This is a genomic window from Actinoplanes lutulentus (assembly GCF_003259845.1).
In the GTDB taxonomy this organism is placed as follows: Bacteria; Actinomycetota; Actinomycetes; order Mycobacteriales; family Micromonosporaceae; genus Actinoplanes; species Actinoplanes lutulentus.
Window position 1 is genome coordinate 1 of sequence record NZ_QLMJ01000023.1, and the last position, 57671, is coordinate 57671.

At 70.1% G+C, this 57671-nt stretch carries 49 protein-coding genes (1 of these 49 running past the window's edge); 19 read left to right on the plus strand and 30 right to left on the minus strand.

Annotation, left to right across the window (positions count from 1 at the left end; genetic code table 11):
- The 6 genes from B0I29_RS46110 to B0I29_RS37425 form a co-directional block, all read right to left on the minus strand.
- Positions 1 to 764: hypothetical protein (locus B0I29_RS46110; protein ID WP_181558174.1), on the minus strand; the 764-nt coding region annotated here is incomplete at its 3' end.
- A gap of 341 nt (positions 765 to 1105) precedes the next feature.
- The gene (gene yidC, locus B0I29_RS37405) at positions 1106 to 1999 is read right to left on the minus strand and encodes a membrane protein insertase YidC (RefSeq protein WP_111654052.1); all 894 of its coding nucleotides are present in this window, start codon (positions 1997 to 1999) and stop codon (positions 1106 to 1108) included.
- A 129-nt stretch (positions 2000 to 2128) separates the two neighbouring features.
- Positions 2129 to 2404 carry a DUF6412 domain-containing protein gene (locus B0I29_RS37410; RefSeq protein WP_245973108.1) on the minus strand — a complete coding sequence of 92 codons (276 nt, stop codon included), beginning with the start codon at positions 2402 to 2404 and terminating at the stop codon, positions 2129 to 2131.
- Positions 2405 to 2417: 13 nt separating this feature from the next.
- Positions 2418 to 3185, minus strand: coding sequence for an SWIM zinc finger family protein (locus B0I29_RS37415; protein WP_245973079.1), 768 nt, complete (start codon positions 3183 to 3185; stop codon positions 2418 to 2420).
- A complete protein-coding gene (locus tag B0I29_RS37420) occupies positions 3178 to 6177 on the minus strand; it encodes a DEAD/DEAH box helicase (RefSeq protein ID WP_111653906.1) in 3000 nt (999 codons plus the stop codon). Before B0I29_RS37420 ends, B0I29_RS37415 begins: the two co-directional genes overlap by 8 nt.
- On the minus strand, positions 6174 to 6611 hold the full coding sequence (locus B0I29_RS37425; RefSeq protein WP_245973109.1) for a DUF5990 family protein: 438 nt from the start codon (positions 6609 to 6611) through the stop codon (positions 6174 to 6176). Before B0I29_RS37425 ends, B0I29_RS37420 begins: the two co-directional genes overlap by 4 nt.
- A gap of 82 nt (positions 6612 to 6693) precedes the next feature.
- Here B0I29_RS37425 and B0I29_RS37430 point away from each other — a divergent pair, with 82 nt between their 5' ends.
- The 4 genes from B0I29_RS37430 to B0I29_RS37445 are packed head-to-tail and all read left to right on the plus strand — an operon-like array spanning position 6694 to position 12558.
- Entirely contained in the window at positions 6694 to 7722 is a 1029-nt protein-coding gene (locus B0I29_RS37430) for an alpha/beta hydrolase (RefSeq protein ID WP_111653908.1), read from the plus strand.
- Positions 7723 to 7753: 31 nt separating this feature from the next.
- Positions 7754 to 8992, plus strand: a complete 1239-nt coding sequence (locus B0I29_RS37435; protein ID WP_111653909.1) for an ATP-grasp domain-containing protein — start codon at positions 7754 to 7756, stop codon at positions 8990 to 8992.
- 32 nt (positions 8993 to 9024) lie between these two features.
- Positions 9025 to 11262: a glycoside hydrolase family 9 protein gene (locus B0I29_RS37440; protein ID WP_111653910.1), complete on the plus strand. Its 2238-nt coding sequence runs from the start codon at positions 9025 to 9027 to the stop codon at positions 11260 to 11262.
- A gap of 33 nt (positions 11263 to 11295) precedes the next feature.
- A complete protein-coding gene (locus B0I29_RS37445; protein WP_111653911.1) occupies positions 11296 to 12558 on the plus strand; it encodes a cytochrome P450 in 1263 nt (420 codons plus the stop codon).
- Between the two features lie 630 nt (positions 12559 to 13188).
- Here B0I29_RS37445 and B0I29_RS37450 read toward each other — a convergent pair.
- The gene (locus B0I29_RS37450; RefSeq protein WP_111653912.1) at positions 13189 to 13539 is read right to left on the minus strand and encodes an STAS domain-containing protein; all 351 of its coding nucleotides are present in this window, start codon (positions 13537 to 13539) and stop codon (positions 13189 to 13191) included.
- Positions 13540 to 13796: 257 nt separating this feature from the next.
- Here B0I29_RS37450 and B0I29_RS37455 point away from each other — a divergent pair, with 257 nt between their 5' ends.
- Together B0I29_RS37455 and B0I29_RS37460 are read left to right on the plus strand one after the other, a co-directional pair.
- Entirely contained in the window at positions 13797 to 15248 is a 1452-nt protein-coding gene (locus B0I29_RS37455; RefSeq protein WP_111653913.1) for an amino acid permease, read from the plus strand.
- Positions 15245 to 16108: a universal stress protein gene (locus B0I29_RS37460; protein ID WP_111653914.1), complete on the plus strand. Its 864-nt coding sequence runs from the start codon at positions 15245 to 15247 to the stop codon at positions 16106 to 16108. Before B0I29_RS37455 ends, B0I29_RS37460 begins: the two co-directional genes overlap by 4 nt.
- Here B0I29_RS37460 and B0I29_RS37465 read toward each other — a convergent pair.
- The 3 genes from B0I29_RS37465 to B0I29_RS37475 form a co-directional block, all read right to left on the minus strand.
- Positions 16105 to 17085 carry a serine/threonine-protein kinase gene (locus B0I29_RS37465; RefSeq protein WP_111653915.1) on the minus strand — a complete coding sequence of 327 codons (981 nt, stop codon included), beginning with the start codon at positions 17083 to 17085 and terminating at the stop codon, positions 16105 to 16107. The genes B0I29_RS37460 and B0I29_RS37465 overlap by 4 nt on opposite strands.
- A gap of 344 nt (positions 17086 to 17429) precedes the next feature.
- Positions 17430 to 18341, minus strand: coding sequence for a glycoside hydrolase family protein (locus B0I29_RS37470; protein ID WP_111653916.1), 912 nt, complete (start codon positions 18339 to 18341; stop codon positions 17430 to 17432).
- 67 nt (positions 18342 to 18408) lie between these two features.
- Positions 18409 to 19344: a sulfotransferase family protein gene (locus tag B0I29_RS37475; RefSeq protein WP_111653917.1), complete on the minus strand. Its 936-nt coding sequence runs from the start codon at positions 19342 to 19344 to the stop codon at positions 18409 to 18411.
- A gap of 409 nt (positions 19345 to 19753) precedes the next feature.
- On the opposite strand from B0I29_RS37475, the gene B0I29_RS37480 reads away from it, so the two are divergent.
- Positions 19754 to 20416 (plus strand): hypothetical protein, encoded by a 663-nt coding sequence (locus B0I29_RS37480; protein WP_111653918.1) that lies wholly within the window; start codon positions 19754 to 19756, stop codon positions 20414 to 20416.
- Here the strand turns inward: B0I29_RS37480 and B0I29_RS37485 are convergent.
- On the minus strand, positions 20406 to 21479 hold the full coding sequence (locus B0I29_RS37485) for a ScyD/ScyE family protein (RefSeq protein ID WP_111653919.1): 1074 nt from the start codon (positions 21477 to 21479) through the stop codon (positions 20406 to 20408). The genes B0I29_RS37480 and B0I29_RS37485 overlap by 11 nt on opposite strands.
- Positions 21480 to 21591: 112 nt before the next feature.
- Between B0I29_RS37485 and B0I29_RS37490 the strand changes: the two genes are divergently transcribed.
- The 4 genes from B0I29_RS37490 (at position 21592) to B0I29_RS37510 (ending at position 29569) form a co-directional block, all read left to right on the plus strand.
- Positions 21592 to 22254 carry a nucleoside/nucleotide kinase family protein gene (locus B0I29_RS37490; RefSeq protein ID WP_111653920.1) on the plus strand — a complete coding sequence of 221 codons (663 nt, stop codon included), beginning with the start codon at positions 21592 to 21594 and terminating at the stop codon, positions 22252 to 22254.
- Between the two features lie 37 nt (positions 22255 to 22291).
- Entirely contained in the window at positions 22292 to 23473 is a 1182-nt protein-coding gene (locus B0I29_RS37495; protein ID WP_181558175.1) for a metallophosphoesterase, read from the plus strand.
- Between the two features lie 1286 nt (positions 23474 to 24759).
- The gene (locus B0I29_RS37505) at positions 24760 to 25983 is read left to right on the plus strand and encodes a styrene monooxygenase/indole monooxygenase family protein (RefSeq protein WP_111653923.1); all 1224 of its coding nucleotides are present in this window, start codon (positions 24760 to 24762) and stop codon (positions 25981 to 25983) included.
- A 106-nt stretch (positions 25984 to 26089) separates the two neighbouring features.
- Positions 26090 to 29569 (plus strand): ABC transporter ATP-binding protein/permease, encoded by a 3480-nt coding sequence (locus B0I29_RS37510; protein WP_111653924.1) that lies wholly within the window; start codon positions 26090 to 26092, stop codon positions 29567 to 29569.
- A 33-nt stretch (positions 29570 to 29602) separates the two neighbouring features.
- On the opposite strand, the gene B0I29_RS37515 is transcribed toward B0I29_RS37510, so the two are convergent.
- On the minus strand, positions 29603 to 30466 hold the full coding sequence (locus B0I29_RS37515) for a S1C family serine protease (protein WP_111653925.1): 864 nt from the start codon (positions 30464 to 30466) through the stop codon (positions 29603 to 29605).
- A gap of 190 nt (positions 30467 to 30656) precedes the next feature.
- Here B0I29_RS37515 and B0I29_RS46115 point away from each other — a divergent pair, with 190 nt between their 5' ends.
- The 5 genes from B0I29_RS46115 to B0I29_RS37535 all read left to right on the plus strand — a co-directional run bounded on the left by B0I29_RS46115 (position 30657) and on the right by B0I29_RS37535 (position 33433).
- Positions 30657 to 30830, plus strand: a complete 174-nt coding sequence (locus B0I29_RS46115; protein ID WP_181558176.1) for a hypothetical protein — start codon at positions 30657 to 30659, stop codon at positions 30828 to 30830.
- Complete coding sequence (locus B0I29_RS37520) at positions 30827 to 31303, plus strand: DUF732 domain-containing protein (RefSeq protein WP_111653926.1); 477 nt, start codon at positions 30827 to 30829, stop codon at positions 31301 to 31303. Before B0I29_RS46115 ends, B0I29_RS37520 begins: the two co-directional genes overlap by 4 nt.
- A 195-nt stretch (positions 31304 to 31498) precedes the next feature.
- Complete coding sequence (locus B0I29_RS37525) at positions 31499 to 31780, plus strand: peptidoglycan-binding protein (RefSeq protein ID WP_111653927.1); 282 nt, start codon at positions 31499 to 31501, stop codon at positions 31778 to 31780.
- 47 nt (positions 31781 to 31827) lie between these two features.
- Complete coding sequence (locus tag B0I29_RS46120) at positions 31828 to 32787, plus strand: TIGR03089 family protein (protein WP_181558177.1); 960 nt, start codon at positions 31828 to 31830, stop codon at positions 32785 to 32787.
- Between the two features lie 43 nt (positions 32788 to 32830).
- The gene (locus B0I29_RS37535; protein ID WP_111653928.1) at positions 32831 to 33433 is read left to right on the plus strand and encodes a class I SAM-dependent methyltransferase; all 603 of its coding nucleotides are present in this window, start codon (positions 32831 to 32833) and stop codon (positions 33431 to 33433) included.
- A gap of 264 nt (positions 33434 to 33697) precedes the next feature.
- Here B0I29_RS37535 and paaE read toward each other — a convergent pair whose 3' ends face one another.
- Genes paaE through paaN form a run of 6 tightly spaced genes read right to left on the minus strand, consistent with a single transcriptional unit; the run spans position 33698 to position 39086 of the window.
- Complete coding sequence (gene paaE, locus B0I29_RS37540; RefSeq protein WP_111653929.1) at positions 33698 to 34756, minus strand: 1,2-phenylacetyl-CoA epoxidase subunit PaaE; 1059 nt, start codon at positions 34754 to 34756, stop codon at positions 33698 to 33700.
- 38 nt (positions 34757 to 34794) lie between these two features.
- Complete coding sequence (gene paaD / locus B0I29_RS37545; protein ID WP_111654055.1) at positions 34795 to 35289, minus strand: 1,2-phenylacetyl-CoA epoxidase subunit PaaD; 495 nt, start codon at positions 35287 to 35289, stop codon at positions 34795 to 34797.
- Between the two features lie 14 nt (positions 35290 to 35303).
- Complete coding sequence (gene paaC, locus B0I29_RS37550; RefSeq protein ID WP_111653930.1) at positions 35304 to 36200, minus strand: 1,2-phenylacetyl-CoA epoxidase subunit PaaC; 897 nt, start codon at positions 36198 to 36200, stop codon at positions 35304 to 35306.
- 11 nt (positions 36201 to 36211) lie between these two features.
- Entirely contained in the window at positions 36212 to 36499 is a 288-nt protein-coding gene (gene paaB, locus B0I29_RS37555) for a 1,2-phenylacetyl-CoA epoxidase subunit PaaB (protein ID WP_111653931.1), read from the minus strand.
- Positions 36496 to 37422, minus strand: coding sequence for a 1,2-phenylacetyl-CoA epoxidase subunit PaaA (gene paaA, locus B0I29_RS37560; protein WP_111653932.1), 927 nt, complete (start codon positions 37420 to 37422; stop codon positions 36496 to 36498). Before paaA ends, paaB begins: the two co-directional genes overlap by 4 nt.
- Positions 37419 to 39086, minus strand: coding sequence for a phenylacetic acid degradation protein PaaN (paaN, locus tag B0I29_RS37565; protein WP_220091545.1), 1668 nt, complete (start codon positions 39084 to 39086; stop codon positions 37419 to 37421). Before paaN ends, paaA begins: the two co-directional genes overlap by 4 nt.
- A gap of 55 nt (positions 39087 to 39141) precedes the next feature.
- Here paaN and B0I29_RS37570 point away from each other — a divergent pair, with 55 nt between their 5' ends.
- The gene (locus B0I29_RS37570; protein WP_245973081.1) at positions 39142 to 39732 is read left to right on the plus strand and encodes a TetR/AcrR family transcriptional regulator; all 591 of its coding nucleotides are present in this window, start codon (positions 39142 to 39144) and stop codon (positions 39730 to 39732) included.
- Positions 39733 to 39846: 114 nt separating this feature from the next.
- Entirely contained in the window at positions 39847 to 41799 is a 1953-nt protein-coding gene (locus tag B0I29_RS37575) for a LysM peptidoglycan-binding domain-containing protein (RefSeq protein ID WP_111653935.1), read from the plus strand.
- 46 nt (positions 41800 to 41845) lie between these two features.
- Here the strand turns inward: B0I29_RS37575 and B0I29_RS37580 are convergent, their stop codons facing one another.
- From B0I29_RS37580 to B0I29_RS37605, 6 genes are all read right to left on the minus strand, one after another.
- The gene (locus B0I29_RS37580) at positions 41846 to 42805 is read right to left on the minus strand and encodes a sugar ABC transporter substrate-binding protein (protein ID WP_111653936.1); all 960 of its coding nucleotides are present in this window, start codon (positions 42803 to 42805) and stop codon (positions 41846 to 41848) included.
- 11 nt (positions 42806 to 42816) lie between these two features.
- On the minus strand, positions 42817 to 44697 hold the full coding sequence (gene iolD, locus B0I29_RS37585) for a 3D-(3,5/4)-trihydroxycyclohexane-1,2-dione acylhydrolase (decyclizing) (protein WP_111653937.1): 1881 nt from the start codon (positions 44695 to 44697) through the stop codon (positions 42817 to 42819).
- Positions 44694 to 45584: a 5-deoxy-glucuronate isomerase gene (gene iolB, locus B0I29_RS37590; protein WP_111653938.1), complete on the minus strand. Its 891-nt coding sequence runs from the start codon at positions 45582 to 45584 to the stop codon at positions 44694 to 44696. Before iolB ends, iolD begins: the two co-directional genes overlap by 4 nt.
- A 171-nt stretch (positions 45585 to 45755) precedes the next feature.
- Positions 45756 to 46358, minus strand: a complete 603-nt coding sequence (locus B0I29_RS37595; protein WP_111653939.1) for a GNAT family N-acetyltransferase — start codon at positions 46356 to 46358, stop codon at positions 45756 to 45758.
- On the minus strand, positions 46355 to 47860 hold the full coding sequence (locus B0I29_RS37600) for an APC family permease (protein WP_111653940.1): 1506 nt from the start codon (positions 47858 to 47860) through the stop codon (positions 46355 to 46357). Before B0I29_RS37600 ends, B0I29_RS37595 begins: the two co-directional genes overlap by 4 nt.
- 44 nt (positions 47861 to 47904) lie before the next feature.
- The gene (locus B0I29_RS37605; protein ID WP_111653941.1) at positions 47905 to 48555 is read right to left on the minus strand and encodes a GOLPH3/VPS74 family protein; all 651 of its coding nucleotides are present in this window, start codon (positions 48553 to 48555) and stop codon (positions 47905 to 47907) included.
- Between the two features lie 431 nt (positions 48556 to 48986).
- Here B0I29_RS37605 and B0I29_RS37610 point away from each other — a divergent pair, with 431 nt between their 5' ends.
- Complete coding sequence (locus B0I29_RS37610) at positions 48987 to 49748, plus strand: dioxygenase family protein (protein ID WP_111653942.1); 762 nt, start codon at positions 48987 to 48989, stop codon at positions 49746 to 49748.
- Between the two features lie 1171 nt (positions 49749 to 50919).
- Here B0I29_RS37610 and B0I29_RS37620 read toward each other — a convergent pair.
- From B0I29_RS37620 to B0I29_RS37645, 6 genes are all read right to left on the minus strand, one after another.
- Positions 50920 to 51921 (minus strand): TerC family protein, encoded by a 1002-nt coding sequence (locus B0I29_RS37620; protein WP_111653944.1) that lies wholly within the window; start codon positions 51919 to 51921, stop codon positions 50920 to 50922.
- 213 nt (positions 51922 to 52134) lie between these two features.
- The gene (locus tag B0I29_RS37625) at positions 52135 to 52368 is read right to left on the minus strand and encodes a hypothetical protein (RefSeq protein WP_111653945.1); all 234 of its coding nucleotides are present in this window, start codon (positions 52366 to 52368) and stop codon (positions 52135 to 52137) included.
- Positions 52369 to 52537: 169 nt separating this feature from the next.
- A complete protein-coding gene (locus B0I29_RS37630; RefSeq protein ID WP_111653946.1) occupies positions 52538 to 55198 on the minus strand; it encodes a helix-turn-helix transcriptional regulator in 2661 nt (886 codons plus the stop codon).
- Positions 55199 to 55236: 38 nt separating this feature from the next.
- Positions 55237 to 55782 (minus strand): hypothetical protein, encoded by a 546-nt coding sequence (locus B0I29_RS37635; RefSeq protein ID WP_181558191.1) that lies wholly within the window; start codon positions 55780 to 55782, stop codon positions 55237 to 55239.
- 20 nt (positions 55783 to 55802) lie between these two features.
- Positions 55803 to 57005, minus strand: coding sequence for an ABC transporter permease (locus B0I29_RS37640; RefSeq protein WP_111653948.1), 1203 nt, complete (start codon positions 57003 to 57005; stop codon positions 55803 to 55805).
- A protein-coding gene (locus B0I29_RS37645; RefSeq protein ID WP_111653949.1) for an ABC transporter ATP-binding protein crosses the window boundary here: on the minus strand, positions 57002 to 57671 show its 3' portion. It continues 71 nt past the right edge of the window; the window shows 670 of its 741 coding nt (coding positions 72-741); its start codon lies off the right edge, out of view — the gene reads right to left on this strand; it ends in the stop codon at positions 57002 to 57004. The genes B0I29_RS37640 and B0I29_RS37645 overlap by 4 nt, the downstream gene beginning before the upstream one ends.

Consider the following 57671-nt stretch of genomic DNA (forward strand, 5'->3'; position numbering starts at 1 on the left):
TGGTTGTTGCCGCCCTGGTTGTTGCCGCCCTGGTTGCCGCCCTGGTTGCCACCCTGGTTGCCGCCCTGGTTGTTGCCGCCCTGGTTGCCACCCTGGTTGTTGCCACCCTGATTGCCACCCTGGTTGTTGCCGCCCTGGTTGCCACCCTGGTTGTTGCCACCCTGATTGCCACCCTGGTTGCCACCCTTCCAGGGGCCGTCCTTCCAGTCACCGGGACCGCCGGGGCCGCCACCGGGCTTGCCGGGCTTGCCCGGGCCGCCGCCCTTCCAGTCGTCGGGGCCGCCGGGACCCATCTGGCCGCCCTTGTCCCAGCCGCCCTTCGGCCCGTTGCTCCACGGACCCTTGTGCCCGTTCGGCCGGTGCCCGCCGCCGCGGATGCTGTACCCCTTGCCGACGAAGTAGTCGGGCCGGTCCGGCCATCCCTTGGGCCAGCCGCCGCGCCACTCGCCCCAGTACCAGTCGTCTTCTTCGACCTCGAGGACGTAGTACGAGCCGCGCCAGCCCCAGCCGACCTTCCAGCAGTTGAAGTCCTCCCACGCGCCGAACCGGACGCCGGTCCAGCCCGCGCGGTTGCACGCGCTCTTGAACCGGTAGTAGCCGGCGATGTAGTCGTCGTCCCACCGATCGCTGCTGGACTGGGCGCTGGAGCTCGTCGTTCCCGACTGCCCGGCGGCGGGTGCCGCCTGGGCCGGAGCCGCACCGATCATCGCGCCGGCCGCCAGACCCATGCTGGTCAAGGCAAGCGCTCGAGTTAGCTTTTTCATCTCACACCTTTTCGGACAAAACGTCATTACTCGGACTATCTGATCATGCCTAGCCGAGCCCGAGCCGCTGTTTCCGCGAAGGCTGTCCGTTTGGATGACCCTTTTGGTGTCCGTACAGACATGAATGCGCCGACCATGTTTCAACCCGGAAAAGGCCCTCTATCAGGCATTTCTCTGGGTACGCCGGAACCACCCACGCTGAGCGCGAGGATGCCCGTGCAGACCACGCACGAACGGACACCCGGTCGGAAACCGGGCGTCCGTCGAGTTACCTGCGAGATAACGAGAAATGTCCCTGAAATCAGGACTTCAATGCGAGGCGCTGAAACGATAAATCGACCTCAGCGCGCAGCGCTCCGACCGTACCCACGCTGTTTGCTCTTGATCGGCTTGGCACCGACCTTGGGCGGGGCGACTGGCTTGACCAGCGCTTTCGGCGCCTGCGCCGGGCGACCCGATGCGGGAGCGGCGACCGGCGGGAGCGGGTAACGGCGCAGGATCCACGCCTGCTGACCGAGCGCGAAGATGTTCTGGGTGACCCAGTAGAGGACGACGCCGATCGGGAAGAGCACGCCGGAGACCAGCAGCGACAGCGGGAGTCCGTAGAGCATGACGCGCTGGATGGTGCGGGCCGGTTCGTCCTGCGCCCAGCCGGACTTGCCGATCATCTGACGGGTGCTGAGGTATGTCGTCGCGGTCATCACCAGGATCAGCACGGCCGCGACCAGCTTCACCGTGAGATCGCCGGTGGTGAATCCCTCGACGATCGGCGCGCTGAACATTTTCGCCTGCACGGCGCTGTCGAACTGGGTGAGTGTCCAGCCGTAGAGGGTGCGCGACGCCTCGCTGGTGACGTCCGGGCGCAGGTGGCGCAGCACGTGCAGCAGGCCGATCACGACCGGGATCTGCACGAGCATCGGCAGGAACTGGGCGAGCGGGCTGACCTTCTCCCGCGCGAACAGTTCGCCGAGCTCCTTCTGCAGCGTCGCCCGGTCGCCCTTGTGCTTCTCCTGCAACGCTTTGACCTGCGGTTGAACACGTTGCGTCGCCCGCTGCGACCGCACCTGCTTGATGATCACCGGGAAGAGCGCGAGGCGGACCGTGACGACGAGGAAGACGATGCCGAGTACCCAGGCCCAGGAGGTGCCGAGGGCGGGCAGATCACCGAGCAGGCGCTGCCAGGCGGCGTGCCAGAACAGCAGGATGGCGGAGATGGCGGAGTAGACGGGTTCCATCATGAGGAAGTGATCCTTTGCGGACGCACTGGACTGGGGACAGTCGGCAGTGGCCGCCCAGGGGCGGTCGCGCGGTCAGCGCGGGGCGACGCTCAGCGCAGGGCTGAAGGATCAGCACCGAGCCAAGGATCAGGCGGCCACGAGCCGCCGGGTCGGACCTCGGGGGCGGGTCCGGCCGGGTGCGTCGGGATCACGATGGCGGGGCACACCGGTACGCCGGGCGCGGTCGCGCATCTCGGAGCGGCTGACCGGCGGATGGGCGACGGTGCGGAAGTGGGTCATGACGCCGGCGGCAACCGCGGTCAGCAGCAGCACACCGGCGACGCTGGCCGCGCCGACGAGCATCGCGGTGGGGCCGGCGTCGGTCAGCAGGCCGACCAGGCGCCAGAGGGCTTCCCACCACATCACGTCGACCAGGCTAGCTCGCCGGTGCAACGTCGGCGTCGGACAGCGCCGCGTACGCGGGCCGGAGCACCTCGACGATCGGCCTCCCGTGATGACTCAGCGGCGGGGCGTCGAGTTGATCGAGGAGGGCGTCCGGGCGTACCCCGGTGGGCGCCGCCGCCGCGGGCGGCGGATAGTTCCCCCAGAAGGCGCCCGGATCGTCCGGATCGATGAGCGGAACCCGCTCGGCCGGCGACGCGGGCTCCGGAGCGAGGACCCCGTCGACCGCGGCCGATTCCCGGGCGCGGCGCAACCGCATCAGCAACTCGTCGCGGGACCGCCCTCGCCAGGTGAAGACCTCGAACGGGTCGGCCTCGAACGTGCGGGCCAGGGCGTAACACGTGGCCGCCAGGTGCGCGCACGGCATCGGCCACCGCTCGCAGGTGCAGTCCAGCGCGACCTCGTCGAGCGACAGCGGCAGCAGCCCGAGCCCGGCTTCGGCGAAGACCGCCTCGATGCCGTCCGGCATCCGCCCGTCCAGCAGCCCGGCGACGTAACGCGCCTCGCTGACCAGGGTTTTCTCCACCCGGGCCCACTCGCTCGCGCTGAACGAGCGTACCGCGATGCGGGAGCGGAACGCGGTGGTCTCCTCCGGGCCGCGGACCAGCGCGACGACCAGGCTGGAGGAGATGGTCAGGCTGCGCACGTGACCGGCCCGCTCGTCGCGGCGGCCGCGCGCGAACGTCGGGCCCATCCGCAGGGCCTCGAACATGCCGAGGAAGGCCAAAGGCAGGTCAGTCAACGATGGCCTCCGGGAGCAGGGCGAACAGGTCCCGCAGCTCGCTGGTGGACAGCGCGCTGAGCCAGCTCTCGCCGGTGTCGACGATCCGCTCGGCGAGCACACCCTTGTCGGCGATGACCTTGTCGATGTTCTCCTCGAGGGTGCCGAGGCAGACCAGGTTGTGCACGTGCACGTCCCGGCGCTGACCGATCCGGAACGCCCGGTCGGACGCCTGCGTCTCGGTCGCCGGGTTCCACCAGCGGTCGATGTGGATCACGTGGTTCGCGGCGGTCAGGTTCAGCCCCGTGCCGCCGGCTTTCAGCGACAGCACGAAGATCCCGGGGCGCGCGGCCTGCTGGAACTCCGCGACCATGGCGTCGCGCGTCCCGCGCGGCGTGCCTCCGTGCAGGAACTTCACGGGTACGCCGAACCGCGCGGCCAGATGCGGCGTGAGCATCGCACCGAACCGGGCGAACTGGGTGAAACACAGCACGCTCTCCCCCGCACCGAGCGCCCGGTCGACGATCTCCTCAAGGCGGTCGACCTTGCCGGACCGGCCGGGCAGCGGCGAGTTGTCCTTGAGCAGCAGCGCCGGGTGCACACACGCCTGTTTCAGCTTGGTCATCGCGGCCAGGACCAGGCCCTTACGCCATTTGTCGCCGGGTTCGGCGAGCCGGTCCAGCAGGTCGTCGAGGACCGCCTGGTAGAGGCTGACCTGCTCGGTCGTCATCCCGCACAGGTGCCGCACGAGCCGTTTCACCGGCAGCGTGGCGGCGATCGCCGGGTCGCTCTTGGTGCGCCGCAGCAGGAACGGCCGGGTCGCCTGCCGCAGCCGGGCCGCGGCGTCCTCGTCGCCGTACCGCTCGATCGGTACCGCGAACCGCGCCCGGAACGTGTGCGCCGAGGCGAGAATGCCGGGATTGATGAAGTCGAGGATCGACCAGAGCTCGGCCAGCCGATTCTCCACCGGGGTGCCGGTCAGCGCGATCCGGTTGCGCGCCGGGAACCGCCGGACCGCCTTGGCCGCGCTGCTCCCCGCGTTCTTGATGTGCTGCGCCTCGTCGAGCACCACCCGGTCCCACGAGATCCCCGCCAGCACGTCCGCGTCGCGCACCGCGGTCTGGTAGGTGGTCAGCACCAGGTCAGCGCCGTCGGCCAGCGCTGTCGCATCGGCGCGGCCGGCGCCGTGCAGCACCCGGACCCGCAGCTGCGGCGCGAACCGCTCCGCCTCGCGCTGCCAGTTGCCGAGCACCGAGAGCGGGCAGATCAGCAGCGCCGGGCCCTCCCGATGATGCAGCAGCAGGGTGAGCAGCTGCACGGTCTTGCCCAGCCCCATGTCGTCGGCGAGACAGGCACCGAGCCCGAGCCGATCAAGAAAGGCCAACCACGAAAAACCCCTCATTTGGTACGGCCGGAGCACAGCCCTCAGATCCTCCGGTGGGTCGAGGACCTCCAGCCGCTCCTCCAGCCGCCCGGTGAGCAGGTCGGCGAGCCAGCCCTCGCCCCGGGCATCGGTCACCGGCAGCGGCAGGCCCTCGGGCGGGAGCAGTCGCATGGTCGCGAGCGCGTCCCCGGCGGTCATCGTGCCGCCGCCCCGGCTCAGGAACGCGAGCCCGGCGGCGAGCCGCTGCGGATCGAGGTAGACCCACCGCCCGCGCAGCCGGACCAGCGGCACCTTGGCCCGCGCCAGGTCGGCGAGCTCGTCCTCGGTGAGGGTGCGGCCGCCGAGCGCGAGCCCCCAGCTGTACGACACCAGCTCCTTCTTGCCGACCGCCCGGTCCCGCAGCACGGTCGAGACCGGGTCGCGCCCGCGCACGTCGAGCGACAGCCCGAGGCTCGAACGCCGCTGCCACCAGGCCGGGAGCAGTACGCCGTAACCCGCTTCCTCCAGCAGGGCCGCGTGGCTGAGGAAGCCGTGGGCGCCCTCGGTGTCGAGCAGCATCTCGGCGGGCCGGGCGCCGCGCAGGGCCTCACCGAGCGCCGGGTAGAGCCGGGCGGCCCGGCCGAGGCCGGCCAGCAGTCGCTCCTGCGGGTGGCTGGTCCAGCGGCTGAGCGGCGCGAACGTGTCCCGCCACACGTCGGCGGCGGTGACCAGGACGCTCGGCTCGTCGGCGGCCTGGAGCAGGAACTCGAGCCGCCAGGCGTCCTGCGGCAGCGGCACCTCGTCGGGGATGACCGGCTCGTGCTCGCGAGGGTCGCTGAGCCGGAAACAGACCCGCACCTCGGCGCCCCGGGCGGCCTGCTCGAACCAGGCGCTCAGCCGCCCGGCCAGCTCGTCGACCAGGGTGGGCGCGGCGTCGAACTCGGGCTCGGCACCGAGCGCCGCCAGCCACCCGTAGTCAGCGAGCGAGACGCCCGCCTCGGCAAGCCGGGTGCGGACCAAGCCGTCGACAAGCCGGTCGAGAGCAGCGTGCAGCAGCTCCTCCGCCGGGTGATCACCGGCGCGGCAGGCCGGTGGCATGGTCTCCAGCAGCGCGGCCCGCCGGACCGCGTCGGCGCCGATCATCACCGGCTGCCAGACCGCCGCCGGGCGGGCGCCGCCGACCCGCACAGCGGGCAGCACCCGGCCGCGGCGCACCAGGCTCGCGGCGAACCCGCACAGCTCGACGAGCCACGCGGCCGACGGCGCGACCCGCCCGTCGAACTCGGCGACCAGATCGGGGTCGAGAAACGGCACGGTCACCGCCGGCACCCGCCATGTCCGGGCCCGGGGCGCGCCCCGCCGCGGCGGCAGCCCGAGCTGCGGCGACGACAGCGGCCCGGACGAGGTGGACGGCAGCGTCAGCAGGGCGGCGTCCCGCGTCTCGCCGGCCGGCAGCTCCCCGGCCGCCGCGGCGAACGGATGCCACGGCACGGCGCCGCGCGACGCCGGTTTCCGGGCCGGGGCGCTCTGACCCGCCGACTCCTGAATCGGCGGCGCTGTCTCCTCGGCCCACAGGTTGAGGTCGCCGTCACGGCCGACGAACCCGTGCAGCACCCGGACCGTGGCCAGGATCGGTGCGCCGGCCGTCATGCCAGCGCCCAGATCAGGTCGGGTGGGCGGACCCGGGCGCAGCGCGGCCCGCCCTCGGCGTCGGTGAGGCCCAGCCGGGCGACGAGGGTGCCCTCACCCCCGGCCGCGGACCGCAGCAGCGGACCCGGGATGTCGCCGAAGAGCAGCTTGGCCCGGCGGAACATCGCGAACGTCTCGCCGTCGACCGCACCCCAGCTCAGGTAGAGGAACCGCTTCCCCGGGCCGCCGTGCACCCACGGCCCGCCGACGTCGATCCACCCGTCGACGTGGCGGACGTCGACGTCGAGCTCCCACACCGCGCTCTCCGCCTGAACCGGGACCCGGCCCACCACCTCGGCCTTGCGTTGCACGCCGACGTGCACCCCGCCGAGCCGCAGCGCCTCCGCCTGGGGAGCGCCCGGCCGGCCGGGTAGGTCGTAGCCCTCGATCCGCATCCGCACGCTGAGGACTCTAGGCCGCCCCTCCGACATTTTTACGCGCCCGGCGGGCTGGCTCACACGGCAGTAGGGTGCGTTCATGGAGGCTTGGGACGGTGCCACGGTGCGGTTCCGCTATCCCGATCCCGGCAAGACCCTCGCCGCTGTGCGCCTGCTCTCCTCGGTCCGGCACGCCGACCTCGCGTACGCCGGCGACGGCTGGCACCTCGACCTGGACGCACCGCCGGCACAGCGAATCGAGTACCGCTTCGAGCTGACCCGCCCGGACGGCACCCGCGAGACCAGCACCGATCCGGGCAACCCGATGCACGCCGAGGGCGGTTTCGGCCCGTCCTCCGTGGTGCACCGCCCCGATTACGCGGAGCCGGACTGGCTGCACCGCTCCGGCCTGCACGGCATCTGGCGCACGGTGCACCTGCCGGTCCGTGGCCTGCAAGCCACCGTCGACCTGCGGATCTGGTCGCCGGACGGCCCGGACGCGGCGAGGACGAAAGGCCGGGTGCTCCTCGCCCACGACGGCACCGACTACGAGCGGTTCGCCGCCCTGGCCCGGTATTCCGCCGCGATGATCCGGGCCGGCAGCGTTCCGCCGTACCATCTGGTGCTCGTGAACGCCGGTGAGCGTGCCGAGTGGTACTCGGCCTCGCCCGCGTATTCCCTGGCGCTGGCCGGCGAGATCATTCCGCGGATCCGTGCCGAGCTGGGCGGCCCGGCCGTCGTCGGCGCCGGCGCGAGCCTGGGCGCGCTCGCGATGCTGCACGCGCAGCGCCGGCATCCGGCCGGGTTCGCCGGTCTGTTCCTGCAGTCCGGCAGTTACTTCCAGCCCCGGCACGACAGTCAGGAGTCCGGTTTCGAACGGTGGGGGCGGATCGTCCGGTTCACCGGTCAGGTGCTGCGCGGCGGCCGCGGCCCGGGCGTTCCGGCGGCGCTGACCTGCGGTGCGGCCGAGGAGAACCTGGCGAACAACCGGGACATGGCGGAGGCGCTGACCGGCCAGGGATATCAGGCCGCCTTCGCCGAGAACCCGGACGCGCACACCTGGACGGGCTGGCGGGACGCGCTGGATCCGCATCTGACCGCGCTGCTGTGCCGGGTCTGGCCCGATTAAGAAAAAGCCGATCAGAACGAAGGAGGCGGCCGTGGCCGACGTCGAGCACACCATCGGAATGTTGCTGGGCACCGAGGACGACTGGCCACGCGCTTACGAAGCGCTGCTGCGCCGCGTCGGCCTGGTGACCGGGCCGGACGGCCGCACCCACCGGGCCAGTCCGGTGCGGGTGACGATCGAACCCTTCAACCTTCGGTACGAACCGAAGCACGACCTGGTCATCGACCGGCTCGCGTACTGGTACTACCACCCCCGCGAGTGGCTCAAGAAGATCGCTCTGATGGACGGCGTGTACCTGCTGAACAGCCCGTTCACGTTCCAGTCGATGGAGAAGCACGCGGCGTACTGCGCGATGATGCGGCTCGGCCTGAAGATCCCGGAGACGGTTCTCGTCCCGTTCAAGAACCCCCTGGAGAACTCGCGCTGGGCGTACACCGCGGCCCGGTACAACACGTCGTTCGACCTGGAGGCGACGGCCGCGTCGATCGGGTACCCGCTGTGGATGAAACCGTACGACGGCGGCGCCTGGGTCGGCGTCTCGAAGATCCGCAACGCCGACGAGCTGCACGCCGCGTACGACGCCTCGGGTGAGCGCCTCATGCACCTGCAGGCGTCCGTCGAGGGGTACGACGTCTTCGCCCGGAGCCTGAGCATCGGCCCCGAGACGATGGTGATGAAGTTCCGCCCGGACGAGCCGATGCACGCGCGGTACGAGGTGGACCACAACTTCCTGTCGGCGGCGGCCGGCGACGAGGTGGTGACCATCTCCCGGCTGGTCAACGCGTTCTTCCGCTGGGAGTTCAACAGCTGCGAGTCGCTGGTGCGCGGCGACGAGGTGCACCCGATCGATTACGCGAACGCCTGCCCGGACGTCTCCCTGACCTCGCTGCACTACTACTTCCCGTGGGCGATGACCGCGCTGCTGCGCTGGACCGTGTTCTGCGTGGTGACCGGCCGCAAGCCCCGCCTCGACACGGACATGTCGAGCTACTTCGCCATCGCCGACGACACCTCCCTGTCATACGCCGAGAAGCTCGCCGGTTATCGCACGCTCGCCGACGACTACTTCGAGGTGGACCGGTACCGGGAGTTCTGCGACAAGCACCTGAGCAACGTCGACGAGATCGTCTACGACTGGGTGGTGTCGGACGAGTTCCGGTCGCTGCTGCGCGAGACGGTCCGCGCGACGTACCCGGTGCACGAGCACGAGAAGTTCCTCGCGCACTTCGGCGGCCTGATCGACGCGTGGATCCGGGACCAGGAGCGTTGACGCGGTAACAACCGCGTAATAAACATAGGTCCATGTCTCGATGGGAGCGCTCCCGCATCATCGGCCTCACGGCCGCCCTACTGACAGTCGGCATAACCACGCCATCCCAAGCCCAGGCACAGGCACAGGCACAGGCCGACGAGGTCGAACAGGTCGTCAACGGCGGCTTCGACGGCACCGCGGACCCGTTCTGGTCCTCGGCCGGTTCACCGATCACCCTCACCGAGGGCGTGGCATGCATCGACGTGCCCGGCGGCACCACCAACCGCTGGGACGTGTCGCTCGGCCAGAACGACATCGACCTGGTCGCCGGCGAGAACTACCGGTTCGCCTTCGACGCCTCCGGCGACCCCGCCGGGCACGTGGCCCGGGCCATCACCGGGCTCGCCGCCGCGCCGTACGACACCTATTTCGAGCAGTCGCCCGTCCTGGGCACCGCCCTGACCCACTACGAGTACACGTTCACCGCGAGCACCTCCACCGCACAGGGACAGGTCGCCTTCCAGGTCGGGGGCAGCCCGGACCCGTGGCGTTTCTGCGTGGACAACGTCAGCCTCGTCGGCGGCGTCCCGCCCGAGGTCTACGAGCCGGACACCGGACCGCGCGTTCGTGTCAACCAGGTCGCGTACCTCAAATCCGGCCCGAAGAACGCCACCGTGGTCACCGATGCCACCACCCCACTGCCGTGGGAACTGCGGGACGCCACCGGCAAGGTCTTGAAGAAGGGGAAGACGACACCCTTCGGCGTAGACCAAAGTTCCGGGCAGGCCGTCCACACCATCGACTTCAGTAGCTACCGCCGCGAAATCCGCGGTCTTACGCTGACTGCCGACGGCGAGACCTCACGACCCTTCGACATCGGGACGGATGCCTATGAGCAGCTGAGAACCGACGCGCTCAAGCTCTACTACACCCAGCGCAGCGGCATCGAGATCCGCGACGACCTGCGTCCCGGATACGCCCGCCCGGCCGGCCACGTCGACGTCGCGCCCAACCAGGGTGACGGCGCCGTGCCCTGCCAGCCCGGCGTCTGCGACTACACCCTGGACGTGCGCGGTGGCTGGTACGACGCCGGCGACCACGGCAAATACGTGGTCAACGGCGGCATCTCGGTCTGGGGCCTGCTCAGTGAGTACGAGCATCTGCGCGGCTCCCGCAAGGTCGCCCTCACCATCCCGGAGAGCGGCAACCGGGTGCCGGACATCCTCGACGAGGCCCGCTGGGAGCTGGAGTTCCTGCTGAGCATGCAGGTTCCGGCCGGTGAGGCGTACGCGGGAATGGTCCATCACAAGATCCACGACGCTGCCTGGACCGGTCTTCCGCTGCTGCCGCATCTGGATCCGCAACCGCGCGAGCTGCACCCGGTCTCCACCGCCGCGACGCTGAACGTCGCCGCGACAGCGGCGCAGGCGGCGCGTCTCTACAAGCCGTTCGACGCGGCCTTCGCGAAACGCGCGCTCACCGCCGCGCGCACCGCCTACGAGGCCGCCAAGATCAACCCCATTTCGTACGCGCCGGAGAGCGACGGCATCGGAGGAGGCGCCTACAACGACGCGAAGGTGGGCGACGAGTTCTACTGGGCGGCCGCCGAGCTCTACCTGACCACCGGGGAGCGGAAGTACCGCGACGACGTCCTCGCCTCGCCGGAGCACACGGCCGACGTGTTCGGACCGGTCGCCCTGGACTGGGCCGCCACCGCCGCGGCCGCCCGCATCGACCTGGCGCTCGTGCCGAACAGGCTGCCCGGTCTCGCCGCCGTCAAGACGTCGGTGACCCGCGGCGCCGACAAGTACCTCGCGATCCAGCGGCAGCACGGGTACGGCGTCGCCTATGCCCCGGCGAACAACGTCTGGGACTGGGGTTCGAGCAGCGTCGTCGCCAACAACCTCGTGGTGATCGCCGCCGCCGAGAAACTGACCGGAAAGGACCGTTACCGCGACGGCGTGCTGATCGGCATGGACTACCTGTTCGGCCGCAACGCGCTGAACATCTCCTACGTGACCGGGTACGGCGAGGTCAGCTCGCAGAACCAGCACAGCCGCTGGTACGCCGCGCAGCTCGACCCGTCGCTGCCGCACCCGCCGGCCGGCACCCTCGCCGGCGGCCCCAACTCGTCGATCCAGGACCCGGTCGCGCAGGCCAAGCTGGCCGGCTGCGTCGGGCAGTTCTGCTACATCGACGACATCGGTTCCTGGGCCACCAACGAGCTCACGATCAACTGGAACGCGGCACTGTCCTGGCTCAGCGCTTACGTAGCCGAGACCGGCTGACGCGTCCTACGCTGCCCTTCAGGGGGTGGCTTCATGCAGGCACTTCGATTCGCCGCGGCGCTGTACCGCGCACGGTTCGACATCGTCTACCACGGTTACGTGCGGCGGGACCCGATGTCCCGCCTGCACCTCAAGCCGGGACGTGACAACCCGTACGCGATCTACGACACCGTCCGGGCGGGTGGGGACCTCGTTCCCACCCGCCTCGGGAACTACGTGACGGCGTCGTACCCGATCTGCTCGTCGATCCTGCGGGACCGCCGCTTCGGCGTGCGCTCGTCGGAGATCAACGGCCCGGGCGCGCCGGGCGACTCGCTGGACATGTCGTTCCTCGACCGCAACCCGCCCGACCACACCCGGCTGCGCCGCGTCGCCCAGCCCGCGTTCAGCCCGCGCCAGATCGGCGGCTATCGCGGCCTGATCGAGCGCTCGGTCGACGAACTGCTCGACCGCGCTCTGGCGAAAGGCACGTTCGACCTGGTGCCGGCGTTCGCCGCGCCGCTGCCGATCGCGGTCATCACCGACCTGCTCGGCATCCCGGAGGCCGACGCCGGCCGCTTCGCCAAGCACGGCGCCACCATCGGCGGCGCCATCGACGGCATCCGGGGCCTGCGCCACGCCGCCGAGCTCAAGGCAGCCAGCGACGCCCTCGACACCGTGCTCACCGACCTGATCACCCTGCGCCGGCAGGAGCCGGCTGACGACGCCGTCTCGCACATCCTCGCGGCCGAGGGTGATCAGATCCAGTCGTCGGAGATCCTGCCGATGTGCCGGCTGCTGCTCGTCGCCGGCTTCGAGACCACCGTCAACCTGATCGGCAACGCGGTCAACGCCCTGCTCGACCACCCGGCCCAGTGGGCTGACCTCTGCGCCGACCCGGCCCGCCTCGCCGAGAAGGCCGTCGAGGAGACGCTGCGCTGGGACCCGCCGGTGCAGCGAACCGCCCGGTGCGCCTTCGAGGACATCGAGGCAGGCGGCCGCGTGGTGAAGCGCGACCAGTTCGTGATCACCCTGATCGGCGCCGCCAACCGCGACCCTTCGGTCTTCTCCCGGGCCGGCACCTTCGACATCCACCGCACCCCGGAAGCCGACCACCTGGCCTTCTCCGGCGGCATCCATTACTGCGTCGGCGCTCCCCTGGCCCGCCTGGAGGCGGTGATCGCCCTCCAGCGCCTGGCCGAGCGGATGCCGAACCTGCGCCGCGCCGGCGCCATCCGCCGCCGCAACGCCACCCTGATCCGAGGCCCCATCGAGTTCCCGGTCCACGCGGACAGGCGGGTCCTCACCTCCCACTGACAGCACCGCCTTGCCTGCGGATCGTGGTCCCGGAGCCACAGTCCGAGGGACACGCGGTCCACGATCGCGGGAGCCCACGGAGGTGTCGATCTCAGGTTCGACAGCGCCCGGTGAAAACATCTTGGGCTCTTCCGATTTGTCCGGTGGGCACTGTGACGGCGGGGCGCACTGGCACGGCACCTGCCACATGCGGCCCCCGGCATCAGCTATGCCGGTCAGATACTGAAATAAAACCACAAATCCCCAAACCGCAGAGCCGTAGACCGCGGAGCGACGAACCGCGGGTCTTGGAGTCGCAGGGACGAGCCGTAGCTCAGCGCTGTTATCAGAGCTCCATAACAGGGCTGGACTACGGCTCAACCCGGCGAGCCGTGGTCCAGCCCTGTTATCCGGGTCCGCAAACGTATCTGAGCTACGGCTCGCCCACGACAACCCCGCCACCGACCCAGCGATAGCGGCCGGCCCTGGCCGGCCAACCCGGATCCGGCCAGCTCTTACGGTCGTGCGCGGACCGAAAACACGACCGTAAACGCAAGCCGGACACGACCGGCCAGCGCTTACCGTCGCCGACAGGACTCAGACAGGTCATCGGTTCTCTTACGATCGTGGCCGGCCGGGCAGCCGGGGACCTCAAAGGCGGTAGGAGCGGGTGTTCGGCGGGCCCGACGGCAGGCCGAACAGGTCGCACAGGCCGGTTACCCGCAGCTGGCGGTGGACGAACTCGCTCGGGTTGCGCAGCCGCACCCGCCCGCCGATGTCGAGGGCCGCGTGATGGGCCGTCACCAGCGCGCCCATCCCCATCGAATCCATGAACGTCACGAACGTCAGGTCGACCACCAGCACCCTGGGCCGGTCGGACTGCAGGACGACCATCAGCTCGGCCCGGATCGCGTCGACAGTGGCAGCGTCCAGGTTTCCCCGGACCTCGACGACGATCGCGCCGTCGGCCTGCCGCCGTGTGGTCATCACGGCCTCGCCCATCACGCCCTCCGAGCCGGGCGATGTGCCCGATCGCCTCACGGTACCGCCCTCGATGGGCCCCTCGCAGGCTGCCGCGCGGTTAGGCGATCACGGCGCACAAGGCGTACGCCGGGCTCGAAATCGACCCACGAAGCGTGCCGCGCGGCAACTCGGGTGACCGTTTTCGGCGCATCGCGCCGATCATCTTGCGACATCCGCGCATCGAAGGACACGGTGGCAGGCATGGCGGTGGCATCGCCGCCGCGGGAGGAGGCCTGATGAAGCCGGGAATCTTCGCGGTCCGCGACGTGAGTTCGCTGATCACTGACACCACCGGGGAAGGGCAGCTCAAGCGGGCGGTCGGCGCCACCCAGCTGACAGCGATGGGTGTCGGCGCGATCATCGGCACCGGGATCTTCGTGGTGATCGGCAAGGGCGCCGCGCTGGCCGGGCCGGCGGTGATCCTCTCGTTCGTGCTGGCCGCGGTGGCCTGTGCGTTCTCGGCGCTCTCCTATGCCGAGCTGGCGTCGACGATCCCGGTCTCGGGCAGTGCGTACACCTACGCCTACGCGACGCTCGGTGAGCTGGTCGCCTGGATCATCGGCTGGGACCTGATCCTGGAGTACGGCGTCTCGGTGGCCGCGATTGCGGTCGGCTGGGGCGGCAACCTGAACGCGTTCCTGGACTCGGCGTTCGGCGTGGCGCTGCCGGATGCGATCGCGAAGTCGCCGGAGGACGGTGGTGTCTTCAACCTGCCGGCCGTGTTCATCGTGCTGGCGATCACGTTACTGCTGGTCCGGGGCGTGAGCGAGAGCGCACGCGTCAACCTGATCATGGTCGGGATCAAGCTCCTCGTGCTGGTGTTCTTCATCGTGGTGGCGTTCGCGAACTTCAGCACCCGCAACTTCCAGCCGTTCGCCCCGGAGGGTGTCGACGGGGTGACCTCGGCCGCGGCGATCATCTTCTTCGCCTACATCGGCTTCGACGCGGTCTCCACCGGCAGTGAGGAGGCCCGAAATCCCGCAAAGGACCTTCCGCTCGCCATCCTCGGCTCGCTGATCATCTGCACGTTCTTCTACGTGCTCACGGTGGCCGGCGCGCTCGGCATCGCCACCCCGGAGCAGATGGCCGAGAGCGACGCGCCGCTCGCGGCCGCGCTCGACCAGGGCGCCGGGATGAGCTGGGCCGCCGCGATCCTGGCGCTCGGCGCGGTCGTCGCGATCACCAGCGTCGTCCTGGTGATCTTCTACGGCCAGACCCGGATCTTCTTCGCGATGTGCCGCGACGGCCTGCTGCCGCGCCGGCTCGCCAAGGTCAACACCCGATTCGGTACGCCGGCACGCCTGACCATCGGCCTGGGCGTGCTGATCGCGATCCTGGCCGCCCTGGTGCCGCTGGGCACCATCGTGGAACTGGTCAACATCGGTACGCTGTTCGCGTTCGTACTGGTCAACATCGGTGTGATCGTGTTGCGGCGGACCCGGCCGGACATGCCCCGGCCCTATCGGGTGCCGTGGTCGCCGCTGCTGCCGATCATCGGGATCCTGTTCGCCGTGTACCTGATGACCGACCTGCCGCTCGACACCTGGATCCGGTTCATCGCCTGGCTCGCGGTCGGCATGCTCATCTACGCCTTCTACGGATACCGCCACTCCCGCCTGCGCCAGGCCGCCACCACACCGGCCGACCCGCCGCAGCGCCCGGAGACCCGCGGTGAGGAACAGCTGTGACCGGCCCGGTGATCACCGGAGTGGACGGCGGCAGCTGCGCCACCGACGCGCTCACGCTCGGCCACTGGGCGGCCGGGCTGCTCGAAGCGCCGCTGGTGGTCGCGGTGGTGCATCCGGCGCCGGCGGCGATCGGCTCCGGCCGGGTGGACGCGGAGTGGGTCGCGGACCGGCGGGCCGCCGCCGACCGGGTCCTGGACGGCGCCCGCGCCACGCTGGGTGACCCGCCCGGCGTGGAGTACCAGGTGCTGGCGTCCAGTTCGGCCGCGCACGGGCTGCACGACCTGGCCGAGCACCGGCAGGCCTCGCTGCTCGTGGTGGGTTCCGGCGCGGCCGCTCCGGCGTCCCGCCTGTTCCCGGGCAGCACCGCGGAACGCCTGCTCGCCGGCAGCGTCTGCCCGGTCGCTGTGGCGCCGTCCGGGATGACCGAGCCGCCGGGCACGCACGGACGGATCGGCGTCGCCTACGTGGACACCCCGGACGGGCGGGCCGCTCTGGAGTCGGCGGCCCGGCTGGCCCGGCGTACCGGGCAGACGTTGCGGCTGGTCACGGTGGTGGCGCGCGGTGACGCCGCGCTGCCGTTCCTGCTGGGATCGGACGCCGAGCGCGCGTTCCTGGACACCGCGCGGGAGACCTACGAGGAGGCGCTGCGCAAAGCGGCGCTGGCCGTCCCGGACGTCACCGTGGAGTGGGAGATCCGGTCCGGCGACGTGGTGGAGACCCTCGCCGAGCTGACCGACGTGGACGTGTTGTTCTGCGGGTCGCGCGGGTATGGACCGGCCCGGCGGGTGCTGCTCGGCGGGGTGTCGGCCCGGTTGTTGCGCCGCGCCCGGCGGCCGCTGGTGGTGGTGCCGCGCGCCTAGTCCTTGCGGTGCCGGCCGACGCCGTCAGCCCTTACGGCCCCGTCGACGTGGCCGCCCCCGGACGGGGTGGTCGCCTCCGCGGCGGCGCGCTCGTCCCATGCCGACACCGCCGGCGGGTATTCCGGCTCGAAACCCAGGTCGGCGATCGGCACGTAGACCCGCGCGTCCACCGCCTCGGCCAGCAGCAGCGCCGCGACCAGCGCCGGCGGCCTCTCGGTGGGCTCCCGGGACAGGCAGCGCGAGACGAGATCGAGCACCTCGGGCGGCAGCCCTTCGATGTGCGGCAGCGGCACCGGGTCCTCGAACCGCTGCGCCATCACCATCTCGGTGTGCGAGCGCGCCCTCCACGGCAGCGTCCCCGCGAGGCAGTGGTAGAGCAGCGTGCCGAGGGCGAACATGTCGGCCGCCGGGGTGGCCGGCAGCCCGTCGAACCGCTCCGGCGCGATGTAGGCGGGCGTACCCATGACCGGCCCTTCCGGGTCCGGGTCGGGTGAGCCGATCGCCGCGGCGATGCCGAAGTCGAGCACCTTCGCACCGGCCGGGGTGAGCATGATGTTGGCGGGTTTGATGTCGCGGTGCACCACCTGCTGGGCGTGCGCGGCGGCGAGCGCGGCCGCCACCTCGGCGCAGATGCGGACGCTGATCTGCCAGTCCAGCATGCCCGCGGCCAGGTGCGCGCTGAGGGTCTGCCCGTCGACCAGCTCCATCACGATGTACGGGACGTCCCGCTCCGGCGACGGCGAGGTGCCGAAATCGTGCACCGCGGCGACGTTGGGGTGCGCGAGCCGGGCCGCCGAACGTGCCTCGGTCCGGACCAGATCGACCCCGCCCTGACCGAGAGTGCCCTCCACCGCCGGCGCCATGATCTTGACGGCGACCGGCCGGTCGAGCACCCGGTCGTGACCGCGCCAGACCTCCGACATACCGCCGAGCCCGATGCGGTTAACGAGCTGGTACCGCCCGCCAAGCGTGCGCATCGTGCCTCCTCAGACCCCCGCCGGGAACCCCAACCCGGCTGGCCCGGAAATACCCCGCCGGTCAGTGCACAAACGCCGCCGCGAGGCAGCACACACCCGATCGTGTCCGGAACCGGAAATGGCGGAGCCGCACCTTGTGAGTGCTGCTCCGCCACTGGACCGTGCGGCCGTTTTCCGGTGCACCTGACGTCGGGCGCAACGTTAGGCCACGTCGATCATCACCGCCAACCCGGACCCCACCCTGAGTGATCGGAGTCTCAGCATGTGGCCCAGTTTCCAGCTCAGGGCGTTTCGGGTTACCACCCTTACTTACTCTCCGCGACTGTCCACAGGCAAAATCAAGATCAAACCAATTCGGTACGCAGATCGTGCGCACCGTCTTCCCGCGTCGCCTCGTAATAGATCCGGTGCCGGCCGTCCGGCAGTTCGGCGAGGCTCAGGTACCGCAACCCGAACGGCTCGTGCGGGCTGCCGATCGGTTCCCGGTCCTCGGCGACGAGCGGGCCGAACGTGCCGTCCGGCAGCCGGGAGCCGCGCGCCACTCCGGTGCGCTCCTCCCAGTTCTCCCCGGCCGTGGCCCGCCCGTCGTACGACGCGGTGATCGTGTCGCCGGAGACCAGGACCGAGGTGATCCGCACGCCACGGGCGTCCCACTGTCCGGGGCGGGCCGCCAGGGCGGTGCGCTGCCAGGTCCAGTGCACACCGTCCGGGCTGGTCGCGTACTCGGTGGTCATCCGGTCGGCGTCGTCCCAGGACTCCAGGGGGTGCACCGACGCCCACAGGTGCCAGCCGTGCTCGTCGTGGTGCAGCACCGGGTCCTTGACCGCGTTGTCCTCGTCGCCGGCCAGCACGGTGCGCGGCGTCGCGGTGGCGAGTCCCTCGGGGGTGTCGGCTTCGAGCAGGTCGACGCGCCAGTGCTTGGTGCCCGGCGTGGCGGCGCTGACGTACAGACGCCAGCGGCCTTCCGGCGTACGCACGAGGGCCGGGCGTTCGAGGGACTCGGCGCCGAATCCGTCCTTGGCGATCTCCGCGACCACCGTGAAGTCGAGGCCGTCGGAGGAGCGGGCCACGACGTTGGCGATGCCCCGGCCGGCGCCGATCGGCAGCCGCAGGCGATAGGCGAGGTAGACGAAGCCGTCCGCCACCACCGTGCTGGGCGCGCCCGACCAGGCGCCGGGTTCGGTGCCCGGGGGCTCCACCACCACGGTGGAGTCTTCCCAGCGCGGCAGTGGCAGGGCCGTGATTCCGATGGTCAAGGCGGCTCTCCTGGGGTTGCGGCGACGGAACCCGTCAAGTTTGCATCATCTATAGAATTGGTGGGCTTTACCGGGCCTTGGCGTGTCGGTCCAGGCTGAGCCAGTCGTCGTACCGCTCGCCGGTGACCTCCTGGAGCAGGGCGATGTCCTCGGCGAAGTACGGCAGCAACGCGGCCCGCTCCTCCGGCGTGGTCACCGGGCGGTTGCCCCGCTTGCGGTGCAGCAGGGTGAGCAGCGGACCACGCGCGGCCAGGCGCAGCGGCACCGGGAAATGATGCCCGAAGGTGCCGCCGGCGCGCAGCAGGCCACGCAGCACCTGGTTCACCGCGGTGTCCTCGACGAAGTGCCGGTTCACGTTCTCTTTCGGGATCGCGGTGAGCACACCGGTTCGCACACCGAGGAACGAGCAGACCCGGTCGAGGGTCCGCGCCGGCTCGTCCTTGAGGTCGCGGTACCGCAGCAGCAGCACCTGCTCGCGAGGGAAGTGCTGGTAGAGGTGCTGGAGCTGCTCGCCGTAGAGGCCCAGCCCGATGTAGTGCCAGAAGTCCGCCCAGTGCGCGACCTTGCGCTCCTGTTCGGCGTGGCAGGCCTCCAGGAAATCGGCCTTCTCCTCCAGCCCGGCGACCCACAGGTGGGTCCAGTTGGAGTGCGCGCGGTCCACCGGGTCACGCAGCAGGATGATCAGTTTGGCGTCCGGGGTCAGCTTCGCGATCCGCTCGTGCGCCTTCAGGTCGTACAGATAGAAGGGTGTCGCCTCGCCCAGCAGCGCGCCGTCCGGCGCCGGGTCGAACAACGCCTCGTACTCGTCCTGACGCCAGATGTGCTCCTGGTACGTCTGGACGTCGCCGGGCCCGCCGATCGTGGGTGGCGGGCCGTCGGAGAGGAAGAACTTCGGCTCCTTGACCGACGGCAGGAACAGCTCCGGATGACCCACCAGCGCGGCGTGCAGAGCCGTGGTGCCGGCTTTGGGCACGCCGGCGATCAGGAAATCGGGTAGTGACATCTGCGCCCCCTCGGGCTCTCACTCGAAAGTAAGAGTTAGCCTACAGATTCACTAGGATTTGGCAGCCCGGCGCCCATGTGGTGGACGTCTCATCGCAGCCACCGGTGCCACCATCTGTCCCCCCGGCGGAACCGCGGGCACCGCCCCGGTTCACACAGCGCGCACTCGGTGCCGCGCCGGTGATGCTCATGCGCCCGATGCGGATGTCCGCAAACACAGTCGCTCATCCGGCGAGTGTCCCACACCTCTGGCCTTATGCCATTACGCCGAGTAATCTTCGCCTTTCTCCGGCACGCTCAGCAGCGGATACTCGGTCACAGATGGATGACACAGAGTAATGTGTGAACTTTTGTTCGCCCGCCGACGTATCGGAGAACGACAGGGAAGCTCTACCCCGGGAGCGCGCACCATGTTCCGGTTAATCCAGCTGCACACCGACGACGGTGTGCCCCGCATCGGCGTCGACCCAGACGGATACGTCAGCGCCCGCGCCGCCCTTGCCCACTACCGCACCGTGCCGACGACCTACTTCGCCGTCGGGCGTTTCGACCACGAGGGCACGCTCACCGAGGTGATCCTCGACCCGATCTGCGGCCTCGACGGCGCCTGCCAGCGGCCGGCGTCCGTGGTCCACGCGAAGACCTTCGAACGCCTCTGCGAGCGCTGCTCCTCCGGCCTCGACGTGCTCACCGTTCCGCAGCTGGCCCGCCGGCTCGGCATCGCCTGCCGGCTCGCGCCGTCGGTGGCCCGTTTCCGGCAGTCCTCGATCGGCGGCGTCCGAGCGCCGTCCGGCAACCGGATCGCCCGCGAGTTCCCCGACCACGTGCACGACGTGGCCTGGCGGATGCAGCTCTGCTCCGAGCTGGTGGAGAGCCGGACCGCGCTCAACGGCCTGCTCATCGGCACCGGCGCGCTCACCCACCGGCAGGTGCTCGATCTGTTCCCGGCCCTCTGCGCCCTCGGCGACGAGCTGCCGGCACAGGTCCGCTCCGACCTGTGCCGGGCCACGGCTCGGCCGCTCTCCCCCGCCGGCGTCGCCGGCCTGCGGCTGGGCCTCAGCTTCACAGCCTGACGCGCACCACCGAACCCGTCCCCTGACAGACACTGCAGTTCGTGACGTACGCGTACTTCCCGCGGATCGCCACACCACCGGGCGCGGTCAGCCCGGCCGACGCCACCACGGTGTGCCTGCCCTTGCGGTCCACCCGGATCAGGGCGCCGGTGCGGTCACCGGAGAGCAGTCCCTTGTGGGCGATCTCCAACGCGTACAGCCGGCCGTCGGGCGCCCAGGCCAGGTCGATGATGTTCGTGAATCCGGACGCGAAGACCCGGGGCGCCTGCCCCGGCACGACCCGCCAGATCCGCGCCTGACCGGCCGGGAACGGGAACCCGGTCAGCTCGCTGACGTAGTACGCGCCGTCCGGGCCCCGGTTCACCGACGTCGGCACCGCCTCCATGCCGATCGTGGTGCCGTCCGGCGCTGTCACCGGACGCCGCGGGAACGTCGCGACCGTGGTGATCCGGCCGCGCCGGCCGACCCGGACCAGCGCGTTGCCGCCGGCGTCCACCACGAACTGGCCGCTGCCGGTGGCAAGCAGGCCGTTCGGGTTGGTGTCCGGCGGCTTCACCCCGTCCGGGTTGGCGCTCTTCTCGTACGCGCCGATGTCGGCCAGCACGGACGGTGAGCGGCCGGCCCGGTACAGCTTCGCCATGCCGGCCAGCTGCGGCACCTGGGTACGCAGGTCGGGGCTGCCGCCGAGACCAACCGTGTAGTACAGCCGGCCGTCCTCACCGATCGCCACGTCCGACGGGCCGGTCGCCTCGGCACCCTCCGGCGACGCGAGCGACGGGAGCTTCGACAGCACCCGCCACTGCCGGCCCTGCGAGACGACAGTGATCGCCCCGGACCGGCCGAAACAGACCTCGCCGCCCTCCGGCCCGGCCTGACACGGCCCCGCGCCACCCCGGCCGGACTCGGCGACGTAGAGCTCGCCGTGCGTACCGAAGGTGATGCCTCGTGGGTTGTCCAAGCCGGTGGCGATCGTCCTGACGGTCGGGGCGGCCGCGACCGGCGTTGCTGGGACGAGGAGCGCGGCTGCCCCCACGACGGCCGCGACAACACTCTTGGTGATCATCCAACTCCCCCATGCGTTCGGATACCTTCGCCAGGTTCCCGGCTCGAAAGGTCCGGCGGCCCTGAAGAGTCCTCGATCCGACCCCGGTAGGAGTACCGGTACGGTCACCCGCATGACGTGCACGTTCGCGGATCTCGTCACACGCGCTCACGGTCTCGTTCGTGACGGCCGTCGTCGCGCTGTCCTCGGCATCGCCGGACCGCCCGGCGCCGGCAAGACCACGCTCGCCGCGCATCTGGTCGCGGCCCTGGCCGGCATCAACGGCCCGGACTGGGTGGCGCACGTGCCGATGGACGGCTTCCACCTCGCCGACGTCGAACTCGACCGCCTCGGCCTGCGCGACCGCAAGGGTGCCCCGGACACGTTCGACGCCTACGGGTACGCCGCACTGCTGCGCCGCCTCGTCGAGGACCAGGACCCGATGATCTACGCGCCGGGTTTCGAGCGGGTTCTCGAACAGCCGATCGCGGGGGTTATTCCCGTACCCAAGAAAGCTCGTCTGATCGTCACCGAGGGCAACTATCTGCTGCTCGACGACGAGCGCTGGAAGCCGGTGCGCGCGTTGCTCGCCGAGGTCTGGTACGCCGATCTCGACCCGGCCGAACGACTCCGCCGCCTGGTCGAGCGGCACGAGCGGTTCGGCAAGGCGCACGACGACGCGGTGGCCTGGGCGACCGGCACCGACGAACGCAACGCCGAGGTGATCGCCACCACCCGCTCGCGGGCCGATCTCCTGGTCGAACCTGTGCTGCTTCACAGCTTGCGACCAGCCTGAACGGGTTTTGTCGGACCCGCGTGGCATGCTTGCGCTCATGTCAGTGGGTGAGGCGGTCGAGAGCGAGCCGAAACGTCGCTCGCCACGACGCGCGATCTTCGGTTTCGTGGTGCTGGCGGTCGTGGCGCTGCTCTTCGGCGTGCCACTGGTGACGCTGCTCTGGTCCGGCAACGACTGGCCCCTCGGGGTCGAGCTCGCCGGCACCGCGCTCGTCGTCCTGGCCGCGCTCGGCTTCCCGGTGCTGATGTTCCGCGGCCACGGCGGTCACAGCGACACCGCCTCCCGCATCGCCGACACCCTGCTCGGCGTGGTCTGGGTGCTCTTCACCTGGTCGGTGATCGGCCAGGCCTTCGGCCTCGCCCTCCGCCTCGCCGGCGTCGACGATCCGGTGCGCTCCCGGGTGGTCACCGCGGTGGTCCTTCTGATCGCCTCGGTCCTGCTCCTCTGGGGGTACGCGGAAGCGATGCGCGTCTCAAGAGTGAGGCGCGTCGACGTCACGATCCCCCGTCTGGGCCCCGGCCTCGACGGGCTACGCGTCGTCCTGATCACCGACACGCACTACGGCCCGATCGACCGCACCCGCTGGTCACAGGGCGTCACCAAGGTGATCAACTCACTGGACCCGGACATCGTGGCCCACACCGGCGACATCGCCGACGGCGAGGTCCAGCAGCGCCTCTCGATGGCCGCCCCGCTCGCCGACGTCCAGGCTCGGTTCGCCCGGGTCTACGTCACGGGCAACCACGAATACTTCAGCGGCGCCCTCGGCTGGGTCGAGCACATGACGTCGCTGGGCTGGGACGCCCTGCACAACCGCCACCTGGTCGTCACCCGGGGCGGCGACTCCCTGATCGTCGCCGGCGTCGACGACCGCACCGCCGCCGGCTCCGGCCTGCCCGGCCACCACACCGACCACGAGGCCGCCCTGGCCGGCGCCGACCCGTCGCTGCCGATCCTGCTCCTGGCCCACCAGCCCCACCAGATCACCGGCGCCGTCTCCCACGGCGTCGACCTCCAGCTCTCCGGCCACACCCACGGCGGCCAGATGTGGCCCTTCCACTACCTGGTCCGCCTCGACCAGCCGGTCCTGCAGGGCCTGTCCCGCCACTCCGAGCGAACCCAGCTCTACACCAGCCGCGGCACCGGCTTCTGGGGCCCGCCGTTCCGCATCTTCGCCCCCAGCGAGATCACCCTCCTAACCCTCCACACCCCGAGGTAACGCCCGCTCTTCGCCAGCCCTATCCCCCACGGGGCCCGCGCCACCGCTTCACCGGCTGGCGCCCGCGTTCAAGCGGCGCTGACTGCCCGGGCGCCCCGACACCGGCGCACACCACTCGCGGGGACGTTCCCGCCCAGGGCTGCCCGCCGCGGTACGCACCACCCAGCGGCCATTCACGTAGTGGTCATTGCCAGGGCGCCACCCCACGCAACGTTCTCACCGCCCGGGCGCGGCGCACGGGGCGTCACCACGCGTGCTGCCGTTCACCGCCCCATGCCCGCGTGCTGCCGTTCACCGACCAAGCCCGCTTGCTGCCGTTTACCGCCGATTGCCCGCATGCCGCCCTTCGCCGCCCTCGCTGCCGGCGCCTTGGCCCTCCCCATCTCCCGAACTTGGCAACTTCGCGTCGCTCGTCCTTCGCCATTGCGGTGGTGGGCGGCCCCAGGTCAGGAAAGCTTTCGACAGGTACCTGGTGTCTTGCCCGGCGGTGCGGTGTCCACGATGCTCGCCCGCTGCAGCCAGAAAGCCAGCGGCATCACCCACCTCGCCGGGGCCTCACGCAAAGTGAGCGCGAAGGAGACGGTCCCGCCGTCGCCGGCCGAATCTTGGTAACCCTTAGGTGCTCTGACCCCCACGGAATTCCACAAAGCGCGCACTCCCCACTGTTTGTGGTAGCAGCGCGTCACCAAGGAATTCGCGGATCACCACGCCGAGCGCGGCCTCCCCGGAAACTCGTGCGGTTGTGGTCGATCGGACGGCAAAACCGCACAAGATCTGTGAACGGCAACCCACCACGAGCCGCCGCGCCACTCACCGCCACGCCGCTCGTCGCTCACCGCCCCGCCGACCTCGTTGGCCCCACCAGCGCCGACCGTGCCGCTGGCGTCGCTGGCGTCGCTGGCGTCGCTGGCGTCGCTGGCGTCGCTGGCCCAGTCGACTCTGCCGTCCCGCCGCCACTGGCCCAGTCGACCCTGCCTGCCAGCCGGCCCCGCCGGCGTCGCCGATCCCGCCGGCGTCACTGGTCCCTGCGGCGGGGCTGGTCCCCGCAGCGGTGCTGGTCCCCGCAGCGGTGCTGGTGGTCGATGCCGGCGATCTTGAGCCTTCTTGTGCGCTCTGGGGTGCGAAATCGCTCAAGATCTGGGGCGGTTCGGGCTGGTCGGCGCACCCACCGTCAAGCGTCCACAACAGACAGTGATCTTACCGATAGTCATATTCGGACTTCACTGTGTACGGTGCTTGCGGGGGCGTGGATCACTGACGGACCTCACACACGGGGGAGACACAGCTTGCGCAACATCCTGATAGTCGGCGCCGGCCAGGCCGGACTCCAGCTGGCACTGAGCCTCAAGGCCGAGGGTCACCAGGTCACTCTCATGTCGGCGCGTACGCCCGCCGAGATCCGGGCCGGCCGGCCGACCTCGACCCAGGCCATGTTCGATCCGGCTCTGGAGCTGGAGCGCGCCTACGGCCTGAACCACTGGGACCAGGCCGCACCGCCCATTCACGGCCTGCACGTGATGCTGGCCGCCCCGCCGGGGAACCTCGCACTTCAGTTCACCGCGCCGCTGGACCGGCCGGCCTACTCCACCGACCAGCGGATCAAGTTCGCCCAGTGGCTGACCGAGGCCGAGCAGGCCGGGGTCGACGTCATCTACCAGCCGGTGAGCCTCAGCTACCTTCAAGCGCTGACGCCGCGGTACGACCTGACGATCGTCGCGGCCGGCCGTGGCGACCTCGTCGAGGCGTTCGACCGTGATCCGGACCGGTCACCGTACACAGAGCCGCAGCGCGCCCTGGCCGTCGCGTACGTGCACGGGCTGGCGCCGGATCCGGCCTGGCCGGAGCCGCACGTGGAGTTTCACGCGATCCCGGGTCTCGGCGAGCTGTTCGTGATCCCGTCGCTGACGACGAGCGGGCCCTGCGACATCCTGTTCTGGGAGGCCATCCCGGGCGGCCCGCTCGACGTGTTCGAGAACCAGCCGGCCGAGAACCACCTGGAGATCACGCTCGGCCTGATCAAGGAGAACCTGCCCTGGTTCTCCGAACGGTGCGGCGACGTCACGCTCACCGACGACCAGGCGACGATCAGGGGCCGGTTCACCCCGGCCGTCCGCAAGCCGGTGGCGCACCTGCCCGGCGGCGGCATCGCGCTCGGCATCGGCGACATCGTGATCTCCAACGACCCGATCACCGGGCAGGGATCGAACACCGCGGCGAAGGCGGCCGCCCACTACCTCCAGGCGATTCTGGCGAACGGTGACAAGCCGTTCGACGAGGAGTGGATGACCGTGACCTTCGAGTCGTTCTGGGCGGCGCACGGTCAGGCCGTGACGCTGTGGACCAACGGGATGCTGCAGCCGCTGCCGCCGCACGCCCAGCAGATCCTCGGCGCGGCGAGCGCCAACCAGACGGTGGCCCGGCGATTCGCACATGGCTTCGAGGACCCGAACGACCTGCTCACCTGGTTCGCCGACCCGCAAGCAGCGGAGACGTACCTGAGAAGCGTCTGAAAAAAGGCCGGGAGACGGATATGCCGGGAATAAACCGGTTGAGCCGCCTCCCGGCCTCCGCGCAGGATGGGGGCACCGCTTCCCCCCAACTGCCCGAGGACTATCCATGCGTCTGCTCCGCGACCTGTGGGCCACAAGCCGAAGTCGCACCGCGCTCGTCGCGTTCCTGATCGTCCTAGGCGCGGCAGGCGGCGCGATAGCGCTCGCGTTAGCCGGCCCGGTGCTGGTCGACCGTTCCTGGAGCCTTTTCACGGTCCTGGTGGTCGCCCTCGTCGCCGGGGTGCTCAGCGATGTCTTCGTCGGCCTGGTGGTGGCCCGATTGACCGCCGACTGGGCGGCCCGCGTCCGTCGCGGCCTCAACCGGGTCGCGTTCGGCCAGGACCTGCCCACCCTGGAGAACACCCCGGTCGGTGAGCTGCTCGACCGCATCGACTCCGACGTCTATCAGGTCAGCTCCGAGCTGCGCGGCAGCGGCGTGCGGCTCGCGCAGTCCCTCGCGGTGGCCTTCCTCTCGATCATCACGACGTTCTTCGTCTGGTGGCCCGCCGCGGTCGCCATGATCGTCGTGTCGGTCCTGCTCTTCGTCGTCATGAACAAACCGGTCCAGCGCATCTCCCCGCTCCGCATCGCCGAGGAGGAGGCCTGGTCCGACCTGGCGTCGGTGGTCGAGGAGGCGGTGCACGGGCAGGACGACGTGCGGACCAGTCTGGCCGCGCCCTACGTGATGCGGCTCTACGCCCAGCGATCGGCCGAGGTGCTGCGCCGTGGCCGCCGGGTCTGGCGCTCCTCCTCACGGATCACGATGGGCGCCGGTGCGATCACGCGTACCCTGATCGCGGTTTTGGTTGTCGCCGGGGCCTGGGCGCTCATGGCGGGACAGATCGACGCGGCGCGACTCACCGGGGTCTGGCTCTTGGCGCTCGGATTCGGCGGCACGCTCGAGCACGTCACCCGCATGGTCCCCGAGTTGCAGAACGCGCTCGGCGCCTGGAGCCGCGTGCAGATGCTCGGCCAGGTCAAGCAGGAGCCGACCGAGGGCGTCGACCCGACCGACGGCGACCTCGAGGTCCGCGGCCTGACGTTCCACTACAACACCGACCGCCCGCCGGCCTTGAAGAACATCACGATCAAATTCAAGAGAGGCCGTTCGTACGCGTTGATCGGCCGGACCGGTTCCGGCAAGTCGACTCTCGCCAAGCTGCTCACCAGGGCCGTCGACGTCCCGCGTGGCACGGTGTTCCTCGGCGGCGTCGACGTGAACGACATCGGGGTCGAGGGCCTGCGCCGCTGGACCGCGATCGTGCCGCAGCGCACCGAGATCCTGGCCGGCACGCTCGCCGAGAACATCGCGCTGTTCGACCCGGAGCTTCTGGGCACGGCGAAGAACGCGATCGACGAACTCGGCCTCACCAGCTGGGTGGCGGGTCTGCCGGACGGCATCGGCACCCGGCTCGGGGAGAACGGCTACAAGCTCTCCGCCGGGCAGGAACAGCTGGTGGCGTTCGCCCGGATCCTGGTCCGCGACCCGCACGTGGTGATCCTCGACGAGGCCACCGCCCGGATGGACCCGGTCACCGAGGCCTGGGTGCAACGCGCCACCGACCGGCTGCTCCAAGGCCGGATCGGCGTGATCGTGGCACACCGGCTCTCCAGCGTGCAGCGCTGCGACGAGGTGATCGTGCTCGCCGACGGCGAGGTTCTGGAACAGGGTCCGCTGAGCGAGTCACGGCGGTTCGCCGAACTGATGGCGAGCAGCAACCTGGTGGTCGCAGCCCCGGCACCGGTCGGCGGCGGCCTGCTGACCGAGAACGAGGAGCACGACTGGGACACCGCCGCGCGGGAGGAACTCGGCCAGGACTCGCTCGCCGGGCCGCTGCCCAGCGTCGAACCCCCGCCGCTGCCCGCACCGCCGCGCGCCCGCACCATGCGGGAGATCGTCCGCCTCGCGTCCAACGACAAACGGTACGGTCTCGGCGCGGTCAGCCTGTTCGTGTTCCTGGTGCTGCTCGGGCTGGACGGCGCGGTCCTGCCGCTGCTCTGGGCGAACGTGGTCGACGGCCAGGGCAATCCGCTGTACCCGGCGATCGGCATCGCGGCGGCGCTGCTCGCACTGATCCCGACGCTGTACTTCACCGGCGCCTGGTTCCCGGAGTGGTGGGTCCGGCAGATGCTGCGGATCAGCCTGCGGCTCATGCGGGGCCAGGTCGGCCCGCGCCGGGTCAGCAAGTACACCCCGGCCGAGGTGGTCGCGCAGGGCGGTGACACCGAGCGCGTCGTGATGCTCGCCGACAACCTGATCGACAACGGCGTCGCGGTGCTCACCGTGGTGGCGATGACGCTGACCTCGCAGTCGGCGGTGCCGGCCGGCCTGTTCGTCGGCACGATGGTGCTGTCCGGCCTGGCCGCGACGCTGTTCGGGCCCCGGCTGGAGCAGGCGGCCCGGCGTACCGTGGCGGCCCGCGCGGCGTTCGCCACGTCGCTGGTGTCGTCGCTGTCGGCGGCGCGCACGGTGAAACTCGCCGGCGCGACCGAGCCGGTCCTGACGCATCTCGCGGATCTCGACGGGGTCCGCAGCGAGCTGCAACGACGGGAGATCGCGATCCAGGTCTGGGCGCGTTCGACCCCGTCGGTCGCGAGCGGGCTGCTGCCCATCGCGGCGTGGTACCTGTACCTGAACGGCCAGCTCAGCCCGGCGGCCACCCTGATCGCGGTGGCGACCCTCGGGTCGGCGCGGTGGTTCGCGTGGACGATCGCGTCGCTGGTCTCGCACTTCCCGTCAGCGAAGGTGTGGACCCGTCGCACGGTCGAGATGGCCGGCGTCTCCGAGTACTCCTCGTCGGTGCCGGGAGTGGACATCTCCGCCGGGACGGCGCCCGCGCCGCCTTCGGCGCCCCGGAACCCGCTGCGCTCACTGCACCTGCATCAGTTCAGCGCGGTGCACGAGAACGGCGCCCTCGGGGTGCGCGACATCGAGCTCACCGTCGAACGAGGAGAACTCGTCCTCGTGGTGGGCCCGGTCGGCTCCGGCAAGTCATCGCTGCTGCGAGCACTCGCCGGCATCGTGCACCACACCGGTGACCTGCGCTGGAACGGCGAACCGGTCCGCGAACCGGAGATGTTCCTGCGGCCCAACCAGGTGGGTTACGTCGCCCAGCTGCCCCGGGTGCTGTCCGGGACGGTGGCCGACAACATCCAGCTCGGACACGAGGTGGACGCGGCCGACGCGGTGTCGGTCGCCCAGCTGGAACACGACCTGAGCGCGGTCGGCGGCGGCCTGCACCTGCTCATCGGGCACAAGGGCACCCGGCTCTCCGGGGGCCAGCTGCAACGGCTGGCCCTGGCCCGGGCTCTCGCGCCCCGCACCGAGCTGCTGATCGCCGACGACGTCTCGTCCGCCCTGGACGTGACGACGGAGCTGGAGCTGTGGCGGGCCCTGCGCTCGCACGGCGTGACCGTGGTCGGCTCAACCTCGAAACGGGCGGCGCTGGCACAGGCCGACCGGGTGGTCGTGCTGATCGGCGGCCAGGCCGAGGCACAGGGAACGTGGCAGGAGCTGGAATCACAGTGGGGCCACCTGGCCGGTTAGGGTCCCGCGCTGTTGTGGCGGGGTCCGCGGTGGTCAGCGGACCTGGGCTTTGAGCTGGGTGACGACGGTGGTGACGGTGTCGGCCGGGATGGCGAAGCCCAGGCCGACACTGCCGGTGCTATCGCCCGAGGTCGCGATCGCGACGTTGATGCCGACCACCCGGCCGGACGTGTCGACCAGGGCGCCGCCGGAGTTGCCCTGGTTGATCGCGGCATCGGTCTGCAGCAGGCCGGACAGTTTCTCCTCCCCGGTGTCCAGGCTGCGGTCGAGCGCCGACACGATGCCCGACGTCACGGTGCCCTCCAGGCCGAGCGGCGCCCCGAAGGCCAGCACGGTGTCACCGACCGCGACCGTATCGTCGGTGGCGAACGTGACCGGCGTCAGCCCGGACAGCCCGGTCGCCTGCACGAGTGCGAGGTCGTGAGTAGCGTCGGCCGCGACCACCTGGGCCGGCACGGTCTGCCCGGTGGAGAGCCGCACGCTGACGGTGCCGTCCGACTCGATCACGTGATTGTTCGTCAGGATCAGGCCGTCGGCGCTGAGCACCACCCCGGAACCGAGCGACGACGACTGGTTGCTGTCGACGAGGACCGTGACGACACTCGGCTGCACCTGCGCCACGATCGGGGCGAGGTCGGTGCCCTCGGTGATCGTCGCGACATCCCCGGCCACCGCGACCGACGTGCTGCTGTTGAGGTGCTCCTCCATGAAGTACGCCCCGGCGCTGCCGCCACCGGCGACCAGAACCAGAACCGCAGCGCCACCGGCGACCCGCTTCTTCCACCGCGGATCCCGCGGCGGCTTGATCATCATCGGCGGGATGTGAGTCGGCGGCGGGGTCACCAGGAAGGCGGGCTGCTCGTCGATGGCGGCGGGGCGCGTCAGCAGATCGGTCATGGGAAAAACGATGCGCCGCCACGTTGGGGTCTGCCGATGAGCGCTCTGTGACTTCGCTGTGTGCGCCGCGTCGCCCTTCCGGGTGTTTTCCCCCGCTGGCGGTAGCCCTTCCGGGTGGCTCCTGCCAACCGACCGGACAGTCCCGGCGCGCCGCCGCTGACGCACGCCACGGACCTCTAAGGTCTGCCGCGTGTCCCCCACGAACACCACGCGAACGGTAGTCGAACGCCGCCCCTTCGGCCCCACGATCACCGAGCCCGCAGCCGCCCTGCGTACAGCACTCCCCCAGCTGACTCCCCGATTCTCCACAGCGCGTGACGCGGATGACTCCGATCCGCTCGACGCCGGCGCGGAGGAGCAGTGAAGCGTGCCTGCCTGCTCCTCGTGACCGCGGCTCTGCCGGTCCTGGCCGGATGCGGGACTGCTCCGGGCGTACCCGAATGGAAGAACGCAGCGCCGCAGGCCGCTCCGCCCAGCCCGGCCACGACGTCGATCGCGCCTTCTGAGGCGCCGTCCGAGGTGCCATCTCCGGTTCCTTCCTATTCCGTCTCTGTCGCTGCCACCGTCTCGGTCTCGCCCACGCCGCCACGGGTGGCGACCTGGCCGTCGCCCACGCCGTCCGCCGGTTTCGTCGCCGCGGTGCAGGGCCGGCTGCCCGAGGTCGCGCTCGACCGGCGACCGGAAGAGATCACCGAGCTCGGCGATCAGGCCTGTCAGGGACTCGCCGCCGGCAAGCGGCGGCCCACTGTCGCGAAAAACCTCCTGGAGTACGGCTTGAGCGGTGCCGACGCTCGTGAGCTGGTGTCGCTGGCCAGCTCTCATCTCTGCCGAGCCTAATTTCGCGGCCTTCCGACGTCATCGGCCCAGGGTCGTCATACCTGGGTCGGTCTCGGGATCTTCTCTGGCCGGCTTTGGGGTCGGCCGAAAGTGGCAGAGGTCCACAGGAATCGGAGACTTCCGTCAGATGTACCTGACAGCCGTTCCCGCGACGCTGGATACATCAGCGCGAACGGCTCGAATGGGGAGGCAACGATGTCCGCACGAGGAATGCTCAGCGTGGTCGGCACCGCCGTCGGCGGCCTGATCGGCTGGAACGACCGAACCCCGCCCGCGGACGCTGCCACTCTGCGCGCGCTCTTCGCCGACATGGGCGTCATGATCGGGCCGGACGAGGCGCAGCTGACCGAGGCGGTGCGCTACTTCCAGACCCGGACCGGCCTGGACGCGGACGGTGAAGCCGGCCCGGAGACCGTTCACCTGCTGGTCCGCTATGCCGCCGAGGCTCGGGAGACACACCGGTTCCAGGCAGCCTGACGGGTGATTCCGGCGGGCCGCGTTCCGCCGATACGGTCTTCAGGACTATGACGAACGAACTGGTCACCTATTACGACGACGCAACCGGCGAACGCTTCGGGCTCACCGCCCCGGAGCTCGGCACCTGGGTCGCCGCTACCGCTGACCTGCTGATCAACGAGTGCGGGTTGCGTCGTGGCAGCCGGGCCGGGGTGCTGTTGCCGCCGCATTGGCAGACCGCAGCGGTGCTGCTGGGAGCGTGGGCGGCCGGGATCGAGGTGTCGTTCCGCGGGTGGGCGACGGCTGGTCTCTCCGGGTTTTCCGCTGAGGCCGGGATTGCTGCTGAGGCCGGGATTGCTGCTGAGGCCGGGATTGCTGCTGGCGGAGGGCACTCGACCGGTTCCGGGCATGCGCCTGACGCGGGAGCTGCGCTTGACGTGACGTTTGTGGAGCGGCGGCGCGTCGGCAGCTGGCTTGACGAGGTGCCGGCGGCGCCGCATCAGTTCGTGCTGGGTCTCGCGCCGGTCGGTGCGGCGCGCGAAGGCGACGTCAGCTTCGCGTCCGAGAGGCACCACGGTTCGCGGGCCGAGGGTCATCGCGATCTGCCGCCTGACGGCTATCACCATCTGCCGCCCGACGGTTATCGCATTTTGCCGCCTGACGGTCATCGCGATCTGCCGCCTGACGGTCATCGTCATCTGCCGCCTGAGGGTTATCGGGATTTTCTGGCGGCTGCCCGGGCGCACCTCGGCGCGCCGCCACCGGTTGTCAGCGGTGTGGCTCAGGGGATGGCGACGGTCGACGGGACCACGTTCGGCGAGTACGGCGCGGTCGCCGCGGAGGTCGCCCGCTCGCGCGGCATCACCGCCGGCGATCGGGTGCTGATCGACACCTCCTCGGTGGAGGAGCCGCTCATCTGGCTGATGGCTCCCCTGACCGCAGGGGCATCGATCGTCCTCTGCGCGAACCTCGACCACTCCCGACTCGACCAGCGCATCCTCGCCGAACGCGTCACGCGTGTCCTCTGAACGGTTGTTCCACTGTAGATCGACTTCCCGTACCGTCCGGCGCATGGAGGTTTTCGATCAACTTGCCGAGAAGTACCAGGGCGAACACAGCCACAACCCGTTCCAGGCCGCGCTGACCGAACGCATCAGCGGCCTGCTCCCCGCCGGCGCCTCGGTGCTCGACCTGGGCTGCGGTACTGGCGTACCCACCGCGAAGACCCTGACCGAATCCGATCACCGGGTGGTCGGTGTCGACATCTCCGAGGGAATGCTGCGGCACGCCCGTGAACAGGTCCCGGCCGCCGAGTTCGTCCACGCGAACTTCGCCGAGCTGCCCGCGGACTTCGGCACGTTCGACGCGGTGACCGCGTTCTTCTCCCTGCTGATGCTGAGCAAGGCCCAGATCGAGTCGACCCTGGAGAAGGTGACGGGCTGGCTGACGCCGGGCGGTTACCTGGGCATCGGCATGGTCAACTTCGACGCCGACAGCATTCCGGTGGAGTTCCTGGGTGTCCCGGTGACCGTTTCCGGTTACCTGCAGGCCGACCTGGCGGCGCTGCTGGAACGCAAGGGTTTCACGGTGGTCAGCATCGAGACCGTCGAGTTCACCCCGCAGGGTGGTCCTGCCGAGAGCCAGATCTACGCCCTGGCACAGCTCCCGGCCTGACCTGTCACCGGCGACACCGCCGCCAGATCTTGAGCGATTATCTACATCCTGGTGTACACATCGCTCAAGATCTGGTGGCGACCCCGCCCAACCCGCCTCCCGGCCGCCGACCAGGCAGAACAGCCAGCGCCGAGCAGCCAACGCCGGGCGACAATGCGCCGAGCGGCCATGCGCCGAGCGAACGGGCGCCGAGCGAACGGGCGATCGAACCCGCCGAGCAAACCCGCCGAGCGAACGGGCCGAGCGAACCGGCGCCGGGCCACCTCACTGGTCGAAGTCGATCACCACTTTCGGGGAGACGGCTCGGGCCTGGCAGGTGAGGACGAAACCCGCGGCCACCTCGGCGGCGTCGAGGGCGAAGTTGCGGCGCATCGTCACCTCGCCGTCGACCACGCGAGCCCGGCAGGTGCCGCACACCCCGCCCTTGCAGGCGAACGGCATGTCGGGCCGGGACCGCTGCAACCCGTCGAGCAGCGCCACACCGTCCTCGACGCCGACAGTGGAGGATCGCCCGTCCAGCACGACGGTGACCTCACTGCCCGCGTCACCCTCACGGGCCGGAGCGACCCGCACCGGCTCGGGGGGCGCCTCGTCGACCCAGAACAGTTCGCGGTGGATGCGGGCCGGCTCGACACCGGACTCCCCCAGCGTCTCGGTCGCGGCGGTGACCATCCCGAACGGGCCGCACAACCACCAGTGGTCCACCGCCGGCACGTCGACCAGCAGTGGCAGCAGCGCCCGCAACCGGCCGGCGTCGAGACGGCCGCTGAAGAGCTCGACCTCCCGCATCTCCCGGGAGAGCACGTGCACGATCTGCAGGCGATCCGGAAACGCGTCCTTCAGGTCGGCCAGCTCCTCGGCGAACATGACCGTTTCCGATCGCCTGTTGCCGTAGAGCAGAACCACCTCGGCGCCGGGTTCGCGCAGCAGGGAGGCCGCGATCGACAGCACCGGGGTGATGCCGGAACCCGCGGCGATCAGCACATGCCGCCCGCCCGCGGCGAGGTCCGGTGTGAAGCTGCCCGCCGGTGGCGCCACCTCCACCAGGTCGCCGGGGCGCAGGTCGCGGACGATCCACTGCGAGATCAGCCCGCCGGGCACTTCCCGGACCCCGATCCGGGGTGCGGCGCCGGCCGGGGAACAGATCGAGTACGTCCGCCGTTCGTCGTCGCCGCCGCTGCGCCGCACGGTCAGCGACTGCCCCGGCCGGAAATCGAAGAGGCCCGCGACATCGTCGGGCACCGCGAACGTCACCGCGACCGCGTCCGCACAGAGCCGGTCGACCGCCCCGACCCGCAGCGCGTGAAACTCATGTCCCGCCACGTCAGCCCACCCACATCAACATCAAAGGTCCAAGCACGTCAGATCTCCTTCATGTGCTCGAACGGCTCCCGGCACACGGGGCATCGCCGCAGCTCACGGCACGCGGTCGCGCCGAACGGGGTGACCACCTCGGTCACCGCGCTGCCGCACCGGGGGCAGCCGACCGCCACCGGCCGGGCGACGAGGGCGAGGGGAACCGGCCCCGCGGCCCGGCGCGGCGCCGGCCCCGGCGGGGCGATGCCCGCTTCCGCGAGCTTGCGGCGCCCGGATTCGCTGATCCAGTCGGTGGTCCAGGCAGGGGCGAGGACGGTACGCACATCCACCCGCCCGAATCCCGCCCGCCGCAGTGAAGCCCGGATGTCGTCCCGGATGCTCTCCATCGCCGGACAGCCGGAGTAGGTCGGGGTCACGGTGACCACCACCGTGTCCTCGTCCTGCCGGACCTCGCGCACGACCCCGAGCTCGGCAAGCGTGACCATCGGCAGCTCCGGATCAACGACCGACCCGACGACCCGAGCCGCCGTGCTCGCCATCTGATCGGCCGCGTTCACCACACACCACCGGGCACAGCGCGAGCCACACTCTGCATCTCCCGCAGAATCTCGTCGAGTTCCGGCCCGTGCACACCATCACGCCCGGCGCCCTCCCCCGAGGCCGCCACTGGAGGACCCGGGAGAACGGGATCGAGGGTCGCCGCCTCCAGTACCTGGGCCATGACCCCGTCGAACTCGGCACGCAGCGAGACCGGCTCGACGGCGACACCCGCGACGGCCAGACGAGCCTCCACCGGATGCGTCGCGAAGAGCTCACCGGTCAGCGGCAGCAGCTCCGCCATCGCAGCCGCCATCCGCGAGTGGGACAACGCCGTCCCGTCACCGAGCCGGACCACCCATTGGGCGGCGTAGTCGCGGTGGTAGGTCAGCTCCTTCACACCCTTGGCGGCGATCGCGGCCAGCATCGGATCACGCGAGGAGGCCAGCCGGTCGAACGCCGCCAGCCGCCACGTGACCATCACCAGCAACCGGCCCACCAGGCAGGCGAAGTCGGCATCGGACCGCTCGGCCAGGCGTACGTTGCGGAACTCCGCGGCATCCCGCCCGAACGCCAGGACGTCTTCCACCGCGGCGAGCGACGAGGCACCCGACGCCACCCCGGCCCGGCTCAGCAGCAGCCGGGCCTGCCCGAGCAGATCCAGCGCGATGTTGGCGAGGGCCAGCTCGTCCTCCAGTTCCGGCGCCCGCGTCACCCACTCCTGCAAGCGGTGCGACAGGATCAGCGCGTCATCGCCCAGCATCAGGCAGTACAGCGAGAGGTCGGCGCCGTCCACATCGGCCGGCACCGACGACGGCACCGAGGCGAGCGGATCGGAGAACCCCGTTCCGTACGCCCACCGGGCATCATCGTCGTGATCGGTCAGCGCCGAGTACGCGTCGTCAAAGGCCATCGGATCCCACCTCAGATGTGCGGCACGGTCGAAGGGATCGTGTAGTGCGTCGGGTGCCGGTACACCTTGTCGGCGCTCGGCTCGAAGAACGACGGCTTCTCCGCCGGGTCGGACGCCGCGACCTGGTCGGAGCGCACCACCCAGATGCTGACCCCTTCGTTGCGCCGGGTGTAGAGATCACGCGCGTGGTGCAGCGCCATCTCGTGGTCGGCGGCCCGCAGCGAGCCCACGTGCACGTGGTTTAGCCCGCGCTTGGCGCGCACGAAAACCTCGAAGAGCGGCCACTCGTGCCGGGTCATCGGGCCACCTCCAGGTTTTTCGCCGCGTGGGCCGCAGCTGCTTCCCGCACCCAGGCGCCGTCGGTGTCGGCCTGCCGCCGGCGGGCGATCCGCTGCTCGTTCATCGCCCCGCCGCCGGAGATCACCCGTCGCAGCTCGTCCCAGTCCGGCTGACCGAAGTCGTAGTGGTCGCGGGAGGCGTTCCACGCAAGCTCCGGATCGGGCAGCGTGACACCGAGCTCGGCCGCCTGCGGGACACTCATGTCGACGAAGCGCTGGCGCAGCTCGTCGTTGGTGTGGCGCTTGATCTTCCAGGCCATCGACTGTGCGGTGTTCGGCGAGTCGGCGTCCGGCGGGCCGAACATCATCAGCGACGGCCACCACCAGCGGTCCACCGCGTCCTGCACCATGTCGCGTTGCGCGGCGGTGCCGCTCATCATGGTCAGCAGCAGTTCGTACCCCTGGCGCTGGTGGAACGACTCCTCCTTGCAGATCCGGATCATCGCCCGCGCGTAGGGCCCGTAGGAGCTGCGGCAGAGCGGCACCTGGTTGCAGATGGCAGCGCCGTCAACGAGCCAGCCGATCACGCCGACGTCGGCGAACGACAGCGTCGGGTAGTTGAAGATCGACGAGTATTTCTGCCGGCCCTCGATGAGCCGCTGGGTCAGGTCGCCGCGGTCGGCGCCGAGCGTCTCGGCCGCCGAGTAGAGGTAGAGCCCGTGGCCGGCCTCGTCCTGCACCTTGGCGAGCAGGATCGCCTTGCGGCGCAGCGTCGGCGCCCGGGTGATCCACTCGCCTTCCGGCTGCATGCCGATGATCTCGGAGTGGGCGTGCTGGGCGATCTGCCGGATCATCGTGGAGCGATAACGCTCCGGCATCTCGTCAGCCGGCTCGATCCGCTGATCACGGGCGATGGCCTGATCGAAGAGAGCAAAATCGGTCATGAGTGGCGCCGCGACTGGAGCGTGAAGAACCGGCCGGCCACGAACCAGTCGTCGGTCAGCGCCGCCGTCGCCGCCGGGTTGGCCCCGGTGCCGTGCAGGTCGCTAAACGCGGCCGTCTGGTTCACGAAGACCCCGCCGGTCAGGTTCTCCGACAGGTGCACGCCGGCGTCCAGCGCCGCTTCCCGAGCCGCGTCGATCACCTCGGCCGAGGTCGAGTGCACGAGGGCCGAGAGCGCGCCGTGCGCCCGGACCGTCTCGGTGAAGATCCGCAGACTGTCGGCGGTCGACTCCGTGGTGATCAGGAACGAGACCGGCCCGAACCACTCCCGGGTGTAGGTCTTCTCGTCGGCGGCGTCGACACCGGCCACCAACGGCGTCCGGATGAGCGCCGTCGCAAAGGCAGGATCAGCGACGACAGCAGACGGATGGATCACGCCCGGCAGACCGGAAGCCTCCGTGACGCGGGACAGCACCCCGTCGTTGACGATCGCCCCAAGCGTCCCGGCCGCCCGCGCGGGGTCGCCGAGCAGCTTGTCGAGAGCCGCGGCGAGGTCACTGCCGAACTCCGCGACACTGCGATGACCGGCATCCGTCTCGATCCCGTCGCGGGGCACCAGGATGTTCTGCGGCGTCGTACACATCTGGCCGCTGTAGAGCGAGAGTGAGAAAGCCAGATTGCGCAGCAGTCCGCGGTAGTCGGCGGTGGAGTCGACGATCACCGTGTTGAGGCCGGCCTTCTCCGTGTAGACGACGGCCTGGCGCGCGTTCGCCTCCAGCCAGTCGCCGAACTCGCTGGACCCGGTGAAGTCGACGATCCGCACGTCGGGGTGGGTGGCGAGGGTCGCGGCGATGCCGTCGCCGGGCTCCTCGGCGGCGAGGGTGACCACGTTCGGGTCGATGCCGGCCTCGGTGAGCACCTCGCGGGCGATCCGCACGGTGATGGCGAGCGGCAGGACCGCGCCGGGATGCGGTTTCACGATCACCGGGTTGCCGGTGACCAGGCTGGCGAAGAGGCCGGGGTAACTGTTCCAGGTGGGGAACGTGGTGCAGCCGATCACGACCGACACGCCACGGCCGACGACCGTCGCGGTCTTCTCCAGCGTGAGCGGGTCGCCGCCGCGCTGCGGTTTGGCCCAGGACGAGCGGGCCGGGAGACGGGTGGTGGCGGCCAGGGCGTAGGCCACCGCCTCGAGACCTCGGTCCTGCGCGTGCGCGCCGCCGGCCTGGAACGCCATGACGAACGCCTGGCCGGTGGTGTGCTGCACGGCGTGGGCCATCTCGAAGGAGGCGGCGTTGATCCGGCGCAGAATCTCGGCGGCCACACCGGCCCGGCCCTCGGGCCCGGCGGCGCGCCAGCCGGGCGCGGCAGCGCGGGCGGCGGCGATCAGCGCGAGCGGATCGGCGCGCGGGTAGCTGACGGCCAGTTCCAGGCCGTAGGGCGAGCGCTCGGTCGTGACGGTGCCGGTGGCGCCCGGGACGTCGATCGGGAACGGCTTGCCGAGCAGCGCGGTGAACGCGCGCTCACCGGCCGGGGCGGCCTCCTCGCCGTAGACCGACTTGCTGGGCGACTCGGGGAAGGCCGACCAGTAGTCCCGCGCGACGGTCGCCTCGACAGCGCGCGTCAGAAGATCGCGATGGGTCTCGTAGAGCTCAGCAGGATTCACACCTTCTATTTACCGTCCGAGCGGTCGGTAAATCAAGGGGGTAGGTTAAATGACCATGACACCGCGACGCCGCGGACGCCCCGGCCACGACCAGGACGCCGTGCTCGCCGCCGCGGTGCGTCTCTTCAACACCCATGGGTACGACGCCACCAGCATGTTCGACGTGGCCGAGTCGCTGAACATCACCAAGTCGACGCTGTACCACCACGTCAGCAGCAAGGAACAGCTGCTCACGATGGCGGTCGACCGCGGGCTGGACGGCCTCTTCGAAGCAGCCGCCCACAGCACGCAGACGACGGCGACAGCCCAGCTCGAAGACCTCATCAAGAAAAGCGTCCACGTCCTCGCCGAACGCCTGGAGTTCGTCACCCTCCTGCTCCGGGTGCACGGCAACACCGAGGCCGAGCAGCACGCCCTCACCCGCCGCCGCGAGTTCGACCGCATCGTCACCGATCTGGTCGAGAAGGCTCAGGCCGAGGGCGGCATCCGGAGCGACGTCGACCCGGCGACCGCGGCGCGTCTGCTCTTCGGCATGGTCAACTCATTGATCGAGTGGTACCGCCCGGACCGCGGCGATCCGGCCGTCATCGCGGAGACGATCTCCAAGCTGGCCTTCCAGGGCCTGACTAAACGCTCTAACGGCTGAATCGACGCCATCTGCCAACACAACCACTCCATTGTGTCATCCACACGTCTCTGTGAGTCGTGGAACCTTCCTAGTGTGGCCCGGGTAGAGCAGGCCGACGTGAAGGGACCCACCATGGCGCGTCTATCGCACGGAAAACCTCTGACCGAGAAGGATCTCACCGCTGCTCGCGACGAGTTCGCCGCCTTCAGTGCTGAGTCGTCAACGACTTTCGCCCTCACCGGGACCCCGCCGCCAGGCCCGTTCGACCTGCTCTTCCCCGGCCTGCAGGACGACCCGCAGAACCTCGTCGAGGAGACACCGCAGACCCCCGGCCGGCTCGGTGAGCTCGGCACCGCGATGGCCGACCCCGACGTCCGGGGCGAGGACAGCCCGATCCCCGCCGTCTACACCTACTTCGGACAGTTCGTCGACCACGACATCACCCTGGAGATCCAGGAGCCCGGCTCGGGCACCATGGACCAGCTGCTCGACACCGCGATGAAACCGCTGCCGCTGCACGAGGTCCGCAAGGCGCTGCGCAACCGGCGTACCGCCACGCTCGACCTGGACAGCGTGTACGACCCGGCGGCGCCCCGTGACCCGGACGGCAAGCGGATGCTGCTCGGCACGGTCGCCAAGACACCCAGCGCGAACGAGCCCTTCAAGCGCCCGGACGGCAAGGACGACTTCAACGACCTGCCCCGGCTGCCGCGCAACGACACGTTCGAGCTGGACCGCGCGGCCCGGATCGGCGACCCGCGCAACGACGAGAACACCATCATCTCGCAGCTGCACACCGCGTTCCTGCGGGCGCACAACGCGCTGGTCAAGCAGGGCCTGTCGTTCGAGATCGCGCAGCGCACGCTACGCCAGCACTACCAGCACGTGGTGATCGAGGACTTCCTGCACCGGGTCTGCGACGAAGGCATCGTCGACGACGTCGTGAAGAACGGCAACCGCTGGTACGACCCGTACGGCGCGAGCTTCTTCATGCCGCTGGAGTTCTCGGTGGCGGCGTACCGGTTCGGGCACTCGATGGTCCGGGCCGGCTACAACTTCAACACCAACTTCAACTTCGCCGACCGCCGGCCGGCCACCCTGGAGCTGCTCTTCACGTTCAGCGCGCTCAGCGGCCAGCTCGGCAACTTCGACACGCTCCCGGAAAACTGGATCATCGAGTGGGAGAACATCGTCGGTGACGCCGGGCAGAAGACCCGGAAGATCGACACCACCCTGGCCAAGGTCGGCGACCTCGGCCTGTTCAACCTGCAGACCGTCGACGGCGAACGGGAGAAGCCCGACCTCGCCGCCCGGCTCGCGGTGCGTAACCTGCTCCGCGGGTACCGGCTGCGCCTGCCGACCGGGCAGGCGGTCGCCACGCTGCTCGGCTTCACGCCGCTGACCCCGGACCAGCTGCTCGCCGCGACCGGTGACGTCAACGGCGACCAGGCCGAGGCGCTCAAGAAGGGCAGCCTCACCACCCGGACGCCGCTCTGGTACTACATCCTCGCCGAGGCCGCGCACGAGCATCAGGGTGAGCGGCTCGGCAAGGTCGGCAGCACCATCGTGGCCGAGGTCCTGGTCGGGCTGGTCCGTCGCAGCGAGGACTCCATCCTGAAGATCCCGGGATGGCGGCCCACCCTGCCGGCGGCCAAAGCCGGCACGTTCGAGCTGGCCGACATCCTGCGGCTGGCGGGTGTGCTGGGTGGCGGCGGTGGTGGCGGTCCGGTCGAGCCGCCGAAACCGAGCACGTACACGGTGAAGACCGGCGACACCCTCTCCGGGATCGCCCGCAGCGAGCTGGGCGACGACAAGCGGTGGCCGCAGATCTTCGTGCTGAACCGCAAGGAGATCCGCGATCCGAACCGGATCTTCGCCGGTCAGGTCTTCCTGCTGCCGCCGCGCGAGCCGGTCGGCCCGATCCCGAAGCTCTACACCGTCGCGAAGGGCGACACGCTCTTCGGCATCGCCAAGGCCAAGCTCGGCGACGGCAACCGCTGGCCGGAGATCTTCCGGCTGAACCGCGACATCATCGACAACCCGGACCGGATCATTCCCGGTCAGGTCCTGGTGCTGCCGAGCTGACAACGAAAACCGGGGGCGTTCTTGAAAGAACGCCCCCGGTCACCGCTCAGCGCGTGTTCTTCTCGGTGAACGGCAGGATCTTGTCGATGTTCGCCGCGTCCACGAACGACGGTCCGGTCAGCACCGGCCCGCCACCACCCAGGTCGTTGCCGTTCTTCAGGTACAGGTAGAGCGACGTGACCGCCATGTACCCCTGCGCGTACGGCTGCTGATCGACGGCGAACTGGATCTTGCCGTCTTTCACGGCCTGCGCCGTCTCCTTGTTGAGGTCGAAGGTGGCCAGCTTGGCGGAGCTGGCCGCCTGCGTCATCGCCTGGATCGCGTCGAGAGCCACCGGCGCGCCGAGCGTCACGATGTAGTCGATGGACTTGTCCTGCGCCAGCTTCGCCTGCAACGCCGTCGTGACCGCCGCGTCGTCAGCACCGTTGACCTGGAGGTTCTCGGTCCCGGCGACCTTGCTCTTCACACCGGCGCAGCGGGCTTCGAGCGACACCGAACCCTCCTGGTGGATCACGCAGATCGGGTGTTTCACGCCGGCCGCGGCGAGCCGTTCACCGATGCTCTCGCCGGCCAGGGTCTCGTCGGAGCCGAAGTACATCAGCGCGCCGAGCGCCTTGTACTGATCGATGCCGGCGTTCAGCCCGACCACCGGGATGCCGGCGCCGGTCGCGGCCTTCACCGAGCCGGCGAGGGCGTCCGGGGTGACCAGGGTGGTGGCGATGCCCTGCACCTTGGCGTCGACCGCCTGCTGGATCAGCGTGGCCTGCTTGCCGGCGTCCGGGTCGTTGGAGTACTTCAGGTCGACGCCGGTGTCGGTGGCGGCCTGTTCCGCGCCGGCCCGCACCTTGTCCCAGAATGTGTCGCCGGGCTTCTCGTGGGTGACGAACGCGATCGTGTACCCGGAGCTCTGCTTGGGGGCGGAATCGGTCTCCTCCCGGCCGCCCGAACTGCAACCGGCCAGCAACAGCACCGCGGCGAACGCCCCAGCGGTTATCCGACTTCTCATAAAAAATCCTTTCAGGAACGATCTCCAGGACGCAGGTGGTGCCGCTGCCGCTTCTTCTCCTCCAGATATCCGGCGTGCGCGTGCCGGGTGCTGTGCAGGGTGGCGATCTCCGCGACCGGCACGTCCCACCAGGCCTCCGAGGACGGTCCGGCGGCGAGCGGGTCGGTCTCGATGTGCACGACGGTCAGGCGTTCCGACTCGCGGGCCTGCTTCAGCGCTTCGACCAGGTCGTTCGCGGTCCGGCAGCGGATCACCGCGGCGCCCAGGCTCTCCGCGTTGGCGGCCAGGTCGACCGGCAGCCGCGCGCCGTCGTAATCGCCGGTGGCCGCGGTCTTGTACCGGTAGGCGGTGCCGAAACGCTGCGATCCGACCGACTGGGAGAGGGCGCCGATCGACGCGAACCCGTGGTTCTGCACCAGCACCACGATCAGCTTCACGCCTTCGGCGATCGCGGTGACCAGCTCCTGCGCCATCATCAGGTAGGAGCCGTCGCCGACCAGCGCGTACACCTCGCGGCCCGGGTCGGCCAGCTTGATGCCGAGCGCCCCGGCGATCTCGAATCCCATGCAGGAGTACCCGTACTCGACGTGATACTGCTTCGGATCCCGCACGCGCCACAGTCGCTGCAGGTCACCGGGCATGCTGCCGGCCGCCTGCACCACGACGTCGCGTGCTCCGCACGCTTCGTTCACCACCCCGATCACCTCGGCCTGCGTGGGCAGCTCACCCTGTCTCCCCCGGTACGCCTTTTCGACCACGCCCTGCCATGTCGCCACATCGTCCCGGAAGTCCCCGGTGAACCGCCGCCCGTGCAGGGCCGGCCGCAACGCGGTGAGCCCGGCCCGCGCGTCACCGACCAGGGGCAGCGCGGAGAGTTTGCCCGCGTCGAAGCCGGCGACGTTGAGGTTCACGAACCGCACCGCCGGGTGCTGGAACACGCTGCGCGACGCCGTGGTGAAGTCGCTGTACCGGGTGCCGATGCCGAGCACCACGTCGGCATGCCCGGCCAGCCGGTTCGCCACCGGGTTGCCGGTCGCGCCGACGCCGCCGACCGCGTTCGGGTGGTCCCAGGCGAGCGCGCCCTTGCCGGCCTGGGTGTCGGCGACCGGGATCCCGGTCTCCCGGGCGAACCGGTCCAGCGCCGCCGACGCCTCGGAGTAGATCACCCCGCCGCCCGCGATGATCAGCGGCCGGGCGGCGCCCCGGATCGCCGCGGCGGCCCGCTCGACCGAAAGGGGGTCCGGCGCCGGGCGGGTCACGTGCCACACCCGTTTCGCGAACAGCTCGTCCGGGAAGTCGTACGCCTCGGCTTGCACGTCCTGGGGCAGGCAGAGGGTGACCGCGCCGGTCTCGGCCGGGTCGGTCAGGACCCGCATCGCGCCGAGCAGAGCCTGCGGCAGCTGCTCGGGCCGCCAGACCCGGTCGAAGAACTTCGACAGTGGACGGAACGCGTCGTTGACCGTCACGTCCCCGGATCGGGGATCCTCCAGCTCCTGCAGCACCGGTGTGGCGGCCCGGGTGGCGAAGACGTCCGAGGGCAGCAGCAGCACCGGCAGCCGGTTGACCGTGGCGAGGGCCGCGCCGGTGAGCATGTTGGTCGAGCCGGGGCCGATCGAGGTGGTGCAGGCCAGGGTGGAGAGCCGGTTCTTCATCCGGGCGTACCCGGCGGCGGTGTGCACCATCGCCTGCTCGTTGCGGGCCAGGATGTACGGCATCTCCGGCCGGTTGTCGCGTTGTGCCTGCAACAGGGCCTGACCGATGCCGGCCACGTTGCCGTGCCCGAAGATGCCGAGGAACCCGGCGATCGCGCGCTGCTCGGCGCCGTCGCGTTCGGTCCACTGCGCGGCCAGGAACTTCACGACCGCCTGCGCGACGGTGAGCCGGTGCTTCACGCTCGTCTCCGTTCCCTGACCGAGGTGAGCGGCAGCCGGGGGTCGATCTCCTGGCCGGCCCAGCGGCCGCGCACCCAGCCGTGCGCCGGGTCGTCGCGGACCTCCCAGCGGCGCTCGCCGGGCCCGGCCATCACGTTGAGGTAGTACAGGTCGTACCCGGGCACGGCCATCGACGGGCCGTGCCAGCCGTACGGGACGAGGACCACGTCGCCGGTGCGGACCTCGGCGCAGACGTCGATCGGCCGGTCACCGTCGCCGTAGACGCGCTGGAAACCGGTGCCCGGCCCGCCGCCCGGGCTGGTCGTCACCTCGAAGTAGTAGATCTCTTCGAGACAGGACTCGCCGGGGCCTTCCTCGTCGTGCTTGTGCGGCGGGTACGAGGACCAGTTCCCGCCCGGGGTCAGCACCTCGCACGCGATCAGGCGGTCGGTCTCGAAGGCCTCGGGCGTACAGAAGTTGTTGACCTGTCTGCTGGCCTGGCCGGCGCCGCGCAGCTCGACCGGGACGTCCTCGGCCGGGCCGTACCGGAACGGCAGCTTGCGGCCGGCGCGGGCGGCAGGCAGCGCGAAACGGCCGCCGTTCGGCGCGCGCAGGGTGACCGCGGAGTCCCGCGGCAGGTAGGCGAAGTCGGTCACCCGGGAGAAGACGCTGCGGCGGCCGGTGAGGGTAAGGCGTTCGTCGTCGCAGGCCACGTCACAGCCCCCGGCCAGTGGCAGGACCAGCATCTCGTCGTTACCGGTCACGAACCGGACCCGCCCGCCGACCGGCAGCGCCACCACGCGCAGTCCGCTGTAGTGCCAGCCGGCGTTCTCCGGGCTGACCATCACGTCGTACGGTCGCTCGGCGGAGCTGCCACGCCGGACAAGAGGGTTGACGCCTGCGGGCATGCGTGGTCCTTCCGGCCGGCCATGGGCGTGTTCACCCAGCGGTAGCCGATCAGCAACGCTGGGTTGGACCTGGTTTCGATGTAATTACGGCGGGCCCTCCGCGTCAATACCCAAAAAGCCGGGGTACAGGCTGTTCGCCCATACCCCGGCCTCTTGACCGAGCTGCTCCGATCAGGATGCGGCGCGCCACATCCGGTAGAACGCGGTGCCGTCCGGCAGGTAGATCTCGCACGGATCCATCGGCTGGTATCCGTGGCGGCGGTACAGGCGCACGTTGTTCTGGTTGGTCGCTTCCAGGTACGCGGCCGTGCCGTTCGCGTCGAGCTCGTCGTGCACGTGCTTCATCATCAGGCTGCCGAGGCTCTTGCCCTGCTCCGACGGGCGGACCCCGAGGAAGGCCAGGTGCCAGTGCGGCTCGTGCGGGTGGTTCTTGTCGAAGAGCTCACCCAGGGCGCCGAAACGCTCGAAGTGGTCGCCGGTGATCGTTTCGAGACGCTCCATGTAGGCCTCGGCCTCGGGGAGGTCGGTCACCCGGTCGAACCACACCGCGGCGGCGGCGTATCCACCGTCCGGGTGATCGATGACCTCGATCCGGCCCTGCTTGAAGGCGGTCTCCGACTCCAGGCTGAAGAAACCGGCCATCACCGTCTCGCGCTCGGCCGGAACCGGGACGAGGTAGTGGTTCGCGGCCAGGTCGTCGAAGGCGTTCGAGATGAACGCGCCGACGGTCTCGACCTCGTCCTCGCGGATCGGGCGGATCACCGGGTCACTCATCGCGACTCCGTCTCGTTGAGCGCCGCCGCGAAGCCACCGGTGGTGGTGGCGCTGCGCGAACCGAGGCCGATGCCGTTGTAGATCTGCGGGCGGGCCGAGCGCAGGTAGAGCGCCCAGAGGATGCCGCCGGCCAGCAGCACCGCGAACGAGAGCGGCACCACGATGGCCGGGGTGCTGCCCGGCTCGACACCGAGCAGCCCGGCGATGTTGTCGATCGCCAGGTACGACATCACCAGCAGCGCGACCGAGCTGATCAGCGGAGCGACGACCCGGTGCAGGACGTCCTCGCCCTCCGGCTTGCGGGCGAAGTACCCGATGACCGCGAACGAGGTGATCGTGACGAGCAGCAGGACGCCGAGGCCACCACCGGTGCCGCCCCAGAAGAAGAGCTGGACCAGCGGGTCCCAGCCGAAGACCGCGTAGGCGACGATCACGATGAGGCCGACCGCCGACTGGGCGAGCGAGCCGTTCTTCGGCGCGCCGGTGCCCGGCACGGTACGGCCGAACGCGCGGGGCAGCACGCCCTCGCGGCCGAGCGAGAACATGTACCGGGCGATGATGTTGTGGAACGAGATCATCGCGGCGATCAGCGAGGTCAGGAACAGGATGTGCCCGAGGTGCAGGGCGGCGCTGCCGAGCGGCACGGCGGCCAGGTTGAAGAAGAGCTCGGGGCCCTCCTCGCCGGCACGCTGGACCACGTTGTCACCGGCCGCGGAGATCATCGCCCAGGAGGCGAACGCGTAGATGACGGCGATCATGGCGACGGCGATGTAGGTGGCGCGCGGAACCGTGCGACGCGGGTCGCGGGACTCCTCGCTGAAGACCACCGACTGCTCGAAGCCGACGAAGCCGGTGACCGCCATGACCAGCAGCGCGCCGGAACCGGCACCGACCAGGGTGCCCGGGTCGAGAGCCGCGGTCGACGGGGTGAAGCCGTCGGTGAAGATCTCGGCGAACGCGAAGACCAGGGTCAGCACGATCTCGGCGACCAGCAGGGTGGCCAGGACCTTGCCGTTGACGGCGACGTCACGGACACCGAGGATCGCGACGAGCGCCCAGGCGATCAGCGCGATGCCCCACCACGGGGCGTCCACGCCGAACCAGTCGAGGAACAGCGGCTGGGCGATGGCGCCGAAACCGCCGTACGACGCGACCTGGAACATGTTGTACGACAGCAGCGCGACCCAGGACGCCCCGACGCCGATCGGCCGGCCGAGACCCTGAGCGATGTACGCGTAGAACGCGCCGGCGTTGGCGATGTGCCGGGCCATGGCGACGTAGCCGACCGAGAAGATCGCGAGCACCAGGGCGACCGCGAGGAACGCGATGGCGATGCCGGTCAGGCCGGTCACGGCGAGGCCGGTCGGGACGACGCCCGCGACAACGGTCAGCGGCGCGGCCGCCGACATCATGAAGAAGACGATCGCGGCGACGCCGAGCCGGTCGCGGGCCAGGGCGTCGGAGAGCTGACTTCCAGGGGGTTTGGTTGCGGTCGAGGACACGCTGACTCCAGGATTTTTCTGTGTGGGGGTGGGTGTGAGGCGGGTCAGGCGCGCCGGGCCATGACAGCGTCGCCGACGGCCGCCTCGGCCTGGGCGACGAGTTGCTGCAACATGGCCGGGAAGAGCCGGCGGAACTGTTCGAACAGCCCGGCCCGGTCGCGGGCGTTGAGGGTGGCGAGCACGTGCTGGTCCAGGCCGGTGGCGAGGATCAGCCCGGCGAGGAGCAGGTCGGCCACGTCGAGGGGCTCGTCGCGGGAGACCTTGGTACGGATGCGGGTGGCCGGCCAGCCGGCGGTCATCGAGTCGGCGGGGACGAACGAGACCTTGGTGCTGAGCAGGCCGCGCTTCTCCACCCGCTTGATCAGACCGGGCCGGGCAAGGCGGCGCTCGACCAGGTCGGTGGCGATGCCGGTGGAGAGGTACGACAGCCAGTTGCGTACGCCGTGCTGCCCTGCTTCCCGGCGTAGCTGCTCCAGCACGGCGGTCGTCGCGGCGTCGCCGGTCGGCCGTTCGTCGATGACCACGAGCTCGGTCTCGACCAGGTCGACGCGCCGCCACAACATCAACTCGCCGAGCAGTGCCGCGCCGAGACCGAGGCCGAGTGTGGCCGGTGACAGCAGGGACTTGCCACGAATCGTGTCGTGAGCAGTTAGATACAGGTCATCCGCGGGCGGAAGCTGCGGCGGGGACGCCACTGCTCGGTCTCCTCTCGACGCCTTGGGAAATGCCCGCGCTGTTCACCTTGAGTAATGTGGTGACGAATCACGAAGCAATTACTGTTCGCTCCCCCCGGCGCGACCGGAGGTAGCCTGCCAGCTCTCGCGTCCAGGCGCAACGTCCAGATGAGACAAATGTCGTCTCCACAGTGGGCGTTGTTGATCACACTCTTGGACAGGGAATTTGAGCGTCGATCAATAAACGAAGACGCGTTGTTGGATCTCGTCAATATTTAATGTCATCAACTTATTTTCAAGATCGTCTTTCATACGCCCGGGGTTCGGCGCAGCGTGATCACGATCCTGGGGAAACTACTCAGAGTAACTACGCTCGGGGATAGTTGACCGGTCAAGCAACGCGGGCTACGGTGGTGGTGAATGGTTGAAGCTTCAAGGAGGCCACCGTGCGGATGCCCGCGCTTTTCCTCAGTCACGGCGCCCCGCCACTGGTCGACGACCCCACCTGGGTCGCCCAGCTGCAGGAGCTGGCCGCCGGGCTCCCCCGCCCCACGGCGATCCTGATGGCGTCCGCGCACTGGGAGTCGGCGCCGCTGATGCTCGGTGCCACCACGACGGCGCCGCTGGTCTACGACTTCGGCGGATTCGCGGCGAAGTACTACCAGGTGAAATACCCGGCGCCCGGCGCACCCGAGCTGGCCGACCGGGTCGCCGCGCTGATGCCGGACTCGCAGACGGTCGCGCGGACGAACCGGGGCCTGGACCACGGGGCCTACGTGCCGCTCACCGTGATGTACCCGGACGCCGACATCCCGGTGCTGCAGATGTCGCTGCCCACCCTGGAACCCGACGCGCTGCTCGACCTGGGCGCCCGGCTCGCGCCGCTGCGCGACGAGGGCGTGCTGATCGTCGGCTCCGGGTTCACCACGCACGGGCTGCCGTTCCTGCGCGACTGGCGCCCGGAGGCGAACGCGCCGGGCTGGTCCCGCGAGTTCGACGCGTGGGCGGCCGAGACCCTGGCGCGCGGCGCTGTCGACGAACTGGCCGCGTTCCGGACCCTCGCCCCCGGGATGCCGTACGCCCACCCGACGATCGAGCACTTCGCGCCGATGTTCCTGACCCTGGGCGCCTCGGGCGACCCGGAGGCGGCACCCGAGCAGCCGGTCGACGGCTTCTGGATGGGCCTGTCCAAGCGCTCCTTCCAGACCGCCTGAGCCCAGCCCCGCCGCAGCTCAGCCCCGCCGCAGCTCAGCCCGATCGACAGCCGGCGCCGGGGGTCAGCGCCGGGGGCGGGGTCGGCGCCGAGCAGCGCCGGAGGTCAGACCGTGTGTCGATTTCGGGTTCGATACGGCCCCTAAATCGACACACGCTCCGCGATTCGCCGGCCCGTGTCGGCTTGGGGTTCGATAGGACCCGTTGGAAATAACTCGGGCGTTTCCGATTTGTCCGGTGGTCCGGGTGCCAGCGCATGCGCTGGCACCCGTCCGGCTCCGTCAGCCCGTGCCGGATACGGCCGTCCAGCGCCAACTATGCCGGGCGAATGCTGACATGAGTGCGGGTCCCGGATCCCGGATCCCGGATCCCGGATCCCGGATCCCGGATCCCGGATCCCGGATCCCGGATCTTGGATCTTGGATCTTGGATCTTGGATCTTGGATCTTGGATCCCGGATCCCGGGTCCCGGATCCCGGATCTTGGAGCTGCGGTGGCGAGCCGTAGCTCAGACATGTCATCGGGGTCCGATAACAGTGCTGGACGACGGCTCGGGACGGCGAGCCGTAGGCCAGACGTGTTATTCGGGTCCGATGACGTAGGTGAGCTACGGCTCGCCCGCGGCAAACCCGCCTCCGGCCAAGCGCGCTACCAGCCAACGCGGTACCGGCTCGTGCTTATGGTCGTGCGCGGGCCGAAGCACGACCGTAAGCACGAGCCGGACACGGTCGGCCAGCGCTTGTGGTCGCTGACAGGGCTCAAACACGACCACAAGCGCCAGCCGGACAACCGTGCTGTTCAGCCGAGCGCCGGCTCTACACCACGGCTGCCGGCTGTCGCGCACGGCGACCACGACGTACAGCCGGCCCGGAGAACTCGCGGCGGTAGGCGGTGCAGTCGGGAAACGCCGGGTTATCTCCTGCGAGCCCAGCCGCGCCCTAACTCGACACGCATCGGTGGGGTGCTCGCGGCATGTCGTTGAAGCGTCTGAGCGGCGGACCCGAGCGGTGAGGCGGGGCGCGGAACCGGTGAGTGGGCACCGGTAGCGAAAGTGGCGTGACGGCCTGGAGCCGGCAATGGGTCGCCGGGGGTGGCACGGGCCTCCTGCGAAACGCGTACTGAAGAAGTGAGGATGAAGAAACGGCCCGGCGGAGGACCGCCGGGCCGTGGGGGTTATTTGTCCGCGGGGTGTTCGGATTTGGCGCGCAGGCTGCCGGGATGGGCTTTCAGGGATGGGTCCTTGCTCGACTTGATGAGGCTGAGGACCGTGGTGATCACCAGGATGCCGAGGATGACGGCGAGCGAGACCGGGGTGCTGACCTCGGGGACGCTGTCGCTGATGTCCTTGTGGGCCCAGTGCAGCACCAGCTTGATGCCGATGAAGGCCAGGATGATCGACAGGCCGGTCGACAGGTAGACCAGGCGGTCGAGCAGGCCCTTGACCAGGAAGAACAGGGCTCGCAGGCCGAGCAGGGCGAAGGCGTTGGCGACGAAGACGATGTACGCCTCCTCGGTCACGCCGAAGACGGCCGGGATCGAGTCGAGGGCGAACAGCAGGTCGGTGCCGCCGATCGCGAGCAGGACCAGGAACAACGGCGTGACCATGCGCTTGCCGTCGATCTTGGTGATCATCTTGCCCTCGACGTAGTCCTCCGTCACGGGCAGGAAGCGGCGACCGGCCTTGACCAGGGCGTTGTCGTCGACGCTCGGATCCTCGTCGCGGTGCCGGAAGAGCTGCACCGCGGTGTAGAGCAGGATCAGGCCGAAGATCAGGAACATGAACGAGAACGCGCTGAGCAGCGCGGCGCCGACCGCGATGAAGATGACCCGCAGGATCAGCGCGATGATGATGCCGAACGTCAGCACTTCCTGCTGGTATCGCTCGGGCACCGCGAACGTGCTCATGATGATGACGAAGACGAAGAGATTGTCGACCGATAGGCTCTTCTCGACGATGTATCCGGCGAAGTACTCGGTGCCGAAATCCCAACCGGCGATGCTTCCGAAAACGACACCGAACGCGATCGCGACGGCGATATAGAAGACGGACCAGGCGGCGGCTTCACGAAAGCCGACGACGTGTGGACGAAGCACCCCGAGAGTCAAATCGAGGGCGAGCAGGGCGACGATGACACCGATGGTGACGGTCCACCCGAGCGCGGAGACCTCAAGCATGCTTCACAGAATCCCTGACGATTCTGCAAGCTCGCTGAAAAACCGATGGGGAAGCTTGATCTCGGCACGAGGGAAACGGAAAAGAGAACCGCCCCTGGCGCACTTCGCTCGCCAGGGGCGGTTCCGGGTCAGCGTGCGCGATCCGGGGACGGTCCGGACAGCGCAAGCGGTAACCCTCCGGGCCGGCCCTCGGCGGCCCGTGGACAGTGTGGATCAGTTCTGGTGTGTTCCGACACCCACCTGGTAGCGCCGTTCGGCGTCCTGCTGGTTCAGAATCGCGTGGATCTCGCGGGTCTCGTCGGCGCTGTGCCGGCTCAGGATCATGTCCAGCTCGCTGCGCTCGGCGGCGGTGCGGAACGCGGCCAGCTCGTCGCTCAGCTGACGGCGGGCACGGCTCTCGGCGCGGTTGTCGGCGATGGCCTTACGGGTGTTACGAAGAAATCGCATGTCGAACTCCTCGACGGATAGTGACGGAGAAAGCCTCGTCGCTTCCGGGTACAACAATCCCTCGGCCGCGCTTCATCCCCAAATCCACCAGGTAAAACTCCCGCGATGAAAGTGACGGCGACCACGGATTTTCGGTAACCCAGGTCACTGTGTGTCGCGAAGCCGCTGGTCAGCTGAGCCCGGTGATCTCGGACACCGCGAGGCGCGACAGCAGCTGGGTCCGCGAGCGCACCCCGAGCTTGCGGTAGACCCGGGTCAGGGTGGCCTCGACGGTTTTGACACTGAGGTACAGCCGGGAGGCGATCTCCCGGTTGCTGGCGCCGTCCCGGACCATCGCGGCGATCCGCAGCTCGGTCGAGGTCAGCCCCTGGTCCGGCGTCTCGGTGCGGATCAGCGCCCGTTCGGTCTCCTCCGCCCACGGCCGGGCGTCGGCGGCCATGAACAGCGCGAGGGCGGCCCCGATCGCCACCCGGGCGGCCGCGTACCGGCGGCGGCGGCGTTCCGCGCCACCGGCCACCAGCAGGGCGTGCGCCTGCTCGACGGGTTGCCGCAGCTGTTCGAAGAGGTGGGCCGCGGCGGTGGAGAGCTCCACCGCGTCGTCGGCACGGCCCGATTCGGACTGCACTATCGCGGCAGCCCGGTCCAGATAGCCGGTGAGGGCCGGGACCGCGCCGATCGTCGCGGCCACCGCACGGGCCCGGGACAGCGTGGCGGCCGCCTCGGCGTGCTCACCGAGCGCCGCCAGGCCGGCCGCCAGGTCCGCGTGCCAGCGCACGATCATCGGGTCGGCGCTGCCCGACTCGGCTTCGGAGTCGCGCAGCCGGCGCAGGGTGGCGACGCCGGACCGGGTGTCGCCGGCGCGCAGCTCGGCCTGGCCCAGGGCGTGCAGGTTACGCCGCAGGTAGAGGCCGTCGCTCTCCTGCTCGGACGCGCGGATGCCCCGCCGGGCGAATCCGGCCGCGGCGGCCAGGCTGCCGCCTGCCAGCTCGGCGACGGCGGCGGTGTACCAGGTGGGGCCGGGGCTCAGTCCGGCGTCCTGGGCGGCACGGGCGGCTCGGTGGGCGTACCGCAGCGCCTCCTGGCAGCGCCCGGCCCGGGTGGCGACCTCGGAGAGGCTGCGCAGCACCTCGACCCGGGCCTCACCGATCCGGTCGTGCTCGGCGACGGCGAGCAGCGTCAGCAGGTCGGCGCGGGCCTCGTCGAGCCGGTCGTCGAAGAGGGCGAACCGCGCGGCCGTGTACTGCGGGCCGTAGTGCAACCAGTCCGGCGCCGGCGCGGCCGGGAGCGCGAGGGCCCGGTCCAGGCTGTCCCGCCAGCCGGGTTCGCCGCGGGTCCGCAGGATCTGGGCGAGCGCGCTGAGCGCCATGGCCTCGGTGGTGGGGTCGTCGGCGGCCTTCGCGGCTTCTTGAGAGAGGCGGGCTTCCTGCGAGGCCCGGTCGGCGTCGCCCATCAGGAACGCCTGCCAGGTGAGCCGCAACCGCACCGGGGCGAGCAGCGCCGTATCGTCGCCGGCCTCGGCCAGGGCCGCGGCGAGGGTCTCGGCCATCCCGGCCAGGTCCTGCCCGGCCAGGTCGATCAGGACGAGCCGGGCGCGTACCCGGTGCGCGGGCGGCGCGGCCTGCGCGGTCAGGACCGCGTCGGCGGCCTTGCGCGCGAGAGCCGGTGATCCCCCGGTGATCGCCGTGCGGGCCGCGGTGACCAGCCAGTTCAGCCGGTCGGCGGCGAGTCCGTGCGGGCAGCGGTCGGCGGCCAGGACGTACAGCTCGGCGGCGGTGCGGTCGGCGCCGCGCTGCGCGCACCGCCGGGCCGCGTCGGCGAGAGCGCCGGCCACTGCCGCGTCCGGCCGGTTGGTACGCAGGGCGCGGTGCCGTAACGCGTCGATCGGATCGGTCGCCGCGACGGCAAGGGCGGTGTGCACCGCGAACCGCTCGGCGGCCGGGGTCTCGTCGGCCAGCACCTGCCCGAGCAGCGGCGGCGTGAACCGGAGTTTCGCGTCGATGATTCCGGCGGCCGTGGCGGCGCGCAGCTCGCGTTCGGCGTCGTCCCGGCCGGCCCGCAGCAGCAGCGACGGGGTGGGTGTGGTGGCCAGGGCGGCGACCAGCAGAGTGGCCCGGACCTCGTCGGGGAGTTCGCGCAAGCGTTCGGCGGCCCAGTCCCGGGCCTCCTGCCCCTTGCTCAGCGCGAGCGCCACATAGGGGTTTCCGGCGCTGGCCTGGTGCAGCCGGCTCGCGGCGCGGCAGGGCAGGCCGTGGGCTTCCAGCATGGCGGCGAGGTCGTCGGGTTCCAAAGGGGGGACAGTGAGCTCCACGGCCGGGGCAGGGCAGAGTCGCGTCACTTTTACCGTTTTTGTCGCGATTAATGCTCGTATTCGAGGCCCGGGTCGCCGCCTCATCGCGAACGCGATCAGCTCCGCCGACTGCGGGTCCAGCCACTGCGCGTCGTCGATCACGATCAGCACCGGAACGATCCGGGCGCAGTGCGCGAGCAGCTCGGGCAGCACCAGCCGCCGCGCCAGAGCCGGTCCGCCGGTGCGCGGCGGCCGGCCCTGGCGGAGCGCGGCGAGCCAGTGTCTCGGCGCCGGCGCCAGGGCCGCCACCGCGTCCGCCGGGACCTGGCGTACGAGATCGGCGGCCCCGGCGTACGCGAGACCGCGCTCACCGCGTGCCGGGCGCAGGCGGAGCACGAGGTCGCCCCGCGCCGCGGCCTGGGCAGCGACGGTGTCGAGCAGAACGCTGCGACCGATGCCGGGCGGCCCGTGCAGGGCCACCCCGCCGCCGGCACTCAGCCGGGCATCGATCGCGGCGAGCAGTGCATCCCGCCCGTACAGCATGGGCTCACCCTAGGGATGACTTAGGTAGTCATCAATGACTACTCCTTGGTGACACTTGTCGCAGTTACCGATCCGTCCTCGGCGGTCGCGCCCTCGACGGTGACCGAGTCGCCGGCCTTCACGTCGCTGAGCTTGCCCTTCTTGGCGGTGGCGACGGCGGTGTCGTCGCCGGTCTTGACCGTGACGGTGCTGCCGTCCTCGGTCTCGATGTAGATCGTGGTGCCGTTGACGAGCTTGACCTTGCCGGTGGTGCCTTGATCTTCTGTTGCCGCCGGCTGGGCGTTTTGCCCGAAGCCTCCAGGCGCGCCGCTCGCGCTCAACCCGCCCGGGAAGCCACCTGTGCGGCCGCCCGTCCCCCCTCCGGGGAATCCGCTCGCAGCCGCTGATGTGGTCCCCCACTGCTGCTGCGCCTGCACCCCGCCGAGAAAACCACCCATCAGCAGCGCCACCACACCCAGCCCGATCGTGCCCTTGTTCCACCAGCGCTTCGGCGCGACGGCGGCCAGCTCCTTGGAGAGATCGTCGTGATCGTCCGGCTCCTCCAGGGAGGGCAGCGCCGGGATAACGGCGGTCTCGTCGTTCATCCGGTTCACAGCTTCGATCCTCACTCGTAACGCAGCGCGTCGATGGGACGCAGCCGGGCGGCGCGGGCGGCGGGCAGGCCGCCGAAGAACAGTCCGATCGCGACCGAGACGCCGAAGGCGAGCGCGATGGAGCTGGGCACGATCACCGGCTTCACGCCGACGATCTCGAAATGGCTGCCGATCAGCGCGGTGACCACCCCGAGGCCACCGCCGAGCACACTCAACAACATCGCCTCGATGAGGAACTGGTTGAGGATCACCCGGCGTGGTGCGCCGAGCGCCTTGCGGATGCCGATCTCCCGGGTCCGCTCGGTGACCGTCACCAGCATGATGTTGGTGATGCCGATGCCGCCGACCAGCAGCGAGATCGCGGCGACCGCGCCGAGCAGCGTGGTGAACGTGTCAGCGGTCTCGGTCTGCGTCTCCAGCAGCGACGAAGCGTTCTGGATCCGATAAGGCGTGCTGGACGAGCTTTCTGAGACGTCCAGCTTCTGGTCCAGGATCGTGGAGACCTGGTCCTGCGCGGCGTCCACCTTGTCCGGGTCGGACGCCTCCACGATGATCGAGGTGAGCGCGCCGTACCCGGTGAGCACCTGCTGCACCGCGGTGAGCGGGGCGACCGCCGTGTCGTTGGCGTCGTTGAAACCGGTGGAGCTCTTCTCGTCCAGCACGCCGACGATGGTGAAGAGCGCACCGCCGACGGTGACCTGCTTGTCGATCGGGTCGACGCCGGGGAACAGCTCCTCGGCGACGGTCTGCCCGAGCACCACGACCCGCCGGCCCTGGTCGACGTCGTCCTCGGTGAACATGGCCCCGGTGCCGACCGGGGTGCTGGAGGCGGCGAACCAGCTCGGCGTGGTGCCGACGAACGTGGCCACCGAGTGGTCGGTGCCCTCGTACGTCATGGTCGCCGACGACGAGCTGACCACCGGCGACACCGACTTCACGTCCGGTGCCAGCTCCGCGTCGACCAGCGCGTCGGCCATGTCCTTGGTCAGCGAGGTGCTGCTGGAGCCGCCCCGGCCGGTGCTCATCACCGTGATGGTGTTGGTGCCCAGCGCCTCGATCCGGTCGCTGATCGCCTTGGCCGAGCCGTTGCCGACCGCGACCAGCAGGATCACCGCCGCCACACCGATCAGGATGCCGAGCATGGTCAGCGCGGATCGCAGCTTGTTGGCCGAGAGCCCGCGCAGGGAGAACCTGATGACCTCGAAGATGCTCATGCGTAGTGCCGCCCCGCCATGGCGGGGCCGACCGGCCGCAGGTGGATCGGCGACTGCCGCACGTCGGAGACGATCGCGCCGTCGACCAGGCGGATCAGCCGCTTGGCCCGGGCGCCGACCTCGTCCTCGTGCGTGATGATCACGATGGTCCGGCCGGCCGCGCTGAGGTCGTCGAAGACCTTCAGCACGTCGTCGGTCGACTTGCTGTCCAGGTTTCCGGTCGGCTCGTCGGCGAGCAGCAGCGCCGGCTCGGTCACCAGGGCGCGGGCCACCGCCACACGCTGCTGCTGACCGCCGGAGAGCTGGTTCGGCTCGTGGCCGGCCCGCTCACCCAGACCGACGATGTCCAGCGCCGCCATGGCGCGCCTGCGGCGCTCCTTCGGCTTCACCCCCGCGTACGCGAGAGGCAGCTCGACGTTCGCCACCGCACTGGTACGCGGAATCAGGTTGAACGCCTGGAAGATGAACCCGATGAGCCGGTTCCGGGCCAGGGCCAGCTGAGCATCGGAGAGCCGGCTGACGTCCACCCCGTCCAGCTTGTACGTTCCCGAACTGGGGATGTCCAGCGCACCGAGGATGTTCATCAGCGTCGACTTGCCGGAGCCGGACGAACCCATGATCGCCACGTAGTCGCCGCGGTGGACGGTCATCGACGCGCCACGCAGC

Bases quoted from the DNA above. Each gene is read 5' to 3' on its own strand.
- yidC (WP_111654052.1), bottom strand. From the start codon at position 1,999: ATGGAACCCGTCTACTCCGCCATCTCCGCCATCCTGCTGTTCTGGCAC.
- B0I29_RS37410 (WP_245973108.1), bottom strand. From the start codon at position 2,404: ATGTGGTGGGAAGCCCTCTGGCGCCTGGTCGGCCTGCTGACCGACGCC.
- B0I29_RS37420 (WP_111653906.1), bottom strand. From the start codon at position 6,177: ATGACGGCCGGCGCACCGATCCTGGCCACGGTCCGGGTGCTGCACGGG.
- B0I29_RS37425 (WP_245973109.1), bottom strand. From the start codon at position 6,611: ATGCGGATCGAGGGCTACGACCTACCCGGCCGGCCGGGCGCTCCCCAG.
- B0I29_RS37430 (WP_111653908.1), top strand. From the start codon at position 6,694: ATGGAGGCTTGGGACGGTGCCACGGTGCGGTTCCGCTATCCCGATCCC.
- B0I29_RS37440 (WP_111653910.1), top strand. From the start codon at position 9,025: ATGTCTCGATGGGAGCGCTCCCGCATCATCGGCCTCACGGCCGCCCTA.
- B0I29_RS37445 (WP_111653911.1), top strand. From the start codon at position 11,296: ATGCAGGCACTTCGATTCGCCGCGGCGCTGTACCGCGCACGGTTCGAC.
- B0I29_RS37450 (WP_111653912.1), bottom strand. From the start codon at position 13,539: ATGGGCGAGGCCGTGATGACCACACGGCGGCAGGCCGACGGCGCGATC.
- B0I29_RS37455 (WP_111653913.1), top strand. From the start codon at position 13,797: ATGAAGCCGGGAATCTTCGCGGTCCGCGACGTGAGTTCGCTGATCACT.
- B0I29_RS37465 (WP_111653915.1), bottom strand. From the start codon at position 17,085: ATGCGCACGCTTGGCGGGCGGTACCAGCTCGTTAACCGCATCGGGCTC.
- B0I29_RS37475 (WP_111653917.1), bottom strand. From the start codon at position 19,344: ATGTCACTACCCGATTTCCTGATCGCCGGCGTGCCCAAAGCCGGCACC.
- B0I29_RS37480 (WP_111653918.1), top strand. From the start codon at position 19,754: ATGTTCCGGTTAATCCAGCTGCACACCGACGACGGTGTGCCCCGCATC.
- B0I29_RS37485 (WP_111653919.1), bottom strand. From the start codon at position 21,479: ATGATCACCAAGAGTGTTGTCGCGGCCGTCGTGGGGGCAGCCGCGCTC.
- B0I29_RS37490 (WP_111653920.1), top strand. From the start codon at position 21,592: ATGACGTGCACGTTCGCGGATCTCGTCACACGCGCTCACGGTCTCGTT.
- B0I29_RS37495 (WP_181558175.1), top strand. From the start codon at position 22,292: ATGTCAGTGGGTGAGGCGGTCGAGAGCGAGCCGAAACGTCGCTCGCCA.
- B0I29_RS37510 (WP_111653924.1), top strand. From the start codon at position 26,090: ATGCGTCTGCTCCGCGACCTGTGGGCCACAAGCCGAAGTCGCACCGCG.
- B0I29_RS37515 (WP_111653925.1), bottom strand. From the start codon at position 30,466: ATGACCGATCTGCTGACGCGCCCCGCCGCCATCGACGAGCAGCCCGCC.
- B0I29_RS37525 (WP_111653927.1), top strand. From the start codon at position 31,499: ATGTCCGCACGAGGAATGCTCAGCGTGGTCGGCACCGCCGTCGGCGGC.
- B0I29_RS46120 (WP_181558177.1), top strand. From the start codon at position 31,828: ATGACGAACGAACTGGTCACCTATTACGACGACGCAACCGGCGAACGC.
- B0I29_RS37535 (WP_111653928.1), top strand. From the start codon at position 32,831: ATGGAGGTTTTCGATCAACTTGCCGAGAAGTACCAGGGCGAACACAGC.
- paaD (WP_111654055.1), bottom strand. From the start codon at position 35,289: ATGGCGAGCACGGCGGCTCGGGTCGTCGGGTCGGTCGTTGATCCGGAG.
- paaC (WP_111653930.1), bottom strand. From the start codon at position 36,200: ATGGCCTTTGACGACGCGTACTCGGCGCTGACCGATCACGACGATGAT.
- paaB (WP_111653931.1), bottom strand. From the start codon at position 36,499: ATGACCCGGCACGAGTGGCCGCTCTTCGAGGTTTTCGTGCGCGCCAAG.
- paaA (WP_111653932.1), bottom strand. From the start codon at position 37,422: ATGACCGATTTTGCTCTCTTCGATCAGGCCATCGCCCGTGATCAGCGG.
- B0I29_RS37570 (WP_245973081.1), top strand. From the start codon at position 39,142: ATGACACCGCGACGCCGCGGACGCCCCGGCCACGACCAGGACGCCGTG.
- B0I29_RS37575 (WP_111653935.1), top strand. From the start codon at position 39,847: ATGGCGCGTCTATCGCACGGAAAACCTCTGACCGAGAAGGATCTCACC.
- B0I29_RS37580 (WP_111653936.1), bottom strand. From the start codon at position 42,805: ATGAGAAGTCGGATAACCGCTGGGGCGTTCGCCGCGGTGCTGTTGCTG.
- iolB (WP_111653938.1), bottom strand. From the start codon at position 45,584: ATGCCCGCAGGCGTCAACCCTCTTGTCCGGCGTGGCAGCTCCGCCGAG.
- B0I29_RS37595 (WP_111653939.1), bottom strand. From the start codon at position 46,358: ATGAGTGACCCGGTGATCCGCCCGATCCGCGAGGACGAGGTCGAGACC.
- B0I29_RS37610 (WP_111653942.1), top strand. From the start codon at position 48,987: ATGCCCGCGCTTTTCCTCAGTCACGGCGCCCCGCCACTGGTCGACGAC.
- B0I29_RS37620 (WP_111653944.1), bottom strand. From the start codon at position 51,921: ATGCTTGAGGTCTCCGCGCTCGGGTGGACCGTCACCATCGGTGTCATC.
- B0I29_RS37625 (WP_111653945.1), bottom strand. From the start codon at position 52,368: ATGCGATTTCTTCGTAACACCCGTAAGGCCATCGCCGACAACCGCGCC.
- B0I29_RS37630 (WP_111653946.1), bottom strand. From the start codon at position 55,198: ATGCTGTACGGGCGGGATGCACTGCTCGCCGCGATCGATGCCCGGCTG.
- B0I29_RS37635 (WP_181558191.1), bottom strand. From the start codon at position 55,782: ATGAACGACGAGACCGCCGTTATCCCGGCGCTGCCCTCCCTGGAGGAG.
- B0I29_RS37640 (WP_111653948.1), bottom strand. From the start codon at position 57,005: ATGAGCATCTTCGAGGTCATCAGGTTCTCCCTGCGCGGGCTCTCGGCC.